50 protein-coding genes (2 of these 50 cut by a window edge) are annotated in these 55,430 nt (G+C 69.4%); 29 read left to right on the plus strand and 21 right to left on the minus strand.

Annotated elements, in window-relative coordinates; genetic code table 11:
- Window positions 1-770: the 5' portion of a LysR family transcriptional regulator gene (locus ASF94_RS17980; protein ID WP_056669711.1), read on the minus strand. The gene continues 178 nt to the left of window position 1, outside the view; only the first 770 of its 948 coding nucleotides appear in the window; it begins with the start codon at window positions 768-770; its stop codon lies off the left edge, out of view.
- A gap of 127 nt (window positions 771-897) precedes the next feature.
- On the opposite strand from ASF94_RS17980, the gene ASF94_RS17985 reads away from it, so the two are divergent.
- The 3 genes from ASF94_RS17985 to ASF94_RS17995 all read left to right on the plus strand — a co-directional run bounded on the left by ASF94_RS17985 (window position 898) and on the right by ASF94_RS17995 (window position 4,429).
- On the plus strand, window positions 898-1,968 hold the full coding sequence (locus ASF94_RS17985; RefSeq protein WP_235505421.1) for a hydroxymethylglutaryl-CoA lyase: 1,071 nt from the start codon (window positions 898-900) through the stop codon (window positions 1,966-1,968).
- A gap of 53 nt (window positions 1,969-2,021) precedes the next feature.
- Window positions 2,022-3,245 (plus strand): CaiB/BaiF CoA-transferase family protein, encoded by a 1,224-nt coding sequence (locus tag ASF94_RS17990; RefSeq protein ID WP_056669713.1) that lies wholly within the window; start codon window positions 2,022-2,024, stop codon window positions 3,243-3,245.
- A gap of 80 nt (window positions 3,246-3,325) precedes the next feature.
- Window positions 3,326-4,429, plus strand: a complete 1,104-nt coding sequence (locus tag ASF94_RS17995) for a tripartite tricarboxylate transporter substrate binding protein (RefSeq protein WP_082493407.1) — start codon at window positions 3,326-3,328, stop codon at window positions 4,427-4,429.
- A 249-nt stretch (window positions 4,430-4,678) separates the two neighbouring features.
- Here ASF94_RS17995 and ASF94_RS18000 read toward each other — a convergent pair whose 3' ends face one another.
- On the minus strand, window positions 4,679-6,970 hold the full coding sequence (locus ASF94_RS18000) for a bifunctional diguanylate cyclase/phosphodiesterase (RefSeq protein ID WP_056669716.1): 2,292 nt from the start codon (window positions 6,968-6,970) through the stop codon (window positions 4,679-4,681).
- Window positions 6,971-7,112: 142 nt separating this feature from the next.
- Here ASF94_RS18000 and ASF94_RS18005 point away from each other — a divergent pair, with 142 nt between their 5' ends.
- The 3 genes from ASF94_RS18005 to ASF94_RS18015 all read left to right on the plus strand — a co-directional run bounded on the left by ASF94_RS18005 (window position 7,113) and on the right by ASF94_RS18015 (window position 10,077).
- On the plus strand, window positions 7,113-7,904 hold the full coding sequence (locus tag ASF94_RS18005; RefSeq protein WP_056669719.1) for an AraC family transcriptional regulator: 792 nt from the start codon (window positions 7,113-7,115) through the stop codon (window positions 7,902-7,904).
- Between the two features lie 333 nt (window positions 7,905-8,237).
- Window positions 8,238-9,089: a DMT family transporter gene (locus ASF94_RS18010; RefSeq protein WP_056669952.1), complete on the plus strand. Its 852-nt coding sequence runs from the start codon at window positions 8,238-8,240 to the stop codon at window positions 9,087-9,089.
- A 73-nt stretch (window positions 9,090-9,162) separates the two neighbouring features.
- Window positions 9,163-10,077: a M48 family metallopeptidase gene (locus ASF94_RS18015; RefSeq protein WP_082493397.1), complete on the plus strand. Its 915-nt coding sequence runs from the start codon at window positions 9,163-9,165 to the stop codon at window positions 10,075-10,077.
- Window positions 10,078-10,185: 108 nt separating this feature from the next.
- Here ASF94_RS18015 and ASF94_RS18020 read toward each other — a convergent pair whose 3' ends face one another.
- The 3 genes from ASF94_RS18020 to ASF94_RS18030 all read right to left on the minus strand — a co-directional run bounded on the left by ASF94_RS18020 (window position 10,186) and on the right by ASF94_RS18030 (window position 13,512).
- Window positions 10,186-11,568 carry a tripartite tricarboxylate transporter permease gene (locus tag ASF94_RS18020; protein WP_056669722.1) on the minus strand — a complete coding sequence of 461 codons (1,383 nt, stop codon included), beginning with the start codon at window positions 11,566-11,568 and terminating at the stop codon, window positions 10,186-10,188.
- A gap of 19 nt (window positions 11,569-11,587) precedes the next feature.
- Entirely contained in the window at window positions 11,588-12,094 is a 507-nt protein-coding gene (locus tag ASF94_RS18025) for a hypothetical protein (protein ID WP_235505422.1), read from the minus strand.
- Between the two features lie 128 nt (window positions 12,095-12,222).
- A complete protein-coding gene (locus tag ASF94_RS18030) occupies window positions 12,223-13,512 on the minus strand; it encodes a hydroxymethylglutaryl-CoA reductase, degradative (RefSeq protein ID WP_056669725.1) in 1,290 nt (429 codons plus the stop codon).
- 131 nt (window positions 13,513-13,643) lie between these two features.
- On the opposite strand from ASF94_RS18030, the gene ASF94_RS18035 reads away from it, so the two are divergent.
- Window positions 13,644-15,074, plus strand: a complete 1,431-nt coding sequence (locus ASF94_RS18035) for a PLP-dependent aminotransferase family protein (RefSeq protein WP_056669727.1) — start codon at window positions 13,644-13,646, stop codon at window positions 15,072-15,074.
- Between the two features lie 115 nt (window positions 15,075-15,189).
- Here the strand turns inward: ASF94_RS18035 and ASF94_RS18040 are convergent, their stop codons facing one another.
- Complete coding sequence (locus tag ASF94_RS18040) at window positions 15,190-15,828, minus strand: MBL fold metallo-hydrolase (protein WP_056669731.1); 639 nt, start codon at window positions 15,826-15,828, stop codon at window positions 15,190-15,192.
- Window positions 15,829-16,097: 269 nt separating this feature from the next.
- Here ASF94_RS18040 and ASF94_RS18045 point away from each other — a divergent pair, with 269 nt between their 5' ends.
- On the plus strand, window positions 16,098-16,652 hold the full coding sequence (locus ASF94_RS18045; protein WP_056669735.1) for a hypothetical protein: 555 nt from the start codon (window positions 16,098-16,100) through the stop codon (window positions 16,650-16,652).
- A gap of 112 nt (window positions 16,653-16,764) precedes the next feature.
- Window positions 16,765-17,433 (plus strand): 2'-5' RNA ligase family protein, encoded by a 669-nt coding sequence (locus ASF94_RS18050; RefSeq protein ID WP_056669738.1) that lies wholly within the window; start codon window positions 16,765-16,767, stop codon window positions 17,431-17,433.
- Here the strand turns inward: ASF94_RS18050 and ASF94_RS18055 are convergent.
- Both ASF94_RS18055 and ASF94_RS18060 read right to left on the minus strand, forming a co-directional pair.
- Window positions 17,373-19,622, minus strand: a complete 2,250-nt coding sequence (locus ASF94_RS18055; protein WP_235505423.1) for a TonB-dependent receptor — start codon at window positions 19,620-19,622, stop codon at window positions 17,373-17,375. The genes ASF94_RS18050 and ASF94_RS18055 overlap by 61 nt on opposite strands.
- Window positions 19,623-19,751: 129 nt before the next feature.
- A complete protein-coding gene (locus ASF94_RS18060; RefSeq protein WP_082493400.1) occupies window positions 19,752-21,872 on the minus strand; it encodes a sensor histidine kinase in 2,121 nt (706 codons plus the stop codon).
- Between the two features lie 50 nt (window positions 21,873-21,922).
- Between ASF94_RS18060 and ASF94_RS18065 the strand changes: the two genes are divergently transcribed.
- From ASF94_RS18065 to ASF94_RS18080, 4 genes are all read left to right on the plus strand, one after another.
- Window positions 21,923-22,681, plus strand: coding sequence for a response regulator transcription factor (locus ASF94_RS18065; RefSeq protein WP_056669741.1), 759 nt, complete (start codon window positions 21,923-21,925; stop codon window positions 22,679-22,681).
- 241 nt (window positions 22,682-22,922) lie between these two features.
- Complete coding sequence (locus ASF94_RS18070; protein ID WP_162244647.1) at window positions 22,923-26,534, plus strand: IPTL-CTERM sorting domain-containing protein; 3,612 nt, start codon at window positions 22,923-22,925, stop codon at window positions 26,532-26,534.
- A gap of 240 nt (window positions 26,535-26,774) precedes the next feature.
- Complete coding sequence (locus ASF94_RS18075; RefSeq protein WP_056669747.1) at window positions 26,775-27,596, plus strand: OBAP family protein; 822 nt, start codon at window positions 26,775-26,777, stop codon at window positions 27,594-27,596.
- A gap of 145 nt (window positions 27,597-27,741) precedes the next feature.
- Window positions 27,742-28,458: an SOS response-associated peptidase gene (locus tag ASF94_RS18080; RefSeq protein WP_056669751.1), complete on the plus strand. Its 717-nt coding sequence runs from the start codon at window positions 27,742-27,744 to the stop codon at window positions 28,456-28,458.
- A 31-nt stretch (window positions 28,459-28,489) separates the two neighbouring features.
- Here ASF94_RS18080 and ASF94_RS18085 read toward each other — a convergent pair whose 3' ends face one another.
- Entirely contained in the window at window positions 28,490-28,924 is a 435-nt protein-coding gene (locus ASF94_RS18085) for a pyridoxamine 5'-phosphate oxidase family protein (RefSeq protein WP_056669754.1), read from the minus strand.
- Window positions 28,925-29,219: 295 nt separating this feature from the next.
- Between ASF94_RS18085 and ASF94_RS18090 the strand changes: the two genes are divergently transcribed.
- Window positions 29,220-29,906, plus strand: coding sequence for a lysozyme inhibitor LprI family protein (locus ASF94_RS18090; protein ID WP_162244648.1), 687 nt, complete (start codon window positions 29,220-29,222; stop codon window positions 29,904-29,906).
- Between the two features lie 12 nt (window positions 29,907-29,918).
- Here ASF94_RS18090 and ASF94_RS18095 read toward each other — a convergent pair whose 3' ends face one another.
- From ASF94_RS18095 to ASF94_RS18110, 4 genes are all read right to left on the minus strand, one after another.
- Window positions 29,919-30,911 carry a tripartite tricarboxylate transporter substrate binding protein gene (locus ASF94_RS18095; protein WP_056669760.1) on the minus strand — a complete coding sequence of 331 codons (993 nt, stop codon included), beginning with the start codon at window positions 30,909-30,911 and terminating at the stop codon, window positions 29,919-29,921.
- 72 nt (window positions 30,912-30,983) lie between these two features.
- Window positions 30,984-31,865: an oxaloacetate decarboxylase gene (locus tag ASF94_RS18100; protein ID WP_056669763.1), complete on the minus strand. Its 882-nt coding sequence runs from the start codon at window positions 31,863-31,865 to the stop codon at window positions 30,984-30,986.
- A gap of 66 nt (window positions 31,866-31,931) precedes the next feature.
- Window positions 31,932-32,471 carry a 3-isopropylmalate dehydratase gene (locus ASF94_RS18105; RefSeq protein ID WP_056669766.1) on the minus strand — a complete coding sequence of 180 codons (540 nt, stop codon included), beginning with the start codon at window positions 32,469-32,471 and terminating at the stop codon, window positions 31,932-31,934.
- Entirely contained in the window at window positions 32,468-33,745 is a 1,278-nt protein-coding gene (locus ASF94_RS18110) for an aconitase family protein (RefSeq protein ID WP_235505424.1), read from the minus strand. Before ASF94_RS18110 ends, ASF94_RS18105 begins: the two co-directional genes overlap by 4 nt.
- Window positions 33,746-33,882: 137 nt before the next feature.
- Between ASF94_RS18110 and ASF94_RS18115 the strand changes: the two genes are divergently transcribed.
- From ASF94_RS18115 to ASF94_RS18130, 4 genes are all read left to right on the plus strand, one after another.
- Complete coding sequence (locus ASF94_RS18115; protein ID WP_056669772.1) at window positions 33,883-34,734, plus strand: IclR family transcriptional regulator; 852 nt, start codon at window positions 33,883-33,885, stop codon at window positions 34,732-34,734.
- 220 nt (window positions 34,735-34,954) lie between these two features.
- Complete coding sequence (locus tag ASF94_RS18120; RefSeq protein WP_156382588.1) at window positions 34,955-35,428, plus strand: prepilin-type cleavage/methylation domain-containing protein; 474 nt, start codon at window positions 34,955-34,957, stop codon at window positions 35,426-35,428.
- A gap of 3 nt (window positions 35,429-35,431) precedes the next feature.
- Window positions 35,432-38,053 (plus strand): bifunctional diguanylate cyclase/phosphodiesterase, encoded by a 2,622-nt coding sequence (locus ASF94_RS18125; protein WP_056669777.1) that lies wholly within the window; start codon window positions 35,432-35,434, stop codon window positions 38,051-38,053.
- A gap of 174 nt (window positions 38,054-38,227) precedes the next feature.
- Window positions 38,228-38,512 (plus strand): hypothetical protein, encoded by a 285-nt coding sequence (locus ASF94_RS18130; protein ID WP_056669781.1) that lies wholly within the window; start codon window positions 38,228-38,230, stop codon window positions 38,510-38,512.
- Window positions 38,513-38,591: 79 nt separating this feature from the next.
- Here ASF94_RS18130 and ASF94_RS18135 read toward each other — a convergent pair whose 3' ends face one another.
- Window positions 38,592-39,548, minus strand: coding sequence for a LysR family transcriptional regulator (locus tag ASF94_RS18135; protein ID WP_082493403.1), 957 nt, complete (start codon window positions 39,546-39,548; stop codon window positions 38,592-38,594).
- Window positions 39,549-39,654: 106 nt separating this feature from the next.
- Between ASF94_RS18135 and ASF94_RS18140 the strand changes: the two genes are divergently transcribed.
- The 5 genes from ASF94_RS18140 to ASF94_RS18160 all read left to right on the plus strand — a co-directional run bounded on the left by ASF94_RS18140 (window position 39,655) and on the right by ASF94_RS18160 (window position 44,742).
- Window positions 39,655-40,629, plus strand: a complete 975-nt coding sequence (locus tag ASF94_RS18140) for a tripartite tricarboxylate transporter substrate binding protein (protein ID WP_056669785.1) — start codon at window positions 39,655-39,657, stop codon at window positions 40,627-40,629.
- 49 nt (window positions 40,630-40,678) lie between these two features.
- Entirely contained in the window at window positions 40,679-41,536 is an 858-nt protein-coding gene (locus ASF94_RS18145) for a substrate-binding domain-containing protein (RefSeq protein WP_056669788.1), read from the plus strand.
- Between the two features lie 138 nt (window positions 41,537-41,674).
- Window positions 41,675-42,103 carry a hypothetical protein gene (locus ASF94_RS21840; protein WP_235505425.1) on the plus strand — a complete coding sequence of 143 codons (429 nt, stop codon included), beginning with the start codon at window positions 41,675-41,677 and terminating at the stop codon, window positions 42,101-42,103.
- A gap of 590 nt (window positions 42,104-42,693) precedes the next feature.
- The gene (locus tag ASF94_RS18155; protein ID WP_056669791.1) at window positions 42,694-43,467 is read left to right on the plus strand and encodes a ferritin-like domain-containing protein; all 774 of its coding nucleotides are present in this window, start codon (window positions 42,694-42,696) and stop codon (window positions 43,465-43,467) included.
- Between the two features lie 93 nt (window positions 43,468-43,560).
- Entirely contained in the window at window positions 43,561-44,742 is a 1,182-nt protein-coding gene (locus ASF94_RS18160) for a hypothetical protein (protein WP_056669794.1), read from the plus strand.
- Window positions 44,743-44,882: 140 nt separating this feature from the next.
- On the opposite strand, the gene ASF94_RS18165 is transcribed toward ASF94_RS18160, so the two are convergent.
- The 3 genes from ASF94_RS18165 to ASF94_RS18175 form a co-directional block, all read right to left on the minus strand.
- The gene (locus tag ASF94_RS18165) at window positions 44,883-45,380 is read right to left on the minus strand and encodes a ferritin-like domain-containing protein (RefSeq protein ID WP_056669797.1); all 498 of its coding nucleotides are present in this window, start codon (window positions 45,378-45,380) and stop codon (window positions 44,883-44,885) included.
- Between the two features lie 139 nt (window positions 45,381-45,519).
- The gene (locus ASF94_RS18170) at window positions 45,520-45,768 is read right to left on the minus strand and encodes a hypothetical protein (protein WP_056669800.1); all 249 of its coding nucleotides are present in this window, start codon (window positions 45,766-45,768) and stop codon (window positions 45,520-45,522) included.
- A gap of 124 nt (window positions 45,769-45,892) precedes the next feature.
- The gene (locus ASF94_RS18175; protein WP_235505426.1) at window positions 45,893-46,513 is read right to left on the minus strand and encodes a hypothetical protein; all 621 of its coding nucleotides are present in this window, start codon (window positions 46,511-46,513) and stop codon (window positions 45,893-45,895) included.
- Between the two features lie 221 nt (window positions 46,514-46,734).
- On the opposite strand from ASF94_RS18175, the gene ASF94_RS18180 reads away from it, so the two are divergent.
- The gene (locus tag ASF94_RS18180; protein WP_056669803.1) at window positions 46,735-47,211 is read left to right on the plus strand and encodes a DUF2269 domain-containing protein; all 477 of its coding nucleotides are present in this window, start codon (window positions 46,735-46,737) and stop codon (window positions 47,209-47,211) included.
- Between the two features lie 100 nt (window positions 47,212-47,311).
- Here the strand turns inward: ASF94_RS18180 and ASF94_RS18185 are convergent, their stop codons facing one another.
- Window positions 47,312-48,115: an exodeoxyribonuclease III gene (locus ASF94_RS18185; RefSeq protein ID WP_056669806.1), complete on the minus strand. Its 804-nt coding sequence runs from the start codon at window positions 48,113-48,115 to the stop codon at window positions 47,312-47,314.
- A gap of 10 nt (window positions 48,116-48,125) precedes the next feature.
- Between ASF94_RS18185 and pyrE the strand changes: the two genes are divergently transcribed.
- A complete protein-coding gene (gene pyrE / locus ASF94_RS18190) occupies window positions 48,126-48,827 on the plus strand; it encodes an orotate phosphoribosyltransferase (protein ID WP_056669808.1) in 702 nt (233 codons plus the stop codon).
- 153 nt (window positions 48,828-48,980) lie between these two features.
- A complete protein-coding gene (locus tag ASF94_RS18195; RefSeq protein WP_156382594.1) occupies window positions 48,981-49,655 on the plus strand; it encodes a DUF4124 domain-containing protein in 675 nt (224 codons plus the stop codon).
- Window positions 49,656-49,737: 82 nt separating this feature from the next.
- On the opposite strand, the gene gatB is transcribed toward ASF94_RS18195, so the two are convergent.
- The 3 genes from gatB to gatC are packed head-to-tail and all read right to left on the minus strand — an operon-like array spanning window position 49,738 to window position 53,024.
- A complete protein-coding gene (gene gatB, locus ASF94_RS18200; RefSeq protein ID WP_056669811.1) occupies window positions 49,738-51,207 on the minus strand; it encodes an Asp-tRNA(Asn)/Glu-tRNA(Gln) amidotransferase subunit GatB in 1,470 nt (489 codons plus the stop codon).
- Window position 51,208: 1 nt separating this feature from the next.
- The gene (gene gatA, locus ASF94_RS18205) at window positions 51,209-52,711 is read right to left on the minus strand and encodes an Asp-tRNA(Asn)/Glu-tRNA(Gln) amidotransferase subunit GatA (RefSeq protein ID WP_056669813.1); all 1,503 of its coding nucleotides are present in this window, start codon (window positions 52,709-52,711) and stop codon (window positions 51,209-51,211) included.
- Window positions 52,712-52,724: 13 nt separating this feature from the next.
- Complete coding sequence (gatC, locus tag ASF94_RS18210) at window positions 52,725-53,024, minus strand: Asp-tRNA(Asn)/Glu-tRNA(Gln) amidotransferase subunit GatC (protein ID WP_056669816.1); 300 nt, start codon at window positions 53,022-53,024, stop codon at window positions 52,725-52,727.
- 206 nt (window positions 53,025-53,230) lie between these two features.
- Here gatC and ASF94_RS18215 point away from each other — a divergent pair, with 206 nt between their 5' ends.
- The 3 genes from ASF94_RS18215 to mreD all read left to right on the plus strand — a co-directional run.
- Window positions 53,231-54,274 (plus strand): rod shape-determining protein, encoded by a 1,044-nt coding sequence (locus ASF94_RS18215; protein WP_056669819.1) that lies wholly within the window; start codon window positions 53,231-53,233, stop codon window positions 54,272-54,274.
- A gap of 195 nt (window positions 54,275-54,469) precedes the next feature.
- Window positions 54,470-55,387: a rod shape-determining protein MreC gene (mreC, locus tag ASF94_RS18220; RefSeq protein WP_056669821.1), complete on the plus strand. Its 918-nt coding sequence runs from the start codon at window positions 54,470-54,472 to the stop codon at window positions 55,385-55,387.
- Window positions 55,384-55,430, plus strand: the 5' portion of a protein-coding gene (mreD, locus tag ASF94_RS18225; RefSeq protein ID WP_056669825.1) for a rod shape-determining protein MreD. 472 nt of this gene lie beyond the right edge of the window; only the first 47 of its 519 coding nucleotides appear in the window; its start codon is at window positions 55,384-55,386; its stop codon lies off the right edge, out of view. The genes mreC and mreD overlap by 4 nt, the downstream gene beginning before the upstream one ends.

A 55,430-nucleotide genomic window follows, 5' to 3' on the forward strand; every position in this document is an offset into this window, starting at 1 on the left:
CTGGCGGCGGCGAAGGGCTCGGCGACTTCGCGCGGCACCACGCTGATCGCGAGGTTGGCGCGCACCACGCGCAGCGCCGCGTCGAAGTTGGAGACGAACACCCGGTGCAGCAGCGTGCGCCCCTCCAGCGCGGCGGCGCGCGACAGCAGCACCTGCACCGCGCTCAGCGCCGGCATGCTGACGAACTCATAGCCCAGCACGTCGGCGAAGCGCACGCTCTCCAGCGCCGTCACGGGGTGCGAGGGATGGGCCGCGATGGCGAGGTGGTCGCTGCGGTAGGCACGCGTGTGCAGGCCCTGCAGGTCGGCCGCGTCCCAGCAGATGCCCAGCGAGGCGCTGCCCTCGCGCACGCCGCGCACCACCTCCGGGCTCACGCGCTCTTCCATGCTCACCTGGATGTCGCGGTGCGCGGGCTCCTGCAGAAAGGCGGCCACGTCGTCGGCCAGCGATTCGGCCATGACCGAGGCGGTGACCAGCATGCGGACATGGCCGCGCACGCCCGTGGCGAAGCCAGCCATGTCCCGCTCGATGCGGCCGGCGGTGGCGAGCATCTCGCGCGCGTGCTCCAGCAGCGTCTCTCCGGCCGGGGTGGGGGCCACGCCGTGGCGCTTGCGCACCAGCAACTGCGTGCCCACCGTGTCCTCCAGCTGCGCCAGGCGCTTGCTGACGGCCGAGCCCACGATCGATTCGCGCTCGGCCGCGCGCGCGATGTTGCGTTGCTCGCAGACGGCCACGAAGAGCCGCAGGGTCAGCAGATCGAGGGAGCGCATAGGGTGGGGTGAAGATGTTCCATTCGGGAAATTCTGGACTTCCCAAATTGAGATCACGGAGTGTGCGGGAATTTCTAGAATGGTTGCGTCCCTTTTGCACGCAGGCCCGGTCCGCCGGGTAAAGCCCATGCCCGCCACCGATCCGACCGCAGCCGCGCCTTTTGCCCCGTCTTCCGCCCTGCCGTCCGGCGCAGCGGCATCCGTGGACCCACCGGTTCCCACGGGCGCCGCTTCCGGCCGCCCGGCAGGCCGGCCCAGCGCCCAGGTGCGCGAAGTCGGCTTGCGCGATGGCCTGCAGAGCATCGCGGCCACCGTCCCCACCCATCGCAAGATGGCCTGGATCGCCGCCGCCCACGCGGCCGGCCAGCGCGAGATCGAGGTCGGCTCCTTCGTGCCCGCGCGCCTGCTGCCGCAACTGGCGGACACGGCCGAGGTGCTGGCGTTCGCGCGCACGCTGCCCGGGCTGGTGGCGTCGGTGCTGGTGCCCAACCTGAAGGGCGCCGAACGCGCGCTCGAATGCGGCGCGCACCTGATGGTGGTGCCGCTCTCGGCGAGCCATGCGCACAGCCTCGCCAACCTGCGCAAGACGCCCGACGAGGTCGTGGCCGAGGTGGCGCGCATTCGCGCCGCGCGCGACGCGTCCGGCAGCCGCACGCTGATCGAAGGCGGCGTGGGCACGGCCTTCGGCTGCACGCTGCAGGGCGACGTGGCCGAAAGCGAAGTGCTGCGGCTGATGCAGGCACTGCTCGATGCCGGCGCCGACCGCGTGAGCCTGGCCGATACCGTGGGCTATGCGGATCCGCAATCGGTGCTGCGGCTCTTCGGCAAAGCGCGTGCGCTCGTCGGCGACCGCCTGGCCTGCGCGCATTTCCACGACACGCGCGGCATGGGCCTGGCGAATGCCTACGCCGCCTGGCAGACCGGCGTGGCGCGCTTCGACGCGAGCCTGGCGGGCATCGGCGGCTGCCCGCATGCGCCGGGCGCGAGCGGCAACGTGGCCACCGAAGACCTCGCCTTCATGCTGGAACGCATGGGCGTGGACACGGGGCTCGATCTGCCCGGCCTGCTGGCGCTGCGCGAGCGCGTACGGGGCTGGCTCGATGGCGAGACCCTGCATGGGACGCTCTGGCGTGCGGGCCTGCCCAAGGGCGGCCTGGTGGCGCACCCCGAAGCCCTGGCCGAACCCGTCTCCGCCTGATCGCACCGCACCGCCTCCCGTCCTTCGTTCCCTCTTCGTCCTCGCGCATTCCCATGACTTCTTCCGCCACTTCCGCAAACCCCTCCCCGGAACGCACCCTGCCATTGGCCGGCCTGCGCGTGGTGGAGTTCACCCACATGGTCATGGGCCCGACCTGCGGCATGGTCCTGGCCGACCTGGGCGCCGAGGTCATCAAGGTGGAGCCGGTGGAGGGTGACCGCACGCGCCACCTGCTGGGCGCGGGCGCGGGCTTCTTCCCGATGTTCAACCGCAACAAGAAAAGCATCGCGATCGACCTGCGCAGCGCCGAGGGGCTGGAGGTGGCGATCCGCCTCGCCTCGTCGGCCGACGTGGTGGCGCAGAACTTCAAGCCCGGCGTGATGGCGAAATACGGCCTGGATTACGCCGCCCTCTCGCGCTTCAACGAAGGGCTGGTGTACGTCAACCACACGGGCTTCCTGCCCGGGCCCTACGAGCACCGCACCGCGCTCGACGAGGTGGTGCAGATGATGGGCGGCCTCGCCTACATGACGGGCCGCCCCGGCGACCCGCTGCGCGCGGGCACCAGCGTGAACGACATCATGGGCGGCATGTTCGGCGCGATCGGCGCGATGGCGGCGCTGATGCAGCGCGCGCAGACCGGCCGCGGCCAGGAAGTGGATTCCGCGCTGTTCGAGAACAACGTCTTCCTGGTGGGCCAGCACATGATGCAGTACGCCGTGACCGGCCAGCCCGCGGCGCCGATGCCCGACCGCATCTCCTCCTGGGCCGTATACGACGTGTTCAGCGTGAAGGACGGCGGCCAGATCTTCCTGGCCGCAGTGAGCGATGCGCAGTGGCGCACCTTCTGCACCGCCATGGGCTATGCCGACCTGCTGGCCGACCCTGCGCTGGCCCTCAACAACGACCGCGTGCGCACCCGCGACACGCTGCTGCCCGAGTTGCGGCGCCGGCTCGCGCAGCACACGGCCGAAGAACTCGCCGCGATCTTCGAGCGCCACGGCCTGCCGTTCGCGCCCATCCTGCGGCCCGAGCAGCTGTTCGACGATCCGCACCTGAATGCCACCGGCGGCCTGGCCGACGTCACGCTGCCCGATGGCGAGCGCGCCGGCGAGCGCGCGCGCGTCACCCTGATGCCGCTGCGCATGGGAGGCGAGCGCCTGCCCGTGCGCACCGATCCGCCCCGGCTGGGCGAGCACACGCGCGAACTGCTCGAAGGGCTGGGCTACGCGCCCGGCGCCATCGACGCGCTGCGCGAGGCCCGTGCCGTGGCCTGACGGCCGACCGCTTTTCCGGGCCCTTTCGACGAGCGCGGCGCCAGTCCGCGCGGCCCACCCACCACGATGGAGACATGCGCATGCCGATCCTGCCAACCCCCCCGGCGGCTCCCCACCGCCACCGCCCTGATGCCGATGCCGAGGCCGATGCCGAGGCCGGTGCGCCCACAGCGCACGCTGGTGCCGCTGCAGGCGCCGCCACAGCCCTGACCCGCCGCGCCGCCGTCACCATCGGCGCCGCAGCCCTGGCCGCCGCCTGGAGCGGCCTGCGGCCCGCCCGGGCGCAGTCCCACCCGGACAGGCCGCTGCGCATCATCCTGCCGCTGTCCGCCGGCTCCGGCGCCGACGGTGCCATCCGCGCGATCAGCGCCAGCCTGGCGAAGGCGCTCGGCCAGCCCGTGGTGATCGAAAACCTGCCCGGCGCGGGCGGCATCACCGGCACCGCGCAGATCGTGCGCGCGCCCAAGGACGGCTCCGTCATCGGCGTGGTCTCCAACAACCACGTGGTGAACCCCAGCGTCTACAAGAACATCCCGTTCGATTCGCTCGCCGACATCGCGCCCATCACCATCCTGGGCGCCACGCCGTTCGTGCTGGTGGCGAACCCTGCGGTGCCGGCGGCGAACGTGCGTGAGCTGATCGCCTATGCGAAGGCGAAACCCGGCGTGCTCAACTACGGCTCTTCCGGCAACGGCACCATCCTGCACCTGGGCGCCGCGATGTTCGCCGACCAGGCGAAGCTGGACATCAAGCACATCCCCTACAAGGGCATGGGCCCTCTCATGAACGATGTGCTGGGCGGGCAGGTGCAGCTTGCCGTGGTGGCTGCGGCGCCTGCCGCGCCGCACATCAAGTCCGGCGCGCTGCGGGCGCTGGGCGTGACCACCGCCGCGCGCGTGCCCACGCTGCCGGCCGTGCCGACGATCGCGGAGCAGGGCCTGCCGGGCTTCGAGCTCGATGGCTGGATCGCGCCCGTGGCGCCGGCCGGCATCCCCAAGGCCGAGCTTGCGCGCCTTTTTGCCGGCTTCAAGGCCGCGATGGAGATGCCCGAGGCACGCGATGCGCTGATCGCCCAGGGCTACGAGATCAAGCTCACGCCGCCCGAGCAGGCCGCGGCCTTCTTCCGCAGCGAGGCCGCGCGCATGGCGCAGGTGGTGAAGAGCGCGAACCTGACCATGGATTGAGTCGGCCGCGCTCCAGGCGCCGCCACCGCGCCGCGCCGCGCCATCCAGGCACCGGCGGCGCCACCGCGCGGGCCGGCCCACGGGCCACCCGTGTGTGCTGGGCGAATGGGGGCTTTCCGTCGCGAACGGGTTCTTTCCGAAGCCCAGGCCAGGCTCTTCGAAGGCAGGCCGTGCTGACGATTCAAGAAGGTCTCGGCCTGCCAGCCTGTCTGGCCTCCTGCCGACAGATCGCGTGCCGAGACCCCCGTATCAGGCCGCAGGCGCCATCTGCAGCGGCACCACCAGCGGCTCGGCCGGAGCGGCCGGAGCGGCCTGCACCGGCTCGTCGGGTTGCGTCGCGGTGCTGACCAGGAACGCTCCGGCTGCCTCGGCCGCCATGGGCCGTGCGAACAGGTAGCCCTGCAGCAGGTGGCAGCCCCAGTGCTTGAGCAGCTGCGCCTGTTGTACCGTCTCCACGCCTTCCGCGACGATCTCCAGGCCCAGGTCGAAGGCGAGCCCGATGGCGGTGGCGCACACCGCCTGGCCGCGTCCGCTCAGGTCCACGTCGCGGATGAACGAACGGTCGAGCTTGAAGGCGTGCACCGGCAGGCGGCGCAGGTAGGTGAGCGAAGAGTAGCCGGTGCCGAAATCGTCGATCGAGAGCCGCACGCCCAGGGCGCGCAGGGCGGCCAGCCGCTCGCTGGCGCGTTCGATCTGCGGCATCAGCACCGACTCGGTGATCTCCAGCTCCAGATCGGCCGGCCGCAGGCGGTGGCGCGCCAGCGTGTCGGTGATGAGCGTCTCCAGCCCTTCGTCTTCGAGCTGGTGCGCCGACAGGTTGACGGCCATGCGCAGGCCGGCGTGGCCTTGCTGGTGCCAGGCGGCCAGTTGGCGGCAGGCCTCGTTCAGCACCCAGGCGCCCAGGGCGTGGATCACGCCGCTGGATTCGGCCAGCGAGATGAAGCGCAAGGGCGACACCAGGCCGCGCGCCGGGTGCTGCCAGCGCACCAGCGCTTCCATGCAGGCGACCTGGCCGGTTTCGCCGTTCACCTGGGGCTGGTAGTGCAGCAGGAATTCGCGGCGTTCCAGCGCGTGGCTCAGCGCGTCCTCCAGCTCCATCTGCTCCTGCAGGTGGTCCTTCAGGGCCGGCGTGAAGGTCTTGAGCGGCCCGCCGCTGCGGCCGGTGCTCTTGGCGTCGTGCAGGGCCAGCTCGGCGGCATTCACCACCGCCTCGGCCGTGACGCCGTCGCCCGGGAAGCGCGCGACGCCGGCACTGGCGCGCACGTTCAGCACCTTGCCCGACACCGCGACGGGCAGCGCGAAGGCGTTGTCCAGCTGCGCATAGCGCTGGGCCACGGCCTGCGGCGCGATGCCCGTGCAGACCACGACAAAGCTGGCCCCGTGGCCGCGCGCCAGCAGGCCCTGGCCCTGCACGGCCTGCTGCAGGCGGCCCGCCAGCTGGGCCAGCAGCGCATCACCCGCGGCATGGCCGTGGGTGGCGCACAGCAGGTCGAAGCGGTCGATATCGAACACGAACACCGCCAGCGACGCTGCATTGCGCTGGTGTTCGTCCAGCACGGGAGTGAGCTGACGCAGCAGGCCGGCCCGGTCGCTGAGGCCGGAAAAGCGCGTGTCTTCCGCATCCGGCGCGCGGCGCGCCAGGCGGGCGGCGGGCTGCAGCGCGGGCGGATTCTGCGGCGCTGCGGCCTGCGCCGGCTGGGGCTGGGGCTGGGGCTGTTGCTGCTGCTGGGCCGCAGGGCGGGCGCGCGGCGTCAACGGCTGGTCCTGGGGCTGTGGCGCGGGGGCGACGCTGCCTCCGTGCGCCCGGCGCCGGCGCGAACGCACCCGGGAATGCAGCCGGCCGAGATCCTCCATCACCACCCAGAGGAAACCCACGCTCATCACCAGGAAGGCGAAACCCGACACGTAGGGCAGGGACAGCGCCCCGGTATCCGACAGCAGCGCCAGCATGGCGCTCGTCGCCATCAGACCCATGCCCACCCAGGGCAGCCAGCGCCAGTGGGCACGGTCCGGGCGGACGGTGTCGCCCGGGCGCAGGCCGGGCAGGGCGGCGGCCATCAGCCCGAGGGTCAGCACGCGCAGCAGCTGGTAGGGCATGTCGGCAGAGCCGGAGAGCAGGCGGATCGACTCGCCCCAGGGCAGCGTCACCAGGCGGTCGCTGGCGAGCTGGTTGAACCGGTAGCCGTAGTCGGCGGTGAAGTTGTGCACCACCAGCACCAGCGTGACGGCCGCGGCCGCGCCGGTGAGCCGGAGCCGCGGGCGGCGCGTGCCCAGTAATTCGAACAGGTAGACGATGACCGGCGGCACCAGCAGCGACCAGAGGTTCAACCAGCGGTGCGCCTGCAGCGCGGCTGCCGTGTCGGGTGCCGCGTACTGCAGCGCATTGCCCATCTGGAACAGCGCGAACAACACGCAGAGCACCCCATAGCTCCACTGCAGCCGGGGCTGGGTGCTGTGGCGCGCAAGCACGACGGAGTACCCGGCACCCATGAGCAGGAAGCCGACTGAAATCAGATACGCCGTGACGAGGGGGCTTTCCATGGGGACGGCACGAACGAGCGTACCGATTACAAAATATGACATTTCATTGTGCCCGAGTTGTGTGAAGTCAGGTGTCCCTGCTAGCAAAGCTGTACAGCAGCTGGCGACCCCGTCCTACAGCCCGGGGGGTACCATCCTCCCGATGACCCCCTGTTCCAGCCCCCCGGCATGCTCGGTACGCAGCTACAGCGGCGAATACGCCGTGCATGCGCACGACCATGCGCAGGTGGTCTATGCGGTGGCGGGCCGCATGGAGATGGAGGTGGACGGCCGTGGCCTGTGGGTGGACCGGGCCAGCGGCATCGTGGTGCCGGCCGGGGTGCGGCATGGATTCTTCGCGCCGCCGGGGGCGCTCTTCTGTGTGATCGACCTGCCTTCCGCCGCAGGCACCGAGCGGCTGCGGCGCTTCGCCGTGCCGGAGCGGGCACGGGCGTGGATCGACGCAGCCGGCGTTCTGGCCCCGTTGCCCGCCTCCGCGCCGCAGGCGGCGCACGACGCGGCGGGCCTGGCGCCGCCCGCGCCGGACTGGCCCAGCGGCGTCGCCCGGGCCTGGCTGGCGCCCACTCCGGCCCTGGCGCCGCAACTGGACGGCCTGCTGCACGCGCCGCGCGTGCTGGCCCGCCGGGCCGTGCCGGCCGAGCGGGTCGAGCAGGCCGTGCGCGGCGCACTGCACGAAGCCTGGCCGACCGCCCGCCTGGCGGCCCTTTGCCACCTCAGCGTGCCGCGCTTTCACACCCGCTGGATCGAGCTGACCGGGGCCACGCCCCAGGCGTGGCTGCGGGGCGTGCGGCTGGATGCCGCCATGCGCTCGCTCGCCGGGGGGCAGCCGCTGGAGCAGGTCGCGCTGGCCTGCGGCTATGCCACTGCGTCGGCGCTGGCGTCGGCCCTGCGGCGCGAGCGCGGGGTGGGCGCGCGCCAGCTGCGCCGGCGCTGAAAGCGTGTTCCCTGGCTTGTCGGGAGGGGCCGCGGGCCCGAAGGGTGGAGGGCCGGTCGGGCGATGGGAGGGCCGATGGCTCCCCAGCGCCCCTGAAAAGAACGGCGCGACCGTTCTCAGGTTGAGCGTTGCGCGACATTCGCGGCCGGCCCGCCGTGGCAACCTTGCGACATGGCCGCTCCCCGCCCCTCTGATCTCCGTTCCTCTGCTTCCCGCTCGCCTTCCCATGGGTCCGCCGCCGCCGAAATGGCGGCCGGCTCCGTCCGCCCCGGGGTGGCCGATGGCGCTCGCCCGTCGCCGGACGCCGTGCGCCACGGCGCACGCGGCGTGGCCATGGTGCTGCTGGCCGCCATGCTCTGGGGCACCACCGGCACCGCGCAGAGCCTCGCGCCCGCAGGCCTGTCGCCGTATTGGGTGGGCGCCCTGCGGCTGGCGGTGGCGGCGGCTTTCTTCGCCGTGCTGGCGGGTGCGCTGCGCCAGCGCGGCGGCACCCTGGCGTGGCCGCGCGTGCTGGCGGCGGGCGCCTGCGTGGCGGTCTACAACCTCAGCTTCTTCGCGGGCGTGAAAGCCAGCGGCGTGGCGCTGGGCACGGCCATCGCCATCGGCAGCGCGCCCATCTGGGCCGGCCTGCTGCAGACCGTGCAGCTGCGCCGCTTGCCCGCGCCCGCCTGGTGGGCCGGCACGTTGCTGGGCGTGGCGGGCGGTGTGGCCATGGCGCTCGACGGCGCCGCCAGCGGGCGCGGCGGCGCCACGGTCGGCGGTATCGCCCTCTGCCTCACGGCGGGGCTGACCTACGCGGCCTACACGCTGCTGAACAAGCCGCTGGTCGAGCATGCCGGCGCGGCCACGGTCAACCTGGCCGTCTTCGCAACGGCAGCCGTGCTGTCGGTGCCGGCGGCCGCGTGGCTGGCCGGCCCGCTGGCCCTGTCGGCCGGCACCTGGCTCACGGTGGGCTACCTGGGCCTGGTGGCGACGGGGCTGGCCTACTTGCTGTTCACCAGCGCCCTGCGGCATATCTCGGGTGCCACCGGCGTCACCCTGGCCCTGGGCGAGCCGGTCACCGCCTTCGTGCTGGCCGTCGTGGTGGTGGGCGAAACACCCTCCCTGCTCTCCGTCGCCGGCCTGGTGGCCGTGCTCTCGGGCCTGCTGCTGGTGGTGTGGGCCGAGCTGCGGACGGCGCGCTGACAGCCGGCACTGGCGGCAGCGTGGCTCGGCTGCCTACAGCCGGGCGGGCTGGGCGCCACTAGACTCGGGCGCCATGAAAAACGACCAACTCTCCGCAGCTTCGGCCCCTTACCGCGACGGCGACGGCGGCGGCGCCGGCCACGACGCCGGTTGCCGCCTGTGCGCCTTGCGGCAGAGCCACGGCGCATGGAATGCGCGCCGCGGCTTTCTGCTGGCGGCGGGCGCGGCGCTGGCCGGCCCGGCGCTGGCGCAGGTCGACGTGGGCTCGTCCTCCGCCATGCGGCAGCTGGTGCCGGCCGAGGGCCTGGAGCAAGCCGCCACCCAGCAATACAGCAAGATGCTGGAACAGGCCAAGGCGCAGCGCGCGCTGGCGCCCGATACCCATCCGCAGCTGCAGAAGCTGCGCGGCATCTCGCAGCGGCTGATTCCGTTCAGCCCGCAGTGGAACAGCCGCGCGTCGTCGTGGAAGTGGGAAGTCAACCTGATCGGCAGCAAGCAGATCAACGCCTTCTGCATGCCGGGCGGCAAGATCGCCTTCTACACCGGCATCCTCGACCAGCTGAAATTGACCGACGACGAGGCCGCCATGGTCATGGGCCACGAAATGGCGCACGCCCTGCGCGAACATGCCCGCGCCCGGCTGGCCAAGACGCAGGCCACCAGCATGGGGCTGTCGCTGGGCGCGCAGCTGCTGGGCCTGGGCGACCTGGGCAACGCGGCGGCCAATCTGGGCACCCAGCTGATCACGCTGAAGTTCAGCCGCACGGACGAAACCGAGGCCGACCTGGTGGGGCTGGAGCTGGCCGCGCGCGGCGGCTTCGACCCGGACGCCTCGGTGAGCCTCTGGCGCAAGATGGGCGAGGCCACCAAGAACCAGGGCGGGCTGGCGTTTCTCTCCACCCACCCCAGCGGGCCGGACCGCATCCGCCAGCTGGAAGCCAACGTGCCGCGCGTCGAGGGGCTGTACCAGGCCGCCAAGCGCGGCTGATCGCTGGCGCCTCCCCCGCAAGGCGGTGTTTCATGCAAAAAGAGCTGCTGGCGCCCACCATCGGGGCGCCAGCAGCTCTTTTTTTGATAGCGTGCTGAACGGCGCCGTTCAGAACAGCCGCACGATGGCCGGCACGCTCAGTACCGCCGTGTAGTAGCCCATGAACTGCACGCCGGTGTTGAAGCCGAAGTTGCGCGACAGCAGGCCGCCCAGCAGGCCCATGGTCAGGATCACGAGCAGGCCCAGCAGCTGGCCTTCCCACACGCTGATCACGATGATCAGGCCCACGAACGTGGCGATGATGGCCTCATGGCTCACCCGGCGCGACACGAACAGCGCCGCGCGCCGCGCGAAATTCATCGCGAACGGGTACGACACCACGGCGGCCAGCAGCACGGCCAGCATGCCGTAGCCCAGGAACTCCCAGTGGTTCAGCAGGTTGTGCAGGTTGTGCGTCTGGCCGGTGGCGGCATCGACGGTGAAGCGCGGCGGCGCGTTGAAGAGCGGCGCGGCCGGGCCGGCGGCCACGGGGCTGAGCGGCAGGCCGAAGGCGATCAGCGGGATCAGCGCCTCGGCGATGTAGGTCGCCTCGGTCACGCCGTTGCGCGCGCTCAGCACGGTGGTCAGCCGGTGGTAGGCGTGCTTGATGCGCGAGCCGACCAGCTCGCCCAGCACCACCGTCATGGCGACCGGGCTGAACACGAAGGTGGCGCTGGAGATGGTCGCGGTGATCAGCGTCCAGCGGGTCTGCACGCGGTCCATCACCTTGAGCGGGTTGGGGAAGTAGCCCGACCAGCCCTTCACGTCCGGCGCCAGGTTGAACTGCCGCACCTGGTCGCGCAGCATGCGCTGGCGGCCGGCGGGGGCGATCACGGTGAACAGGTCGGCGATCAGCGGGCCGATGGCGATGCCCAGGAAATAGCTGATGCTGAGCTTCACCTCGTACTTCGCCGTCAGTGCCTGCAGCGCGATGATCACGACCACGAACGGCACCAGCAGCGCCACCGAGGCCCAACGGCCGGCCGAGAAGTAGGCGATCAGCAGCGCGGCGGCCAGGAAGATCCACGGCGCCGTCTTGGTGATGGCGGCCCCGAACGGCGCCAGCATGACGGCGAACAGCACCGCCAGCGGCACGGCGACGAAGGCCGCGACGATGGCGCCCGACACCATCTTGCGCAGGGCGATGTGCGGCACGCCCAGCTTGCGCAGCATGTTGGCGTCCTGCAGCAGCGGCGTGGCCAGCGTGTCGCCCGGTATGCCCAGCAGGGCGGTGGGCACGGCATGCGTCATGTGCTTGGCGACCGCGCCGGCCAGGAAGAAGGTGAACACGCCGGCGGGCGGCACGCCCAGCAGCACCACCAGCAGCGTGAGCGGTGCCAGCGTGGTGGTCTCATCGGTGCCCGAAACCAGGCCGATGGCGGCGAACACCACGGCGCCGATCAGCCCCATTCCGGCGGCGACGGCAATGTCGTTGAGCAGTTGCGGATCCATGTCTATCGACTCCTCTGCGTCAACGCGGCGCAGGGCCGGGGGCCGTGGTCTGCGGGGTGGGGTTGGTGGGCGTCGGCGTCGGCATCGGCATCGGCGCCGGCGCCGGCGTCTGCGCGTTGTCCAGGAACAGGTCGTAGAGCTTCAGCTCCTTGAGCTCCTGCACCACCACCGGCGGCAGGTCGGCGATGGAGCCCAGCCCGCCGGGCTGCGCGGCCAGCTCCTCCAGCACCTCGCGGCGCCAGGCCGGGTCGGTGGAGATGTCCTGCTCGGTCACCTCGCGCTTCGGGGGAAACGCCCGCGCGCAGATCACCCCGGCCGTCACGCAGCCGGCCAGGCCCGCGAGCATGGCGTAGGCGTGGGCCAGCTGCTTCGATTCGACCATCGTGGCCAGCCAGCGGCTGGCCAGGTAGAAACCGACCACGCTGATGCCGATGCCGATCGCGATGGACCAGGCCAGGTGCCGCAGGTCGACGGTGTCGCCCCAGACTTCGGCCAGCCGCCAGCCGGCGGGATTCGGGGTTGCCATGGTGTTGTCTCCTTCGTTGTGGTGTGTCGTTGTGGGAGGGGAAAACTGCGGGCGGCCGGGCAGCCGTGGCGCCCGCAGGCCGTGACCGGGCGTTCCACCGCCGCCCGGCCGGCAGCCGTGCGGAACGCTCAGGCGCCGGCGCGCAGTTCCTGCAGCACTTCCAGCGCGCGGTCGGTGCGCACGTCGTGCTCGGCGGCCAGGCGCCTGGCGACGGCGTCCACCTCGTCGCCCGTCGCGCCGGCCACCAGGGCGATGTTGCGGGCATGCAGGGCCATGTGGCCGCGCTGGATGCCCTCGGTGGCGAGGGCGCGCAGGGCGCCCATGTTCTGCGCCAGTCCCACGGCCGCGGCGATCTCGCCCAGTTCCTGCGCGGTCTTCACATCCATCATCTTGAGCGCCAGGCGCGCCAGCGGATGCGTCTTGGTGGCGCCGCCCACCAGGCCCACGGGCATGGGCAGCTCGATGGTGCCCACCAGCGCGCCGGAGCGGTCCTTCTCCCAGCGCGTGAGCGAGGTGTAGTGGCCGCCGCGGCAGGCGTAGGCATGCGCGCCGGCTTCCACCGCGCGCCAGTCGTTGCCGGTGGCGACGATGACCGGGTCGATGCCGTTCATGATGCCCTTGTTGTGCGTGGCGGCCCGGTAGGGGTCGATGGCGGCGAAGGTGTAGGCGTCGAGGATGCCTTCGATGATCTCCTCGCCGCTGCGCTCCTGGGTCGCCAGCATCCCGGCCGTGAGCCGCACGCGGGCGCGCGCCAGCCGCAGGTCGGCCAGGTTGGAGAGGATGCGCAGGCGCACCGCGCCGCCGGTGATCTCCTCCACCAGCGGCGCCACCGATTCGGCCATGGTGTTGACGGTGTTGGCGCCCATGGCGTCGCGCACGTCCACGATCAGGTGCATGACGATCATCGCGCCGCGCGGCGAGTCGGGGAACACATGCACCTCGATGTCCTTGCAGCCGCCGCCCAGGCCGATCAGCACCTTGTCGCGGCTGTTGGCGCGCTCGATGATCCGATCGCGCGCCTGCAGCACGGCGATGCGCGCGCCGTACGGGTCGGTGATGCCCACAACCTGCACCTGGGCGCGCATCAGCGGCAGGGTGCTGGAGGTCTGGAAGCCACCGCCCTCGCGGGCCAGCTTGGCCATGTACGAGGCGGCGGCGACGATGGAGGGCTCTTCCACCGCCATCGGGATCAGCACGTCGCGGCCGTTGATCTGGAAGTTGCTGGCCACGCCCATCGGCAGCTCGAACGTGCCGAACACGTTCTCGATCATGCCGTCCGCCAGTTGCGGGGGCAGGGCGCCGGGCTGGCGCACCAGCGCACGCTCGGCGTCGGTCATGCCGCAGGCGTCGGCGAGGAAGTCCCAGCGCTGGGCGGGGGTGAGGGAGCGGAACTGGGGCAGGCGCGAATCGGCAACCATGAAGGCGATCTCCTGAAAGTCATGAATCCATCGGATCGCGGGACTGTAGGCAAGGTGTACCCTTTTAGAAAGGTACAGTTTGCGGGAACAGTACCATCGCAGTGCAACATGAACGGGAACGGGGAGTGGGCATGGAGAAGCCAGACAAGCGGGCGCGTTCGGCCCCCATTGCGGGCCAGCTGGCCGACCTGATCGGCCAGCAGATCGCGGACGGCGTCTACCGCCCCGGCGACAAGCTGCCGTCGCTGCGCGAGCTGGCGCAGCTGCACCGCTATGCCAAGAACACCATCGTGGCGGCGTTCGACCTGCTGGTCTCGCGCGGGCTGGTGGAGCCGCGCCGGGGCTCGGGCTTCTACGTGCTGGGCACGGCGCGGGCCGCGCAACGGGCGCAGGAAGAGTCCGGCCAGCTGGGCCGCGCGATGGACATCGTCTGGCTGATGCGCGAGCAGCTCAAGACCGAGCCCGATGCCGTGGCCGTGGGCGACGGCTTTCCGCCGGTCGAATGGCTGGCCGACATGCGGCTGGACCGGTATCACCAGAAGGTGGTGCGCACCGGTCTGGGGTCGCTCTTCCGCTACGGCAGCCGCTACGGCTACGCGCCGCTGCGGGACAGCCTGGTGCGCAAGCTGGGCGACTTCGGCCTGCAGGCCACGCCCGGCCAGCTGGTGCTGACGCACGGCGCCAACGACGCGATGGACCTGGTCATCCGCTACTTCGTGCCGCCGGGCGCCACGGTGCTGGTGGACGAGCCCGGCTACTACCCGCTGTTCGGCAAGCTCCAGCTGGCCGGCGCGCGCGTGATCGGCGTGCCGCGCATGGCCGACGGGCCCGACGTGGCGGCGCTCGAAACCCTGCTGCTGCAGGAGCGCCCGCGTTTGTTCTTCACGCAATCGCTGGCGCACAACCCCACGGGCTCGGACATCACCGCCGCCAAGGCCTACAAGGTGCTGCAGCTGGCCGAGCGCCACAACCTGCTGATCGTGGAAGACGACCCGCTGGCGGACTTCAAGCCCACCTCGGCCGTGCGCCTGGCCACCCTGGACCAGCTGGAGCGCACCATCTACATCGGCAGCTTTTCCAAGTCGTTCTCGGCCGCGCTGCGCGTGGGCTTCATCGCCTGCAACGACGCGCTGGCCAGCGACCTAGCCGACCTGAAGGCGCTGATCCACGTGAGCGGCTCGGAGTACTGCGAGCGCATGGTGGACGTGATGCTGCGCGAGGGCCACTACGCCCGCCACCTGGTGCGCCTGCGTCAGAAGCTGGGCCAGGCCACGGCCCAGGCGCTGGCCTGGCTGGACGGCGCGGGCTGCGAGGTGTTCGCGCGCAGCGCGCAGAGCCTCTACCTGTGGGTGGCCTTCCCCGGCGTGGCGGATTCGCTGCCGCTGGCCGAGCAGCTCATGGCCCGCAAGCTGACCATGGCGCCCGGCCGCGTGTTCCAGGTCGATGCGGCCGTGCCATCGCGCTGGTCGCGCTGCAACGTGGGCGCGATGGCGGACGCGCGCTTCGCGTCGGCAATGGCCGGCGTGCTGCCCCAGGCCGGTGACCGGGCGGGTTCGCCCTGAGCTTTCCCGGCGATGGGGCTGCCAGGATTCGAGTCAAAATGGCCGCGGGCGCTTGATATAACTGGGCTTGTAGCTATAAAAATAGGAGCAAAAGGCTGGCCCGCGCCCCGCCGCGTCAGGTATTGCCCACGTAAGGGTTGCTGCGCCGCTCGCGTCCGAACGAGCTCTCCGGCCCGTGGCCGGGAATGAACACCGTCTCGTCGCCCATGGGCCAGAGGCGCTGCACGATGCTGTCGATCAGCTGCTGGTGGTTGCCCTGCGGAAAGTCGGTGCGGCCGATGCTGCCGGCGAACAGCACGTCGCCCACGAAGCAGCGCTGGATCTGCGGCGCATGGAACACCACATGGCCGGGCGTGTGGCCGGGGCAGTGGCGCACATGCAGCGTCTCCTGCCCGATTTGCACCGTATCGCCGTCCTGCAGCCAGCGTGTGGGCGTGAACGAGCGCGCCGGCGGAAAGCCGAACATCGCGCTTTGCTGCGGCAGTCCATCGATCCAGAACTGGTCGCCCGGGTGCGGGCCGGTGATGGGCAACTGGTGCGTCTCTGCCAGCTCGCCCGCGCCGCCCGCATGGTCGATGTGCGCATGGGTCAGCCAGATCTGCTGGAGCGAGAGACCCCGCTCGGCCACGGCGGACAGCAGCCGGTCGATGTCGCCGCCCGGGTCGACCAGCGTGGCTTCGGAGGTGGCGTCGCACCAGAGGAGCGAGCAGTTCTGCTGGAAGGCGGTGACGGGGATGGTGTGGTAGTGGAGCATGGGGCGGGTCGGCGTGGTTGTCCCGAACGGGGCGATGGGCGAGGGGCGATTGGGGGCGACGGTGGGGTGGCGGTTGCTGGGGCCGGCTTGCGGATTTTCCATTGTCCGTGAGGACGGCACGGCGCCTGCCGATCACCCGTGCGCTACCCGTGCGCTGATGGCGTGCCGGCGTCTTTCAAACTCTGCAGCACGGAGCCTACGCCGTGCCCGGGCGGCGCCGCCGATGCTTGGCGGAGCCGGAGTGTCCCGGCGCCGACCACTCATCGACCATGAACATTGCTTGCCTTGGCTGGGGTTCTCTCATCTGGAAATCGGGGGTGCTTCCGGTGGCGTCCGAGTGGCACGACGATGGCCCACGGCTTCCCATCGAATTCGCGCGCGAAGGCGATCACGGCGAGCTGGCGACCGTCCTCTGCGCTGGCGCAGAGGAGCAGGCCGTATGGTGGGCGATGCTCTCGTCCACCGACCTGCGCCAGGCCCGCGAGCTGCTGCGCCAGCGCGAAGAGATCGACCCTGACCACCCCGAATGGGTGGGCGATACCGAGACGGATCGGCAGGGAGCGGCCGGCGAAGCCATTCGCGCCTGGGCGCGTGCCAAGGGCATCGACGCCGTGGTCTGGACCGCTCTGCCACCGCGGTGCGACGGCACCCATGGACAGGTGCCTTCCGAGGACGATGCAGTCCGGTATCTCGACGCGCTGACCGGCAAGGAGCGGGCGCACGCCGAGCAGTACGTCCGGCGCGTGCCGGCGGTGATCGCCACCCGCAACCGTGCGGCGATCGAACGCGCGCTGGGTTGGACGCCGGCGCCCTTCGATTCGTGACCAGCGCCGGCCCGCGCCCGTCTTGTGGCGAGGCCCATGCCCAGGCCCAGCCCAAGCCTGGGCATGGAAGACATCACCTCACTGAACGATGCCACTGAATGGATGCAAGCCCATGACCGAGTCACTCCAGCCTTGGCCCCGAAGCGGGCGGGCTGTCGCGCCGGATGCGACCGCGCTCATCGTCACGCTGCAAATGGATCCGGCAGCCTCGGCGCGATTCACCGCGCTGCGGCACCAGCATTTCCCTGTGCATCGGAACTGGCTGGACGCGCACATCACGCTGTTCCATGCGCTGCCCGTCGGCTCCCTGGTTCAGGTGTTGCGGGATGCGCAAGCGCTCGCATCCATCACCGAGCCGTTCGGGCTGCGTGTGGACCGGGTGCAGTTTCTGGGCGCCGGCGTGGCCTATGCCTTGTCGTCCGGGCAGGCGGTGCGGCTGCGCAGCGCGCTGGCCGAGCGCTGGTCTTCGCTTCTGGGCCCGCAAGACCGGGCCAAGCGGGGAGCCCTGCACATCACGGTGCAAAACAAGGTGTCGCCTGCCGCCGCCAGGCAGCTGCACGGCGAACTCGAGCAGGCGCTCGAGCCGCACGACATTGCCGCCGTGGGCCTTCAGGTCTGGTACTACGTCGGCGGTCCGTGGCGGCACGCAGCGACTTTTCCGTTATCGGGCAGGGCAGGAAACCAGGTCGTCGGATCTGACGCCCTCGCGCACTCAGCCCCTCAGAAATCCACCTTGAGGGTGACGCCCAGGGTCCTCGGGGAGCCCACCGTGGCCACGTAGGCACCGTTGGCTGTGGCCGTCACCGCCGGGAAGTACCGCTTGTCCAGCGCATTGCGAACCCACAGCGACAGATTCCACAGCCGGCCCCCTTCCGCCAGGTCCCAGCTGCTGGCCACGTTGAACACGCCGTACGAGGGCGTGCGGGCATAGGTCGAGGCGTCCAGCGTGCCGTCCTTGCCGGACTGCCAGGCATAGGCTGCTGTCACGGCATGGATGACCGAGGGCGACCAGCGGTAGCGGTATTCCCCGCCGGCCCGGAACATCCAGCGCGGCGCACCGGCCACCTGGCGGCCCGACAGGCTGCAGCGGGCGGCCGGCTGCGCCAGGGCGGTCTCCGGCGGGCAGGGCGCATTCTCGTAATTCGCGTAGCGCGCATCGTTGAAAGACCCGTTCGACCAGAGCGTCAGCCCCCGGGCCGGCCGACCCTTGACTTCGAGCTCAACGCCCCTCGACCGGACATCCCCCGCATTGGTCAGGATCTGCACGAAGTTGCCGACCCCTGCGCCGGACGGCACCAGGTAGGCGGTCTGGTAGCCGCCGACCCTGGCCGCGAAGACATTCAGGTTGACGTGCAGCCGGTCGTCGAGGAAGCGACTCTTGAAGCCGACATCCAGGCTGTCTATCCGTTCGGGGCCGACCATCAGCGACTCCACGCCCAGGGGGCCCGGAGCGGCGCCCGGCCCTGCGAGATTGATGCCGCCGGACTTTTCCCCATGCGACAAGCTCACGTATCCCAGCAGTGCCGGCTCCCACTGGTAGCTGGCGCTCAGCAATCCGGAAGGGCTGAACTGGCGCGTGCGCAGCGGGCCGGTGTCGTAGGCGCCCAGTACCAGCGGGTTGTTCCGCAGCCTGGCGGTGGCCGGCGAGCCGCCGATGGAGTCCCCCCGGTGGATGCGCGCCTCCTTGGCTTCCTGCGTGATGCGCAGCCCCGCAGTGATGTCCAGCCGGTCCGTGGAGTGCCAGGTGGCCTGGGAGAACAGCGCATGGCTTTGCGTGTCCAGCGAACCGTGGTTGATGCTGTAGGCATTCGCAAACACCGGGGTGGGCGTGCCTTGCAGCACGAGATCGGCGCGGGGTCCGAAGTCGGTCCATCCGGCATTGCGGGTCCGTTGGCGCAGCAGGTAGGCACCGACGACGTAATCCAGCGCTCCACCGGGCGGGCCAGCCAGCCGCAGTTCCTGCGATACCTGCTGCTGCCGCAGGGCGCTGCCTCCTTCCAGCAGCACCGGAATGTTCAGGCTGTCGTTGGTGATCCGGGTAAAGCGCCAGCCGCGTGCGGCGGTGATGGATGTGATCTCCGCGCCCGAGGCCAGGCGCCAGCGTGCCTGGGCGGAGAGCGCGTTCTGATCGCTGCGGGCAGATTCCTCTCCGTCCACGTTGATCTCGCGCCGGCGAGGGTCGGTGACGATGCCGGTCGCGCCGCCCGCGATCGCCCGCGCCAGGGCCAGGCCGGGGCCCAGGCCATAGGTCACTGCCGTGCCGCTGCTGCCGCGCTCGCGGTGGTGCTCCGCAATGAGGCGAAGCTCCCATCCGGCGCCCTCGCGCGCCAACAGTTGTGCGCGCACCCCCGAGCGATCGCTGCCACCCAGCTGCTCTCCGTTGTAGAGGTTGGTGATCGCCCCGGGCTCATGGGAGTCGTACACCAGCAAGCGGCCTGCCGCGTCTTCGGCCAGCGGGCCCGACAGGATGGCTTGTGCCTGTCGCAGCCCGCGTGCACCGGTCGTCCACCGGACGCTTCGCTCCGGCTCGAAGGCTGGCGGCCTGGTGTGCACGCTCAGAACGCCTGCGGTGGTGTTCTTGCCGAAGAGCGTGCCCTGCGGCCCCCGCAGCAGGGCCACGCTTTCCACGTCCAGCAGGTCGAATGCGGCCATGCCCGCGCGGCCCAGGTAGACGTCGTCGATATAGACCCCGGTGCTGCCCTCCAGGCCGTCGTTGCTGGGGTTCAGGCCGATGCCCCGCACGGCGATGGTGAGGCGGCGCGCGTCGGGTGTGGCGATGTTCGTGCTCGGCAATTGCTGCGCCAGGTCGTCCAGGCGCTGCATGCGCAACGCGTCGATCTCGCGCTCCCCGACCACCGTGACGGGCACGGGAACGGACTGCACTGGCTCTTCGTGACCACGGGCGTTCACGGTCACGGGCGGCAACTCCCCTCCATCCAGCGGCTGTGCGGCGGCCACGGAGGGCGGCATGCCAACGGCCATGCTCCACAAGAGGGGCGCAAGCGCGAAGCGGCGAGAGATGGCGGTGGGCGAAAACGGCATGGAAGCGGGGCAACAGGTCACTGTCTCAACAGGCGGGCACTGATCGGCCCGGGCGGCTCATGGCTTTTCCGGCGTGGGGCCGAAGACGGGCAGATCCAGGCGGAAGGTGGCACCGTGCGGGCTGTTCTCGGCCAGCAGCACGTCGCCGCCGTGGCGCCTGGCAATCTCGCGTGCGAGATGCAACCCCAGGCCCGAGCCGGCGACGGTCGCCACCGTGTCGGAGCGAAAGTACTTGTCGAAGATGTGGCCGAGGTCCGCTGCCGGAACGCCAGGCCCGCCATCGGCGACATCGATGCGGACAGTGCTGCCGACACCGGCCAGCGTGACCGACACGCTGCTGTCCGGTGGTGAGTACTTGAGTGCGTTGTGCATCAGGTTCTGTAGCGCAATCTCGATCAGGGCCCGGTCCGCGACGACCTCCAGCGGGCCCTGCGTGATGGGGCGAAGCCGTTCCGCCCCGGCGTGGTTGAACCCTTGGCACAGTTGATGCACGACGGCCTGCAGGTCGATGGATTGCAGCCGCAGGGAGCGCTCCTCAAGGCGGAGCTGGTCGGCCATCAAGATGTTCTCGATCAGCAGGGACAGGCGGAGCACCGACCGGCGGATGCGCTCGGTCCTGCGCTGTACCGTCGACTCCCGGCCGAACCTGGACAGGTCCAGCGACTGGGCTGCCGCGTCGATGACCGCCAGCGGCGTACGGAATTCATGCGAAACCATGGAGACGAATTCCTGCTGCTGGTCCGCCATCCGGCGGGTTTCCTCCAAGGACTGCCGAAGTCGTGCCTCCAGCCGACCGCGCTTGCCGATCTCGTCGCGCAATGCGGCATTGGTGCCCGCCAGCTCGGCCGTGCGACGTGCCACGGTGGACTCCAGCGCCTGCTCGGCGGCAGCGCGAGCCGACAGCGCCAGCTCGCGTTGCCGCAGCACTTCCCGCTCGGCACGCCGCGTGCGGTCCGCGACGGCGACGTTCAGCAAGATGAGATGGACCAGGACTCCCAGCAGGTAAAGGTGCTCGGGGGCAGCGCCCGGAATGGCGTCGCCCAGCCACAACTTGACCAGGTTGTAGAGCCCGATCAACGTGCCGACGGAAAACGCTGCCGCGGGCAGCAGGTATTGCACCTGCCTTCGGACGGCGATGAGATAGAGCACGAAAGCCGCACCGAAGACGGTCGATGCTGTCGCCACCAGGCTGACCCAAGGGCCGATGGGTACGTGCAGGGGCGTCAGCGCCAGCCCGAACGCCACCAGGTTGAACGCAGCGACGGCCATGAAGCATCGGGAGGCGGGTGGCCAATGCCTGCGGAAGCCGAACAGACGCGCCATGAACAGGGTGGCCACCGTGTTGAAGAGGCAATTGACGGCCAGCACCGCTTGCGCGACACGGTCCGGGCGCGTGTCCAGCGCCCACTCCGCGAGGTAGCCCAGACGCGCCATGGCCAAGCCCGCGATGGCGATGACGTAGAGCGCATAGTGTCCGTACAGCGTGTCTCTGAGCCACGACATGAAGATCAGGTTCATGCAGACCGACAGCAGCGCAGCGCCCAGCAAGACACCGATGGCCGTGTAGTCGCGCTTCTGGAAGCGCTCGAACCCCGCGGGTTGCCAGATGTCGATTTCAGCCCGCAGCGGGACGCCCGCATTGCTGAGCTTCAGGTAGTACGCGCGCGGCTCGGGTGCGACATCGACCGGAAAGACGAAGTGGTGATCGGGGACGGCGCGGCCCGTGAAAGGCTGGCGGTCGCCCAGCCGGGTTTCAGCGTAGCCGCCGTGGCCGTCCGGCGCATAGAGGGTTGCGTCGTTGATGCGCGGAGGGCGCAGCCGCAGCAGCCATCTCGCCCCGGACTCGGACGCCCGCTGCAAGGTGAAGCGCACCCACACCGTCTCCCGCGTGAAGCTCTTTTCCACGGCGCCCGGCAGCTGGACGAAGCGGTCCTGCTGCGCGCCGTGGGCCACGTCTTCCAGGGTCTGTGCCCCGGACGGATCGGTGTGCATCCACAAGGCACCGGCAAGCTCTTTCGGTGCCTCCAGGCCCTCGCTGGCGCCCAGAACCACCGCATGCGCGGGGGACATCGCCACCACGGCGGCTGCCAGGGCCAGCGCAAGACAACGCAGCACCCGGAAATGCCAGCAGACGAGGGCAACAGGGGACAGATAGGGCGGCATGGAATGGCCGTGCATGCCGGCCAGCCGGGGCAGAGCGTAAAGCGTGCGAATCTACAATTATTGTCATGTCATCGGCAAGCCTTCATCTCGCCTCGCGCATCTACGTTGTCGAGGACGACGACGATCTCCGCGACGAAATGGTCTTCTCACTGGGGGAGCTGGGCTTCCAAGCCGAAGGTTTTGCGGCCGCGCCAGCGTTCTACAAAGCCTTTGCGTTGGCGCCGTGCGACATCGCGGTGGTGGACATCGGCCTTCCCGGTGAGAGCGGCTTGTCGATCGTGGCTCACCTGCGCAGCATCCGCGGCGTGGGGCTCGTGCTCGTCACGGCCCGCGGCCAGCTGGAGGACCGCCTGAACGGCCTGCGGCAAGGTGCCGACGCCTACCTGGTGAAGCCGGTCCACCTGGAAGAGCTCGCCGAGACGCTGAACGCCCTGGGGCGGCGGCTGCACCGTGACCAGCCTCCCCCTGCGCCGAGGCAAGCGCCCGTGCTTTCCGCTGCATCGGTGTCGGCGGCGACGGTACCAGAGCCCCCGCACCTCAATGAATGGCGGCTCCTGGAGGGCAACTGGGTCTTGTGCGATCCCGAGGGGCGTCGCATGAAGCTGACCACCACGGAGCGCGTCTTCGTTGCGCGCCTGTTCAAGAGCAGGGGGAGCGCGGTGAGTCGGGACGACCTCATCCGCGCCTTGGGCGGCGACGTTTTCGACTTCGATGGACACCGCATCGACGCCATCGCCAGCCGTGTCCGGCGCAAGGCCGAAAAACAGGGCATGCAGTTGCCCCTGCATTCGGTCCGTGGCACGGGATACGTGCTGGTGCGCTGACACCCACCGCCGCGTTGCCAGGCGCGGCCCTGCCGATCCCGTGGGCATGAGGGAATGAGGGCACAAGGGCACAAGGGCGCGTGCCTGCCACTGATTGCCGACTTTCCACACCGATCCATCGACGCCCGTGCCCGAGGGGCGGCGGTCAGGAACGGTCAGGAACGGTGATGAAACATGGATGAATGCCGCGGGCCTTCTCGGGAGACTCGGCGCCGTTGCACGCTCAAGGCTCTCATTCCCGATGGACACTCCACGTCACCTGGCGCAGTTCGACCACGCCGTCGCTCCGCAAGTTCCTCCTGAAAATCCTTATGTGAAAGCCCGCAGCTGGGCACTGGCAGCGGGACTCTTGCTCCCGCTCCTGGGCTTTTCCTCGGCTGCCATGGGACAAAGTGCCGACCTGGTGCTCGCGCAGCACGTGGTCGCCCCCGATCCCGTGCCCGCTGGCGGGATCGCCAACATCACGATGACCGTGCAGAACAACGGCACGAGCGCTGCGAGCAATGTGGTGCTGACGGACAGCATTCCCGCCGGCTCGACCTTCGTGAGCATGACCGCAAGCGATGGCGGATCGTGCACAGCGGCACCGCCCTACGAATGCGCATGGGGCTCCCTGCCGTATCCAAGCAAGCGCACCGTCACGCTGCGCGTCCGGCTGCCCTCCGCGACGGTGTGGACCAACTCGGCTTCCATCGATGCGTCGACGCCGGATTCCAACGCTGCGAACAACTCCCTGACGCGAAACATCACCGTGGTGGCCGCCGCCGACCTGGCGATCACGGCCACCAGTTCGGTCGGCGCGGGACCGGTGGCCGCCGGCACTCCCTACACCTACAGCCTTGCCGTCGGCAATTCCGGGCCGGACCCACTTCCGGCCGGGCAAGCGCCGGTCGTCACGTTCAACGTGCCCGCAGGCTCGTCCGTGCGGGGGGTGCCGACGGGCTCCGGCTGGTCGTGCCAGCCAGCCAGCGGCTACCCAAGAACCGCTCCGGCCGAAGGCGCGCCGGGCGCCCAGATCACCTGCTCCCGCGACGACGCCCTGGCTGCAGGCTCCAGCTATCCCCCCATTTCCGTCCCTGCGGTAGCCAACGTGACGGGCAGCGTCGCTGCGACTTTCGATGTGCGCTCCGACTTCCCTGATGGAGACACCGGGAACAACACGGCGACCGTGCCTGTGGCTCTCAGCGCCGGCACGGACATGAGCATCGACAAGACTGCCAGCCTGAGCGCAGTGGGAACCGCCACGAGGGCGACCTACACGCTCACGCCGCGGCAGCAAGGCGGGAGTGCGCCCACGGGCGTCACCGTGCGCGACGCATTGCCCGCCGGGCTGGCCTACGTGTCCCACAGTGCTCCAGCTCCCTGGACCTGCGACTTCAGCGCGACGCAGACGGATGCGCTGACTTGCGTGCACCCAGGCACGTATGTGGGTGGCCCCTACACCGCGCTGCCTGCGATCACCCTCGTGGCCGAAGTGACAGGCGTGGGCGACATCCCGAACACGGGCGAGGTGACGGCCGATCAGCCGGATCCGACCGGCAGCAACAACACCTCCACGGTGACGGTGAACAACTCGGCCGACCTGGGCATCGCCAAGACCTCGGACGTCAACCCCGTCGTCGTGGGCGCACCGTACAACTGGACCATCGTCGTGCGCAACTACGGCCCGATGCCGGTGTTGGCCGGCCAGACGATTCGCGTGCAGGAAAACCTCCCTGCGGGCATGGTGGTACGGACTCCTGTCACCAGCGCGGGGTGGACTTGCACGGGTGCCTATACCGCTGACAACGCCCCTGTCAGCTATCCCACGAACGGCGATGCCGTGACCTTGTCCTGCTTGAACCTGCGAACGGCCAATCTGGGATTCAACGCGTCTTCCGGCACGGCTGCACCCAACCTCGTCGTGCCTGTGTCGAATTCAGTGCCCGGCGCGGTCGCCAACTCCGCATGCGTGAGTCTGAGCGGCGCGGGCCCGCGGGAGGCTGGCGATGGCGGCGGCTTCCGTACCAATTGCGTGTCGACCGGAACGACCGGTACCGAATCCAACGACTCGGCGGATCTTCAGATCACGAAAACCGCCTCGCAGGCTTCGGTGGTGGTCGGGCAACCCCTTGCCTACACCTTGCAGGTCACGAACCGCTCGACAACCAACGCCGCAACGCAGGTACACGTCTACGACACCGTGAACGATCTGCTCACCAGCGCCGGATCGCCAGGCTTGGTGTCCATCATTGCTCCAGCGGGCGACTCCTGCACTCCAACTGCGCCCAGCAACACGGGCTCAGCAAGCATTGACTGCAATCTGCACACGCTGGCCGCGGGTGAAACCAAGACGGTGACCATCACCGTCGTGCCGAACAACACGACGGCGGCTCCGCTGGCGCGCACCAACACCGCAACGGTGAACTCCCTCGACATCGGCGACCCCATCCGGGGCAACAACAGCGCTTCCGTGACGACGAGCATCCTGCCCCGCGTCGATGCCACGGTGGCCAAGACGGTCAACCCCAGCAGTGCCGTTCGGGTGGGCCAGCCGATGGTCTACACCGTCACTGCGCGCAACGCCGGCCCCTCCACGGCCAATGAACTGGTCATCACCGACGTGATGCCGGCCAACACGACGTTCATCAGCGTGGGCACGCCATCCAACGGCGGGGTGTGCTCGTCCGTTCCCACGGTGGGCGCTGGCGGCACGCTGTCGTGCCGCTGGACGAACGTGGCCGGCAACAGCAACCGCACGGTGACGTTCACCGTGCGGCCGCTGGCCGCCGCGTTGAACACCACGATCAACAACGTGGTGAACGTCGCAGTCGGCGCCGCCGATACCGAGACCGACACCACCAACAATTCGGCGAACGTCAGTGCGACCATCACCGATTCGCTGGTCGATATCCTGGTTCAGAAGACCGACACCGTGGATCCGGTCCCTCTGGGCGGTGAGACCACCTATCGCATCAACATCCGCAATGCGGGCCCTTCATACGGCACCAACCTGGTGTTGGTCGATACCTTCCCGAACGCGGGGAACACGGCCCGCTTCAGCTACCAGGGCCAGCTGACGGCGTCGGTGGCCGGCGCCACCGTCACGCCGGCATGCACCGAGCCCGCCATCGGCGCGATGACCGGCACGCTGCGCTGCACGTTCCCCACTCTGGCCGTCGGCGTGGCCAACGAGGTCGTACTGACCTACCGGATGCGCGCCGAAAGCATCATCACGGCGGGTGACTATTCGGGCACGCAGGGCAACAAGGCCGTGGTCTCGGTGGACGAGGTCGAAGTCCAGCTGACCAACAACGAGGTGAACGAGGACACGACGACGAGTCGCGCCGGGCCCGCGCCAGGGGATGCGATCGATCTCGGCATTTCCAAGACCGTGGCGCCAGGCCAGGCGCTGCCAGGTGCCGAGTTCGACTACACGCTGACGGTGACCAACCACCAGGCGGCAGGAAGTGGCCGTGACGTCGTGGCTGCCAACGGCGTCCAGGTCACCGATACGCTGCCAGCCGGGCTGTCATTCGTCTCGGCCGCAGGGTGCTCGTACGCTGCGGCCACCCGCCAGCTGACCTGTGTCATCCCGAGTCTGGCTGCCGGCGCAACGACGGCCTTCACGTTGCGCGTGAAGGTGGACTCCCCCTACACCGGCGACGCCATCCTGAGCAACACGGCCTGTGTCGACATGCCAGGTGATCCGGTGAGCGCGAACAACTGCTCCACCGTCACCCAACCGGCCGGAACCCCTCCCGTGACTCCCGTCCCCACCCTGTCGCAGTGGGCGCTGATCGTCCTCTCCCTCCTGGTGGGCGCGCTGGCGATCCGGCGCAGGGGACTCATCGCCCCTCCGGCGCGTCCTTGAGTTCGTGGGATGCATCACGAAGGCCCCGCAGTCCCCGGCTGCGGGGCTTTTCTGCCGGGGAAGCCTCTGCCCAGTCGCTCGCAGCGCAGCTGGAAGCGGCAGAGCCCCCGGCAGCGCATTGCTGGTCGTCGATCGCAGCCGGCGGGTGGGTGCCGAACGAAGGAGTGACCATCCGCCGGGTCCTACATCCGTAGCGGCAGCCCCGCCATAAGTTGGGCCGACGGACATCGGAGGCCCACCATGACATTCACCCCCCTCGCGGCCACGCTGCTGCTGGCCGCCGCCGCCGCCGCCGCTCTCGCAGCGTGCGGCGACAGGAACACCGCATCGAATGTGGCCGCACCCGGCGCGCCGGAAACCGTGAAGACCCGGGTCCTGGAAGCTGGCGCGATGGCGCTTCAGAACAAGCCGCCGGTCGAAGCCATCAATACCTACCTGAACGGCTTTCACTTCTACAACGGCCGCCCCGGGGTGCAGATGGAGGCCCATCACTACTGCTCCATCCTCAACGAAGACGTGACGCAGTGTGTGATCTTCGACGGCAACCAGCAGGACGCCAAGATCATGGGTGTCGAATACATCGTGAGCGCCACGCTGTTCGCGGCCCTGCCTGCCGAGGAAAAGGCCCTCTGGCACAGCCATGTGCACGAGGTCCAGTCCGGCCAGCTCGCCGCACCCGGAATTCCCGATGTGGCCGAGAAGGAGCTGATGAAGAAGCTGATCGGCACCTACGGCAAGACCTGGCACACCTGGCACACCGATGTCGACAAGCCACTCCCGCTCGGCGTTCCCCAGTTGATGATGGGCTTCACCGCCGACGGGCAGACCGACCCGGCCATGGTGGCGGCGCGCGACCGGCGTTTGGGCATCGACAGCGCTGAAAAGCGCAAGGGCCGCGAAGACCTGGCCACCCCCGCCATCGACCCGGGTGCGGATGCCTGGCAGAAGGGCCGGGTCGTGCAGCTTGCCGACCCCACCGGCAGCCAGCACGCGCACGAAGCGCCCACCCGAGGCGCGGGCAACCAGGGGCCTGACGTCAACGCCCGGTCCAACAAGCCGTAGAGGCGCAGCTTGGAGCCGGCCTTGCGGGTTGACGGGTGGGGCGCCCCCGGCCGCGCCTGCAGGCGTGCGGCGCCTGCCGGCACCTTCCTACGGCGTGGGATGCGGATCGGCCTCTAGGCTCACCCTTTCTGTTGGAGGAGCGCGCATGTGCAACACCTACAAGCCACCGGCTGACGCGAAGGCCATCGAACAAAGCTGGGAGATCAGCAACGGCCGGGGCAATGGCCGTTGGTGGGACGATGTGCTCTACCCCCATGGCAACGGGCCGTTCGTGCGCCGCGCGAAGGCTGACGCGGGCTTTTCGCGCGAGCTGGTGGTGGGGCAGTGGGGCCTGATCCCCTGGTTCGCGAAGGAGCCCCGGCCGAAGTACCCGACCAACAACGCGCGCAGCGAGGAGCTGGCGCAGAAGGCGAGCTACAAGGACCCGTGGGCGCGCGGGCAGCGCTGCATCATTCCGGCCGAAACCTTCGACGAGCCGAACTGGGAAACCGGCAGGAACGTGTGGTGGCGCTTTCGCCGCGCGGACGGCGAGCTGTGGGGCCTGGCCGGCCTGTGGAACACCTGGACCGACCCCGCCAGCGGCGAGGTGCGCGAGAGCTACACCATGCTGACCCTCAACGCCGACGCCGACCCGCTGATGCGACGCATGCACAAGCCGAATCCGAAGCGGGCGGCCGACCAGCAGGACCAGCGCAGCGTGATCGCGCTGTCGCCCGAGGACTACGACCAGTGGCTGTCCGGAACGCTGCGGGACGCACAGGCGCTGCTGCGGCTGGCTCCGCCCGACGTCTATGACGCCGGCCCCGTGGAGGCCGAGGTTGAGCCGCCGTCAGCACCGGCCAACGCGCCGATGCTGTTCTGATCGTGCGGGTGCTGCGGACGGGCCGGCCGGGTCAGAGCGGAATTTCGCCTTCATGGGGGCCATTCCAGTAGTGCATGCGGTTGGCGTGCACCTTGATCATCACGACCCCGGGCGTGTCCACGCCCTGCTCGAACCACTGGTCCAGATCTTTCGTCCAGTGTTCGGCGAACTGCGCCTTGTCCCGGATCAACTCGGCATGCCCTTCGATGGCGATGAACAGTCCCGGGCCGCCCGAGCGATCTGCCGTGCCGGAGAAAGTCAGCCCCACCTTCGCATCGCGTTCGATGTCGCCCACGGTGCGTGCGTCCTCGAAGGTGAAGAAATAGCTGTCGCCCCGGTACTCGACCTCGCCGTTGTTGCTCATGGGGCGGCTAGCGATCTCTCCGCCTTCGGTGCGGGTCGAAAGCATTCCGAAATCGATGCGGCGCATTGCGTCGGACAGGGTTTGCAAGCTCATCTCAGCCATGGGGTTCTCCGAAGACGTTGGAACAAGACCGCCCATTAGCCGGGGGTTCGGGCTGGCACGCTGTAGTCCCGCAGCGCCAAACCGGCGCAGCCGATTTCGCCCGTTCGCCTGACCGGCGCCGTGGCGCAGTGGAGGCGCACCGCAAAGGACCCGCCGATGCCTGACACGCCGATGCCTGACACCGTTCGCCAGGCCGTCGCCGTAGCATGGGCGGTCACCTCCCAGCGACCTCCCAGCGACCTCCCAGCGACCCTTTTCACCAGCGGATCAGATGAAAAAAGTACTTGCCACCGGCATGGCGCTCGCCACCCTCGGCCTCGGCCTCCCTCTCTCCGCCGCAGCGCATACCGCGGGCGCCTTCATGAAGAATCCAGCCTTCAGCGGCGCGCCTCCGCAGCAGTGCGTCTCGACCGTGGAGATGCAGCACTGCGCGGCCCACGAACTGCGCGTTGCCGATGCCGAGATGAGCCAGCGCTATGCCGAAGTCCGCGCCAGCCTGGGCGCAGCGGCGCAAAAGAAGCTGTTGACGGAACAACGGGGCTGGTTGAAGTCGCGGGACCGCGACTGCCTTGCCCAGGGGCGCGATGGCGGGTCGATGGCATCGATCGCCGTCGCCCGCTGCTGGGTGGAAGTGACGAAGGAGCGCGCCGCGTCGCTGGAAGCCAGGCTTGCGCCAAAAGCCACGGCGGAGGGGCCGTGGCCCGCCGCCGCCTTCCTCGGCCGCTGGCGCGGCGGCGAGGGCACGGTGATGAAGATCTCCCGCAAGGGCGAAGGGTTCTCCATCGAGAACCAGTGGGGGCTGGACGCGGGGATGCGCGGCACGTTCGCTGGCACCCTCACGGCGGCCGGACTTCGCTTCGAGCGCGGCGGCGTCGTGGAGACGGCCCGCCCGGGCCCGGGCGATTCCGTGAACCGCAGTGCCTTGCGAGGCAAGAGGGATTGCCTCGTGGTCTCCCAGGATGAAGGTTACTGCCGGTACTGAGCTGCAGACCGCTCAATCCAGCTGCAGTCCCGCCTCCTTCGCTGCCTTGGGCAGCACCGCCAGCTCGCGCTGCAGGACCGCCGCAAATGCCTCGGGGGTGTTGTCGGAGGCCGGGGCCACGCCGCCGAGGTCCAGCAGGCGCTGGCGGAACGCGGGCTCCGCGGTGATCTTGGCGATCTTTTCCCCCAGCAGCTTGACGATGGGCGCGGGTGTCTTGGCAGGTGCCACCACGCCGAACCAGACGTCGAAGTCGACTCCGCCGGGCACGCCCTGCTCCGTCAGGGTGGGGATGTCCGGCCACAGTTCCGAGCGGCCCTGCCGCAGCTGACCGAGCGCCCGGAGCTTGCCCGACTGGATGAAGCTGCGCACATCGCCCGTGCCCAGCAGGCCCCAGGCCACCTCGTTGGCCATCAACGACTGCACCAGCGGCGCGCCGCCCTTGTAGGGCACATGCGTGAAATGGCCGCTGGCGTGGCTGTTGACCGCTTCCGAGGCCAGATGCGACAGGCCGCCGGCCCCTGCGGAGCCATACGCCATGCCGCCCTTGCCCGCCTTCCTGCCGGCCTCCAGCAGTTCCTTCACGTTCCTGTAGGGCGACTTTTCCGGCACGACCAGAATCAGCGGAGCCAGGGAGACGCGGGCCACCGGCACGAAGTCCGCCGCGGCGAAGCCCGGCTTCTTGTAGATCTCGGGGTTGATCGACAGCATGCCCGTGAGCGTGATGGCCAGCGAGTAGCCGTCGGGGGCGCTCAGCGCGACTTGGCTCATGGCGATGTTGCCGCCCGCGCCGGGGCGGTTCTCCACGATGATCGGCTGCCCCAGCTCTTCCTGGAGCCGTGGCTGCAGAGTCCGCGCAGCCACGTCCGTGGCGCCTCCGGCGGGGTAGGGCACGACCAGGCGGATGGGCTTGCTCGGGTAGTTGCCCTGGGCCAGCCCGGCCGAGGTGAGTCCGAGCGAGAAGGCGGCTGCGAGGGCGAGGCGGCCGAGAAGATGAATGCTGCGCACGATGCTTGTCTCCTGGTTTTCTGACGTGGGGAAGGTCGGGGGGGGGCGGCCGGGCGCCGCCCGGCTGGCGTCTCAATGCGGCGCGGCGTTTTCGTACTGCGCCTGGCGTTCCTCCAGCGCATGCCAGCCGATCAGCGCCTTGAAATCGGCCATGGTGGTTTGGGGAAACGGCAGGTCCGCGTAGTCACCCGACCGGCGGCGCGCCAGTTCGGCCAGGTTGGCCTGCACCCCATGCACGATGGTCAGCAGGCTGGCGATCGGATAGGACGCAAAGGCCGCCACGCTTTCGATCTGCGCGCGCGTGAGGCTGGTCATCCACGTGCCGGCCATCAACTGCAGCGAGAGGCGCCGCCCGCACACTGCGTGCAGTTCGACCAGCTGCTCGTAGCGTTGGAAGGTGCGCGAGATGGGCTGGATCAGGTCGGCGCCGGCTTCCGCATAGCGGGCGGCGCGGTCCAGCGCCTCGCCAGGGTCCATCGCGTCGGTGCGGGCCACGATCAGCAGGTTGGGGTCCTGGCGCGCGTCGAGTGCCGCCTTGATGCGCGCCAGAGCGTCGTTCACCGACACCAGGGTCGATGTGGTCGTCGCCGCGGGGCAGCGCTTCGGGCTGATCTGGTCTTCGATCTGCAACGCGGCCGCACCGGCCTTTTCGAACTCGCGGACGGTGCGGCCCATGTTGAGCACGCTGCCGTAGCCGGTGTCCGCGTCCACGAAGATGGGCTTGCGCACCACGTTCGCCATCCGGTGGACCGTGGCCACGTTCTCGCTCATGGTGTAGAGCTCCATGTCGGGCTGCCCGAGCAGCGCCGCGGAAATTCCGAAGCCGGTGCTGAAGATGCCGTCGAAGTCGGACTGGTCGACCAGCAAGGCCGACAGCGCGTCCTGCGCGCCGCCAAACCACAGGGTCGAGCCGCTTTCAATGCGTTGCCGCAGCGAGTGACGAGAAAGGTTCATGTGGGTACTCCAGAAATCGGGCACCCCCGTGGTGCCGCTTGATCACGCGCGTCCATCCCCGAGGCGTCATGCCGGCTCGGGCGGTGTGGCCCGCCGGGCCGGGCGCATGCGCTCCTTGAGATACGGAATCAGGCCGCCTGCCTCGAGCATGCCCCGCTCGGAAGCGGAGAAGGGCTGCAGCGCCAGCGTCTGGCCGGTGCGCAGGTTCTGCACCTCGCCTGCGGTCCAGTCCACCGTGAGCTCGTCTCCGCGGGCGGCGGCGGCACGGATGCCGGGGCAGGTGACGAGCGGAAAGCCCATGCTCATCTCGCCCCGGAAGAACCCCGGCGAGAAGGACTCGGCGATCACCGCCGAGATGCCCAGGCGCCGCATGGCCCGCATGGCGGGGTAGTGCGGATGCCCGTAGCCGAAGTTCTCGCCGCCCACGAGCAGGTCGCCCCGCGCCACGGTGGCGGCAAACCCGGCGGTGTAGTCGGCCATCGCCAGCGCGGCCAGCTCGGACACGTCGGTGATCTTGATGTTGCGCACACCGACGATCAGGTCGATGTCGTAATCGTCTTCCTCGAAGACCCAGGCCACGCGGCCTCGCAGGTTGTGCAGGCTCATGCCGCAGCTCCCGCGGCGTGGGCCGTGCCGGCGAGGTACGGCCGGGGGTCCGCGATGCGCCCCTCCAGTGCGGAGGCGGCGACCACCGCCGCATTGCAGATGTAGATTTCCGAATCCACGCTGCCCATGCGGCCTGGGGTGTTCAGCGTGCCCGTGGAGACGGCGCGCTGTCCGGCACTCATGGTGGCGATGCGCCCGAAGCAGTAGTCGCAGCTGGGCGAGCTGATGAAGGCGCCCGCTTCCACCAGGGTCTCGATCAGGCCCTCCCGCGCGGCGGCCGCCATGATGGCTCTGGAGGTGGGCACGACGTGCAGCTGAAAGCCCGGCTGGATCTGCCTGCCACGCAGCACCTGCGCCGCGATGCGCAGGTCCTCGAGCCGGCCGCTGGCGCAGGAACCCAGGTAGCCGGTGTGCACCTGCACGCCGGTGTAGTCCGCGAGATTGCGCGTGTTGGCCGGGCTGGGCGGCACCACGACGATCGGCTCGAGACCGGAGACGTCGATGGTCACGACGCGTTCATACACGGCGTCGGGGTCGGGATAGACCGGCTCCATCGCGATCTTCGAGCGCCCCTGCACGTACTCCAGCGTCTTTGCATCCGGCGCAATCAACATGGTGTTCGCGCCCAGGAACATGGCCTGGCCGCAGATCACCTGCCTGCCCTCGATGCTCATGGCGTCGATGACCGGGCCGCTCAGTTCCACCACCTTGAACCGGCAGGAGGCCGGCCCCATGACGCGCACCATGTGGTGGAACACGTCCCTGGCCATCACGCCGGGTTGCAGGGTGCCGGTCAGTTCCACCTTGATGGTGGCCGGCACGGTCAGCGTGAGGTGCTCCGTGGCGAATGCCTCCACCACGCCTTTCCGGGCGCCGAAGGCATAGGTGCCGAACGCACCCAGCTGGCTGACGTGGCCATCGAAATGCACGGCGAAGGCGCCCGGCGTCGCGTAGCCCAGTTCCGCTGCCACCTGGTGGCCGATGCCTTCGCGCTCATGCACCGGCACGCCCTGTTCCTTGCCCCATGCGCGGGTGATCTGGTGCAGCTCTTCCTCCTTGGGCGCGGTGGCCGGCACCATGTGGTCGATGAAGAGCACGAAGCGTTCGGGGCTGGAGACTTTCTCCACGCCGAAGTCTTCCCGTGTTTCCTTGAAGAACACGTCGGTGTAGCCCGGAAAGTCGTACGTGATCACGAAGTCCGGGCGGGCCGTGATCTCCTGGCCCGGCACCACCTGGGCCTGGCCGCAGGCGCGGGCAAGGATTTTTTCGGTCATCGTCTGGGGCAAGTGCATCTCCTGCTGGCATCCACAATGTGGCAATGAGTTCTGCGTCTAAAGTGTCATTACATGGCCGATGCGAGTTGGCCTTTTCAGGTAGAACCCCAGTTATTGCCACACTGTGGAAACAAAATATGCCCCAGCCACCCATCCCCCCAGACAAGGCTCCTGCCGAGCGAAGCGCGCGAACCGGAACGCAGAGCATCGAGCGGGTGGTCGGCATGCTGCGCGTGGTCGCGTCCCGCGGGCGGGGCGGCATGCGCATCGCGGACGTCGTGAACGCCAGTGGCTTGCCGATGTCCACCTGCTTTCGCATGCTGCAGAGACTCGAGGCCGAGGGCCTGGTGGTCCGCGATGCGATGACCCGCAAATACCACCTGGGCCCGCTGCTGCATGAGCTGGGCCTGCTGGCGCAGCCCCGCTACCAGCTGGCCGAACTGTGCGAGCAGGCCATGCAGGCGATTGCCGACGAGACGCAGGACACCGTCTACCTCAGCGAGCGAAGAGGGGTGGAGTCGATCTGCACCCACCGGGTTCTGGGCGACTACCCCATCAAGGCGCTGACGCTGGACGTGGGAATCCGCCGCCCCATGGGGGTGGGCGCCGGCGGCCTCGCGATATTGAGCGGTCTGCCTGACACCGAGGTCGAGCAGGTCATCGAGGCCAACGGGGCCCGCTACTCCAAGTTCGGCGCCTTCCAGCCCGGGTTCCTGGAGCAGGCGGTGGCCGAAACGCGGAACCAGGGCTATGCGTTCCTCGACAGTGCGGCGACGCCCGGGACCGCTGCCGTAGGGGTGGCCTTCCCTTCCGGCAGCCCGATGGCCGCCCTGAGCGTGGCAGCGATATCCAGTCGCCTGGGGCCGGAGCGGCGCGCCCAGGTGGCGAAGATCATTGCCAGACAGGTCCGGGCGGTCTGCGCGCTCCTGCCATCGGCGGCCGCAGGCGAACAGGTGTCGGCTGCCAGGAATCGAGCCCCCGGCAGGTAGCGCTGCATTTGCCGCTGGCGGTCTGATGTCCAGGCCCGGTCCACTGGCGGCCCACGGCGGCGCTGGTGTGGAAAGCGGCTTTTCCTGACACGCGGGCATGCGTCTTCGGACACTGCGGCGCCTATGATTGCCAATGCAACCAATTGTTAGCCGTCGCAGATCGGAACGCTCCGCCACGCCCCACCCACCCAAAGCCTCGCAGGGGGCATGAGGCTTTTGCATGCCACGGATCATGATCCGCCATAGACGCGCTCTGCGTGCCCTGGGCGTGACCCTGCTGGAACTGATGATCGCAGTCACGGTCGTCGGCTTGCTGATGGGGGTCGCCGTGCCCAGCTATCACGCCTACCTCGATCGCACGAAGATCGCCGTCGCGAAGAAGGACATCCTGGAGATCAGCTACAAGCTGGAGCGGGCGCTCTACTCGACCAATGCCTATCCGCGGACCTTGGCGGAACTGCCCGAAACGCGGCTGGACCCCTGGGGGAACCCATACCAGTATCTGTCCATGGAAGGCGCCAAGGTGGGCGACAAGCGCAAGGACAAGTCGCTGCACCCGCTCAACAGCGACTACGACCTCTACAGCATGGGCCCCGACGGCCGAAGCCAGACGCCGTTGACCGCCAGGGCGAGCCGTGACGACATCATCCGTGCCAACAACGGCGGCTTCATCGGCGTGGCTGAGGACTATTGACGCATGCGGCTGACCGCAGCGCACGCCATCCTGCAAAGCCGCGTGGGCCGGCAGCTGCTGGCCACCTTCTTCGTGCTGGTGGCCCTGCCGGTGGTGACCGTCTCGCTGCTGGCCTACCAGCTCACCGAATACGCCTTGCAGCAGTCGGCCGCGCAACTGGGCAGCGAGCTGGCCAAGACGGTGGGCATCCAGGTCATCGACCGCCTGCGTGCCGGCGAACGGCTGCTGACGCGCGTCGCGTTGTTCGAGGGGGACGGGGCCGGGCCCGTCATGCTCGATCCGGGGCTCGAAGGCGTCTTCTCCGCTGTCGAGCGGCAGGCCCGGACGGCGCTGCCCGAGCCCGTGCCGCATCCCCCGACCGCCTTGCACATCACCGGCGCTGCCCAGCCGGAGGCCGCGCCCACGGTGGAGATGGTGGTGACGGCGGGTGGCGTGGTGGTGCGTGGGCGCTTCACTGCCGAGCATCTATGGGAGAACGCCCAATCGGGCACCCACCGCATCTGCTTTTCCGGGCCGCAGCTCGCAACGCCCTTCTGCCAGGGGGTGGAGCAGCAGAGCGCCCAGGCCGTGCAGACGCAGCGCGAGATCTTCTTCGCTCCCTACTTCGACTCGCCCCCCTGGACCGTCGTCACCACCGTGCGGCCGGACCTGCGGCGCTACTTTCCCATCGGGGTGGCGGCCTTGGTCGGCAACGTCGCGGCCATCGCCTTCTTGCTGGCATTGATCGCCAGCTCGGTGGTGCTGCGCCGGCTGACCCAGCCCCTCGATGCGCTCACCTCGGGCACGCGGGCCGTGCTGCGGGGCGACTTCACCGGCCAGGTCCGGATCCGCGGCAAACGCAGCGAGTTCACCGACCTCGCCGATTCGTTCAACGTCATGGCCGATGAGGTGGGACGCGATCTGGCGCTGTTCCGGGTCCTCGCGCAGATGGACCAGGCCATCATCGAGCAACAGCCGTTCGACGAGGTGGTGCGGCTGATGCTGCTGCATCTGCAAGCGCGGCGCCAGGACGGCGCGACCGGCGTGGTGCTGTGGTCGAGCGAGGCGGCCTACCCCCGGCTGCTGACGCTCGCGCCGGGCGGTGAAGCGCTGCAGCAGGAGGGCATCGACGTGGACTCCGCCGAGGCGGCCGGCCACCCACTCGCCGGACACGATCTGCCCGTCGCGCAGCTTGGCGGGCAGCGGGTGTGGCTGCGGCTGCCGCAGCCGCCGGCTCCCGGCAGCCGGGCCGAACGGGAGCTGGGTGCCTTCCGCCAGCGGCTGGCCGTCGCCCTGCATGCCGAGCAGCATGAACGGCAGCTGCGCGAGCGCGCCACGCACGACAGCCTGACGGGCCTGCTGAACCGGCTGGGGCTGCTCGAAGCGATCGAGCAGCAGATCCGGGCGGCAACGGATGGCACGGCGCAGCCGCCCTTCGCCGTGGTCTACATGGACCTCGACGGTTTCAAGGAGATCAACGACGCCTTCGGCCACTCGGTCGGGGACCGCGTGCTGCGGGAAGTGGCCAGCCGGCTGCACCGGGCCGCCGGCCCACGTGCGCTCGCCATGGCCCGGCCGGCCGGAGACGAATTCGTCTTCGTGCTGCCGGCCGATGCCGCGGGCCTGTTCCGGGCGGACATCGATGCGGTGATGCAGTCGCTGCGCCAGCCTGTCAGCGTGCCGCCGCACCTGCTCGATCTGGGCGCCAGCCTGGGCGTGGCGCTGTTTCCGGCGCACGGGGCCACGCCGGACGAACTGCTCGGCCATGCCGACCTGGCCATGTACACCGCCAAGGCCGCTGGCCGCAATCTGCTGGTGGAATTCCAGCCCGCACTGGCGGCCGGTCAGGCCGAGCGGCTGGCGCTGCGCCACGACCTGCACCATGCACTCGCCGCCCAGCAGATGTTCGTGGTGTTCCAGCCCCGGGTGGGCGCGCGCGACCGCCACGTGGCCTCGGTCGAAGCGCTGGTGCGCTGGCGCCACCCCGAGAAAGGCATGGTGCCGCCCGACACCTTCATCGCCATGGCCGAGGAGTCCGGCCTGATCCTCGAATTGGGCCTGTGGGTGCTGCGCCAGGCACTGCAGCAGCTGGCCCGATGGCGGGCCGATCCCCGGGTGCCGGTGCGCCACCTGTCGGTCAACCTGTCTCCGGTGCAGCTGGCCGACCCGGGCTTTCCCGCAGCGTTGCATGCGCTCATGGACGAATTCGCAATCGAGCCCGGCGAGCTGGAGCTGGAGATCACCGAGGGCGCGCTGATCCAGGACGTGGACGTCGCGGTGGAGCGGCTTTCGGCGCTGCGCGCGCGGGGCGTGGCCATTGCGCTGGACGATTTCGGCGTGGGTTACTCCGCCATGCGCTACCTCAACCGACTGCCGTTCGACACGCTCAAGATCGACAAGAGCTTCGTGTTCGCCTTTGGCGTGGACCGGCCGGCGCTGGCCATTGCCACCGCCATCGTCGCCCTGGCCAAGGCGCTGGACAAGCGCGTGGTGGCCGAAGGGGTGGAAACGCAGATGCAGGCCGACCTGCTGCAGGCGCTGGAAGTGAACGAGCTGCAGGGCTATCTGTTCGGCAAGCCGCAGACCGCGGCCGAGCTGGCGCGCCTGTGGGGGGCGGTTGACGGCGTGCCGCCCAGCCCAGCCTGACCGGCGGCGTTGCGCCGCAGAGGCCGCCTTTCGCCGCCCCGGCATGCGCCATGGCCTGCTCGACTCCTGCCTGACGAAAGCGCCTGCCGCCTTCGACAAGGGCTTGGCATTTCTTCCTACGCCCGGGGCTGCCCCACGGGCGCCTCATACGCCTTATTTCTCACTCTACAGACCATGAACTCCGTCGAAATCGAAAGAGATGCTCCAGACATCCTTCCAGGTGCCGGCATCACCAGCGAGGAACCGGTTCCGGGCGCGGCCTACAAGCGCACGCCGCTGCAGCAGCTGCGCCCCTGGGACCACCAGGAACTGGCCGACTCGCCCTCCGGCAGCTCCCACCGAACGGGAAGCGGCAGGGCGGTGCAGGGCGCAGGCGCACCCGCCATGTCGCCGCTCGGCACGCTGGTGCTGACGGCCCTGGTCGCCGTGATCGGCTTGGGCCTGATGCGGCGCCGCTGACTGGAGGGGCTGGGCACCAGCCGCTCTCAATGGCCCCGCTTTGCCGCGGTGCGGAGAGGGCACCGCGCGCCTTCACCGCTCAGCGGTTGCGCGATCGGCGGCCCGCTGCTGCGGGGCTGGGCTGCGGGACCGGCGGCGGCGGCGCTTTCGCCGACTGCAGGATGCAGTCCCTCAGCGCCTGCGCCATCGGGCTCGGCACCCGGTCGCGCCGCTGCAGCAGGCCCAGCGTGCGCCAGACCTCCGGGCTGCACAGCGGCACACCCCGGACCCGGGAATAGGCCGGCCCCAGCGCCAGTTGCGGAATCGCCGCCAGCCCCAGCCCGGCTTCCACCAGCGCCAGCGCGCCGGAGACGTGGTTGCATTCGTACCAGGCCACCGGCTGCTCCGGCAGCTCGGCCATGACCTGATCGAGGAACAGCCGGTTGCCGCTCTGGTGCGACACCGACACCAGCCGCTGGCCGGCCAGCTCCGCCCAGGCGACCCCGGTGCGCTCCGCCCACGGGTGCCCGGGCGGCATGGCCAGCACGTAGCGTTCGCGCATCAACGCGTCAAAGCGCAGCGAAGACTCCTGGCTGCCGGTGAAGCTCACGCCGAAATCCGCCTCGCCCCGCAGCACGGCGTCCAGCACCTGCCGCGCGTTCTCGTCGATCACATGCACCTGCACCTCGGGCTGGGCCGTGGCGAAGGCCTTGAGCACCTGCGGCAGCAAATTGCTGGCGACGGAGGGAATGCAGGCCACGGTGACCCGGCCCCGGCGCAGCTTCAACTGATCGCCGACCCTCTGCACGGCGTCGTCCAGGCCGTTCAAGGCCGCGCGCGCTTCCTGCAGGAACTCCCGCCCCACGGCCGTCAGCGCCACATGGCGGGTGGTGCGCTCCAGCAGCCGGATGCCCAGGGCCGCCTCCAGGCGCTCCACGCGCCGGCTCAACGCGGGCGGCGACAGGTACAGCGCCTCTGCCGCCAGGCGAAAGCTGCCCGTCTCTGCGGTGACCACGAAGGCCATGAGTTCGCCCATGTCGAAATTGATGCGCCGCATGCAACAAATCATCCGTAAATTGCAATTCACATAATATTACGGCGTCCCTAGGATGGCGACCTTTCACCAGGCCCCTCCCGTGCGGGCCGATACGGAGACAACCCCCATGCAAAGCCGTACATGGCTCGCCGCAGCCGCGCTCGTCGCTGGCGCTCCCCTCGCGCTCACCGTGGCGCACGCCCAGGACTTCCCGCCCAAGAAACCCGTGACCATGGTGGTCGGTTTCGCTGCCGGCGGCTCCGCCGACATCGCGGCGCGCGTCATCGCCAAGAAGCTGGGCGAGAACATCGGCCAGACCGTGGTGGTCGACAACAAGCCCGGTGCGGGCGGCAACGTGGCCCACGCCCAGGTGGCCAACGGCCCGGCCGATGGGTCCATGCTGCTCTTCGGCTCCATCGGCCCGCTCAGCATCGCCCCGCATTTCATGAAGGTCGGCTACGACCCGCTCAAGAGCTTTGCGCCCATCACCATGGGCGTGACCTTCCCGAACGTGCTGGTCACGCCCGCCAGCACGGGCATCAAAACGCTGGCCGAATACGTGGCCCGGGCCAAGCGCGAACCCGGCAAGCTCGACTTCGCCTCCACCGGCCCCGGTTCGGCTTCGCATCTGGCGGGCGAGTTGCTCAACGACGTTGCCAGGATCGACACCGTGCACGTGCCCTACAAGGGTGGCGCACCGGCCCTGCAGGACGTGCTCGGCGGCCGGGTGGCTTCGTTCTACGCGGCGCCGCCCACGGCGCTGCCGCACATCGAATCGGGCAAGCTCATTCCGCTGGCGACCACCGGTCTGACCCGTCCGGCCTATCTGCCCAACGTGCCCACGGTGGCCGAGACCTACCCCGGCTTCAACGCCACCAACTGGTATGCGTTCGTTGCGTCCTCCAAGACGCCCAAGCCGCTGCTGGACCGCTGGAACACCGAACTGGTGAAGGTGCTCAATACCCCCGAAGTGCGTGACAACCTGCTCAAGCACGGACAGACGGCGGCGCCCGGTACCCGCGAGGAGTTGGCCAAGTTCATGGCTTCCGAGTACGAGAAGTGGGGCCGCATCATCACCGAGCGCAAGATCACGGCCGACTGAAGCAGGCTGGGCTCCACACGCAGACAACAACACGACAGGAGACAAGCCCATGCCATCCATCCCGACCATTGCTTCCCGGCCTCTCGCCGCCCCCTTCGCCCAACTGCGCCGGCGTGCGCTCGGCGCCCTGATGGGCGTCGCCGTCAGCCTGGGCGTCGCCCTGGGCGCCGCAGCCCCGGCCACGGCGCAGGCGGCGGAGATCCGCGTCGTCACCTCCGGCGGCTTCTCTGCCGCCTACGACCAGCTCATACCGCTGTACGAGCAGGCCACCGGCCACAAGGTGACCACGGCGCGGGGCGCTTCCATCGGCAACGCGCCGGACTCCATTCCCAGCCGCATGGCGCGGGGCGAGCAGTTCGACATCGTCATCCTGGCCGACTCCGCGCTCGACCAGCTCATCGCGCAGGGCAAGGTACAGCCAGGCAGCCGCGTCGATCTGGCGCGGTCCATGATCGGCATGAGCGTGCGCAAGGGCACGCCCGTGCCGGACATCAGCACGGTCGAGGCGCTGAAGCAGACCCTGCTCGACGCGAAGTCCATCGCCTATTCGGCCAGTGCCAGCGGCACGTACCTGTCCACCGAACTGTTCCAGCGCCTGGGCGTGGCCGAGCAGATCAAGGACAAGGCCACCAAGATCTACAGCGAGCGCGTGGGCGCCGTGGTGCTGCGCGGCGATGCGGAGATCGGCTTCCAGCAGGTCAGCGAGTTGCTGCCGTTCAAGGAGCTGCAGTTCGTCGGCGCGCTGCCGGACGAAGTGCAGCAGCGCGTGTTCTTCTCGGCCGGCCTCGCCACGGGCGCGCCGCAGGCCGACGCGGCCCGCCACCTGATCCGCTTCCTGGCCGCGCCAGCGGCTGCTGCCATCGTGCGCAGCACCGGCATGGAGCCTGCCGCCACCACGGCGCGCTGACACGTCCCGCAGCGAGGGCGTGCCGGCCTGACCTGCGACCCCGGAGCCCTCGCCGGTGCTTTGGGGCTTGTCCGACATCGGCCCCGCCTGGAGCGTGCGTAAGTTGAAGGCCATCTGCACTACCGCAAGAGGCCCCGCATGAACGCACCCCATCCCTCCGGCCCCGCCAAGGCCACCCCTGCCGCCACCCCCGCCGCCAACTCGGCCGCCACCTCTGCCGCTTCAGCCACTTCCGCGCACCCGTCCCGCAGCGGGCCGCAGGACGGCAATCGCGACAGCCGGCGGGTCTTTCGCATGGCGATCGTCATCGCCCTCGCCGCGCTGGTAGCCGTGGTGGCATTCAACCTGATGGCACCCAAGAACCGGCTGCAGGCCCCCGCCGGCACCGGCAGCGATGCGGCCTTCACCCAGGGTGCCCAGCAAAGCGGTGTCCCACCAGCCGGGCGCACTAACGCGGTGGATGGCAGCACGCCACAGCGGGGCGACACGCCCACGCCCGCCGGCCGCGAATCGGTCGGCGCCCCGGTGGGCAGCAGCCCGGCGCCCGCTCCCGCCGCGCCGCAATGAGGGCGCGTGCCCTGCAGTTTCAATCGACCGGAGCCAAGCCATGACCTCTCCCGATGTTCCCTCCAACCCGTCCTCTTCCGAAGCCGCCGGCACACCGGTGCGCGGTGCCGATGAGTCGCTTTCGCTAGCCCGATCGGTCGCGGGGGAGGAGGACCCCGGCGCCTCGCTCGACGCGCCCACCCATGTCCCGCCGCCCGCGCCAGGGCACCCCGCCGCGCCAGCGGGCGCCGCCGAGCGTCCGGGAACCGCCGCGGCTGCGCCCCCGCCGGCCCCGTCCGGCGCCATGCGGCCCGGCGACGAAGCCCCCACCGGCACGCCCGGCACGGGCGAGACGTTGTGCCGGGCCTGTGGGGGAAGCGGCCGGCGCGACGATGGTTCCCCGTGTCCGGAATGTGCCGGGCAGGGGCGTGTGACCGTCGGCATCGGCGGCGGCTGAGCCGGCGCCGGATCTCCACGGCACACGCATGCCGGGCCCGCCCCGGCATGCCGCGCGGCACCCGCGAGATGAGCGCGCTGGTCCTACAAACATCGCGCCGCAGGCTTCCTGAGCATGAATGACTCCCACCCATTCACCACGCAAGGAAACCCCCATGGAACCCACCACACAAGGCGGCAACCGCACCGGCGCAGCCACCGCTCCAGAAGGCGTGACCGCCATGCTCTACATTGCGGAGCGCTGGTCGCCGCCGAAGGCGGCCGACGTCAGCCTGGCCGACGAAGACCGGGGCCGCTACATCGCCGCGTCGGACGCCCTCGGCTCCGTGCCCCCACCGCCCACGTTCAAGGGCATGGTCAAGGCGGGCATGGACAAGATGCTGGGCCAGCGCCCTGAAATGCTGTTCGACAAGATCGGCGAGCGCATCGCCTTCGAGCGCGGCGGCACGCGCCTGTACGACGCGCTGCTGCTGAAGTTCGACGTGCTGGCCAGCACCACCGGCGTGCCCGACCTGCCTTTGCTGGAAGGCGGCGTGCGTGCCGACAGCCCGCGCGCGGCGCTGCTGCGCATCCGGGCGCAGGAGCACGCGCATTTCCTGATGCTGTGCGAAGCCATGCGCACGCTGGGCGGCGACCCCACGGCGCAGACGCCCTGCGCCGACGTGGTGGGCGTGGCCTCGATGGGGCTGATGCAGGTCGTGACCGACCCCCGCACCACGCTGGCGCAGTCGCTGAACGCCGTGCTGACGGCCGAGCTGACCGACACGGCCGGCTGGGACCTGCTGGTGCAGCTGGCCGTGCAGTCGGGCCACACCGACCTGGCCGAGCAGTTCGGCCTGGCACTGGCCGAGGAGGCGCAGCACGTCAACACCATCACCAGCTGGACGGCGGCGCTGGCCAGCGCGCAGATCGTGACCCCGGCCACGTAGGCCGCCGAAACCGTGACGCCCCCGGGCGCCGACGCCACTGCGCGGCGACCGCTCCTCTCCGAAACCCATGCACTCACATCCCAAGGAACACCCATGACCATCCATCTGCTGCAGGACAAGGGCACGCCGCTCGGTCGCCAGACGCTTTCGTGGAAAGACATGGTGGGCAAGCCCATCAGCAAGCTCGACGACGACGCCTTCACCCGCGTGCGCGCCATCCTGATGAACGGCCAGGAACTCGATTCGCTGCGCACCAAGCAGGTGGCGCTGCGCATGAACGCCGACGCCCGCGTGGCGCTGGCCCAGCTGATGCGCGTCGAGCAGCACCAGGCCACCACCATCAACTGGCTGATCGGCGCCGACCACTCGCCGCTGGAAACCACCATCGGCTACGAGCAGACCGCCATCGAGGTCACCGCCGCTGTCGCGCAAATGGAGCCCGACCCCTATCTGGCCCAGGGCTACCGATACGCGCTGCTGGAAGACTTCGACCACCTCTACCGCTACAGCGCCATGCTCGACCGGCTGGAAGGCAAGGACCCGAACAACATCACCCAGGGCTACACGGACATCGTGCCCGCGCGGCCCACCTGGGTGCACCACCGCGCGCCGGAACACGACCTGCTGGAGCCCTACGGCGCGGATGCGGAACTGGCCACCAAGCTGCATGCGCTGACGCTGACCGGCGGCGAATACCAGACGCACGACTACTACATGAACATCGGCCCGCTGTTCGCCGACCCGCTGGCGCGCCAGCTCTACGCGGAGATCGCCTCGGTGGAGTCGCAGCACATCACGCACTACGGCTCCATGCTCAACCCGCACGAAACCATCCTGGAAAAGCTGCTGGTCAGCGAAGCCTCGGAAGTCTGGAACTACGCCGGCTGCGCCGCGCAGGAAACGAACCCGCGCATCCGCGCGCTGTGGGAGCGGTTCCTGGACTATGAGCTGGGCCATCTGCAGGTCGCCATACAGCTCTTCAAGGACATCGAGCGGCGCGATCCGGCCGAGGTGCTGGGTGACGGCCGGCTGCCGCGCTTCATCGAATTCCGCAGCCAGCGCGACTTCGTGCGCCGCGTGGCGCAGGAGGAAAGCACGATGCGCAAGGACGGCACCGTGTTCGTGCCTGAAGCGGAAGAGGGCGTCTCGTCGCTGGCCTACCGAGACGCGGTGAACGCGGGGGGATCGCCGTCGCGCAATGTCTCGGCGACCTGGTCGTGGATGCCGGGAACCGAGCTGGTCCGTGACGAGGCGCCACGCCGCCATGCGGGCTGAGGGCGAGCGTCCGTGACGAAGGCCCTGGCCGGCCGGACGAACGAACGAAAAAACAGCCGGCAGGTGTTGCGCCTGCCGGCTGTTTTCTTTGGCTTCCAGGCACGCGACGCGGTCTGCCCCACGCGGCGCGCATGCCGGGGTCAGCCGGCGGCTTCGGCTTCCAGGTTGATGGCCGACTCGGCGAACACCGACAGCTTCTTGTCGGTGGCCTTTTCCTCTTCCAGCGTTTCCTTCAGGAGCTTCGCCGCTTCGGTGAAGCCCAGGTGCTTGGCGAAGGTGGCGAGGGTGCCGTAGCTCGCGATCTCGTAGTGCTCGACCTTCTGCGCGCAGCCGATCAGCGCGGCATCGCGCACGGCGCTCTTCTCGCCCTCCGAAATGGCGTCCTGCGCTTCTTCCACCAGGCCTTCCATGGCCGAGCACTTGATGCGCTTGAGGCGGATCTCGCACAACTCGACGATGCGGTCGATGCGCTCGATCTGGCCCCGGGTTTCTTCCAGATGGGTTTCGAAGGCGGCCGCCAGCTCGGCGTTCTGCGCGGCGCGGGCCATCTTGGGCAGCGCGCGGGACAGCTGTTTTTCGGCGCTGTAGACGTCCGACAGGTCGTGAATGAAGAGGTCTTTCAAGGTCTTGACGGTCATGCTCGGTCCTTCAGTGGAAAGGGTGGAAAACGAAGTGAAGACCCAGCCTAGGAACGCTGTTTTCCAGCAGATGTAGGACGTGATCGCCTGGGCGGGCCGTGCCGCGCAGCGGCAGCGACCCGCCCGCTGCAGCGCCTTCTCAGCGATCGCGGTCGCCTGGCGCGGCAGTGCGGCTGGCTGAGGCGCCGGCAGATTCCGGCACCACCTTGGTGGCGACCACCGCCACCGGGTCGCTGGCTGGAAACGTGTCGCTCACGGCGTCGTCCAGCGTGTCTTCGGTGACGTGCTGGACCTGCACGTTCGTGCCGCGCGCCGGTGGGGCCGCTGCCGGTGCAGGGTCGGGGTGGTGGTCCTTCGTTGGAAAAGGCCAGGGCTGGCGTGGCGTCATGGTGGGGCCTCCGGATCGGATGCGTGGATGGAGCGTGGAGTGGGAAATGGAGCGCTTTCCCGGAATGCGCTTTCAGACTGCGACGCGGCGCAAACCCGGTGCTGTAGGAAGACCGCGCGGCCCGCTACCGGCGTGCAGCAGCGCCAGCCCCGGTGGGCTCGGCCTCGGCCTCGGCGTCGCGCCGCGCACGCACCCGCAAGGCCCAGGCTCCCAACGCGAGGCCCACGCCGAAGGCCGCATAAGTGCCGGCCAGCGCGTTGCGCGACAGATGGTGCTGAAAACCCGGCGTGAACCGCTCCGGCGTGCAGCGGAAGTCCACGAAGCACGCCAGCACGCTTGTCGCTGCCGCACCGGCCGTGGCCAGGTGCAGGCGATGCGCCTGGGGGTGGCTGCGCAGCGCTGCCGCGTGCACACAGCCCCAGAACACCGAGGCACCGTGGTGGATCGCATAGCCCAGCGCTGTGTAGCGCCCGCTGGCGCGATGCTCCCGCAAGGCCCTGTCGCCCCACCGCCACTGGCTCACCGCATTGAGCGGGGTGGCGGCACTGCGGGTCTGCCGGCTGCCGGCCCAGGCCAGCGCCAACGCCGACAGCACGCTGGCGAGGCTGCCCGCCACCAGCCCTTCCCAGGCGACGTGGGGGCGGTCCGCTATACCGTGTCGGCATGCCAGCCGGTGCGTGGAGGGCAGGTCGCTGCGCGGGCTGGAAGCGGCCGGAGGAGGGCGGCAGATCGCTGGCGTGGTCATGGCGCAGAGCCTGCGGCGCGTAGCCGAAGGCGCTGCTGGCGTCAGCGCCTCGTTCGCCCGTAGGCGGCGGCGTACAGACACGGCCGCGCTGCGCCGACCCTGCCTGTCGCTCGGCGACCCGTAGCTTGAACGCTCACCAACTGCCGGTCCACCCAGCCGCACCGCGCGGTATCGGGCCGCCCCGCCACCTTGCCTTGCCCCTTCTGGTTGCGCGCACCGCCATGGAATATCTCTTCGCCAAGTGGCTGCACATCCTCTCGTCCACCCTGCTGTTCGGGACCGGCATCGGATCGGCTTTCTATCTGCTGGTGACGGTGCTCAGCCGCGATGTGCACCTGATTGCGCACCTGTCCCGCTGGGTGGTGCGCGCCGACTGGCTGTTCACTGCCACCACGGCCATCGCCCAGCCGCTCACCGGGTTCTGGCTGCTGCGGATGATGGGGCTCACGCCCGCCACCGGCTGGGTGGCCTGGTCGCTGGTGCTCTACGCCCTGGCCATCGGCTGCTGGCTGCCGGTGGTGTGGCTGCAGATGCGGCTGCGCGACCTGGCGGACGAGTCGGTGCGCCGGGGCGAGTCCGCGCCCTCGCAGCGGTTCTGGCGCTACTTCGGCGCCTGGGCGCTGCTGGGCGTGCCGGCGCTGTTCGCATTCCTGGCCATCTTCTGGCTGATGGTCGCCAAGCCGGATGCTCCCTGGTGAAACATGCCCAGAGCCCCTGTTTCACGGGGCATCCAGCTACCGTCCTGATAGCAAGCTGCCCCGGGCGATGCCGCCCCAGCCTTGCAGGGCGCCGCGGCGCTCAGAGCGGGTAGTCGTAGTCGATGGTCAGCGGCGCATGGTCGCTGAACTTCACGTCCTTGTAGATCGCGGCGCTGCGCGCGGTCCGGGCGATGGCGGGTGTCGCCAGGTGGTAATCCAGCCGCCAGCCGACATTGTTCAGATAGGCCTGGCCGCGGTTGCTCCACCAGGTGTAGGCCGCGTCGGTGGTGTCCGGGTGCATGTGACGATAAACGTCGATCAGGCCGCCCGTCGGCTCAGTGGTGTGCAACAACTTTGTCATCCAGTCGCGCTCCTCGGGCAGGAAGCCGCTGTTTTTCTGGTTGCTGCGCCAGTTCTTCAGGTCGATCTGCTGGTGCGCGATGTTGACGTCGCCGCACAGGATGAACTCCCGCTCGGCCTTCAGAGCCATCAGGTGCGGGTGGAATTCGGCCAGGAAGCGGAACTTGGCCAGCTGCCGCTCCGGGCCCGACGAGCCGCTCGGAAAGTACGCGCTGATGATCGACAGCTTGCGGGCCGGGGTGTCGAAGCGGGCTTCGACATAGCGGCCCTCGGCGTCGAACTCGGGCGAGCCGTAGCCGATGCGCACGTCGCTCGGTTCGTGCTGCGAATAGATGCCCACGCCCGAGTAGCCCTTCTTCGTCGCGAAATGGAAGTGGCCCTTGAGGCCCGCCAGCTGCTCGAAGCGGTTCTGCATGTCGGCCGACTGGGCCTTGATCTCCTGCACGCAAATACAATCCGGCCGGGTTTCGGCGATCCAGGCTTCGACGCCCTTGGAGGTGGCGGAACGGATGCCGTTGAGGTTGAGGCTGGTTAACTTGAACAAGGATGAACTCATGGTGACAGACAAGGCGCAGCAGACGGAACAAGACCGGCTGGCGCAGGATTTCGTGGAGTTCGCCGAAGCCTCCGGCGTGCTGCGGTTCGGCGAATTCAAGACCAAAGCGGGCCGCATGAGCCCGTATTTCTTCAACGCCGGCCTGTTCGACGACGGCGCCAAGATGGGCCGGCTGGCGGAATTCTATGCAAAGGCGCTGCTGGCCAGCGGCATCGAATTCGACATGGTCTTCGGCCCCGCCTACAAGGGCATTCCGCTGGCCGCGACCGTGGCCGTCGAGCTGGCCCGGCTGGGCCGCAACGTGCCCTTCGCCTACAACCGCAAGGAAGCCAAGGACCACGGCGAGGGCGGCACCCTGGTCGGCGCCCCGCTCCAGGGGCGGGTGCTGATCGTGGATGACGTGATGTCGGCGGGCACGGCGGCCCGTGAATCCATCGCGCTGATCCGCGCTGCGGGCGCCACGCCGCACGCCATGGCGATTGCGCTGGACCGGCAGGAAAAAGCCACCGAAAACGGCCAGGATGTGGAGCACAGCGCAGTGCAGTACGTGCGCGACCAGCTGGGCATGCAGGTCTGCACTATCGCCACGCTGGCCGATTTATTGCAGTATCTGGACCGGGACGGGGGCTCTGCCGGCACGGCGGCCCACCGCGACCGGGTGCTGGCCTACCGCCAGCGTTACGGCGTTGGTGTGGCCTGATCTGGTGCCGGGTGGGCCTCCGCGTCCCGAACCGCATCCAACCCACCACTGCCCCCACCCGCCAGACTGGAAATGGCTTTGAACGACGCCTCCGCCCATCCCACGCAGACCGTGCCGACGGCAACGACGTGGCGGCGCGCCCGCCCCACTGCCATGGCGGCGGGCATCGTGGTGGCGGGCGGGCTCTGGGCCGGCCCGTCGTGGGCTGCCGACCCGCCCGGCGCTTCGGCTGGCTCGGTGTACAGCTGCGTCGATCGGACGGGCCGCCGTTTGACGGCCGACCGGCCGATTCCCGAGTGCACCGACCGCGAGCAGCGCGTACTGGACCAGACCGGCGCCGAGCGCCGCCGCCTGGGGCCCACGCTCACCGAGCAGGAGCGCGCCGTGGTGGAGGCGCAGCGCCAGCGCGAGGCCGCCGAGCGCTCCCGCGTGGCCGAGGAGCGCCGCCGCGAACGGGTGCTGGTCAACCGCTACCCCGACCAGGCGGCGCACGATGCCGAGCGCGCCGCAGCGCTGGCCCAGGTGGACGAAGTCACCGCTGTCGCGCAGAAGCGGGTCGATGATCTGCTGCGCGATCGCAAGAAGCTCGACACCGAGATGGAGTTCTACCGCAAGGACCCGAACAAGGCGCCCATGGTGCTCCGGCGCCAGATCGCCGAGCAGGACGATGCGCTGGCTGAGCAAAAACGCTTCGTGATCGCGCAGGACGCGGAAAAGCGCCGGGTGAACCAGCGCTTCGATGCGGAACTGGCCCAGCTGCGGCCGCTGTGGGCTGCGCGAGCCGCAGCGCAGGCCGGCGCGCCGCTGGTGCTGCCGCCACTGCGCTGACCCTCCACCGTTCGCCTCGCGCTACGCGGTTCGGGGCGCCGCAGCGGGCGGCAGGGCCGGCAGGCGCCGGCCGTGCCGACGATCAGCCGGCGGCGGTGGCCGCCGCCAGCCGGGCACGCAGCAGGTCATTCACCTGCTGCGGATTGGCCTTGCCCCGGCTGGCCTTCATGGCCTGGCCCACCAGCGCATTGAAGGCCTTGTCCTTGCCGGCCTTGAACTGGGCGACGTTGTCGGGGTTGGCGGCGATCACCTCGTCGATGATCTTCTCCAGCGCGCCGGAATCGTTCATCTGCTTGAGGCCCTTGGCCTCGATGACGGCATCCACATCCTGGCCTTCGCCCGTCCAGAGCGCCTCGAACACCTGCTTGCCGGCGTTATTGGAAATGGTGCCGTCGGCGATGCGCGCCACCAGCTTCGCCAGCAGCGCGGCGCTGACCGGCGCGGCGGCGATGCCAGCGGCTTCGCCGGCATTCACACGGCGCGAAACCTCGCCCATGATCCAGTTGCTGACCAGCTTCGGCTGGCCGCTGGCCCGAGCCGCTTCCTCGAAGTAGGCGGCCATCGCCTTGGACTGCGTGAGCGTGGCCGCGTCGTACGCGGGCAGGCCGTAGTCGGCCACGAAGCGCGCCGCCATGGCGCGCGGCAATTCGGGCATGCGGGCCCGCTCTTGCTGCACCCACTGCTCCGAGATCCGGAGCGGCGGCAGGTCGGGGTCGGGGAAATAGCGGTAGTCGGCCGCGTCTTCCTTGGTGCGCATGGCGCGCGTCTCGCCCGTGTCGGGGTTGAACAGCACGGTCGCCTGCTGGATCGCATGGCCGTCCTCGATCTGCTCGATCTGCCAGCGGATCTCGTAGTCGATCGCCTGCTGCATGAACTTGAAGCTGTTCAGGTTCTTGATCTCGCGGCGCGTGCCCAGCGGCTGGCCCGGCTTGCGCACCGAGACGTTGGCGTCGCAGCGGAACGAGCCTTCCTGCATGTTGCCGTCGCAGATGCCGATCCAGGTGACGATCTTGTGCAGCTCGCGCGCATAGGCCACGGCCTCTTCGCTGCTGCGCATGTCGGGCTCGGTCACGATCTCCAGCAGCGGCGTGCCGGCGCGGTTCAGGTCGATGCCGCTCTGGCCGATGAAGTCTTCGTGCAGCGACTTGCCGGCGTCTTCTTCCAGATGGGCGCGCACCAGCTTCACCGTCTTCTGCTCGTCGCCCAGGAAGAACGACACCTCGCCGCCCTGCACGACCGGAATCTCGAACTGGCTGATCTGGTAGCCCTTGGGCAGATCGGGGTAGAAGTAGTTTTTGCGGGCGAAAATGCTCTCGGGCGCAATCGTGGAGCCGAGGGCCAGTCCTAATTTGATAGCGCAGGCCACCGCTTCGCGGTTCATCACCGGCAGCGTGCCGGGCAGGGCCAGGTCCACCGCGCAGGCCTGGGTGTTGGGCTCGGCGCCGAACGCCGTGGGGGCGCGGCTGAAGATCTTCGATTGCGTGGCGAGCTGGGTGTGGGTCTCGAAGCCGATGACGACTTCGTAGCCGTGGATCAATTTGGGGGTCGTCATGTCACAGGCCTCCTGGTGCGCGGAGGTGGAAGTCGGTGGCCTGCTGCAGGCGGTGCGCGGCGTTGAGCAGGCGGCTTTCCTGGAAGTAGTTGCCGATGAGCTGCAGGCCCACCGGCATGCCGCCTTCGCCGAAGCCGGCCGGCACGCTCATGCCGGGCAGGCCGGCGAGCGAGGCGGGCAGGGTGAAGATGTCGGCCAGGTAGTCGGCCAGCGGGTCGTTGCCGTGCTCGCCCAGCTTCCAGGCCACCGTGGGGGCCACGGGGCCGGCGATGACGTCGCACTGCTGGAAGGCGCTCTGGAAGTCGTCCGCGATCATGCGGCGGATCTTCTGCGCCTGCAGGTAGTAGGCGTCGTAGTAGCCGTGGCTCAGCACATAGGCGCCGATCATGATGCGGCGCTTGACCTCGTCGCCGAAGCCTTCGGCGCGGGTCTTCTTATACATGTCCACCAGGTCGGTGTAGTCCTTGGCGCGGTGGCCGAACTTCACGCCGTCGAAGCGGCTCAGGTTGGACGAGGCCTCGGCCGGCGCGATGATGTAGTACACCGGGATGGACAGTTCGGTGCGCGGCAGCGTGATCGGCACCAGCTTGGCGCCGAGCTTCTCGTATTCCTTGAGGGTGCCGTCCGCCGCAGCGCGCACGTCGGGCGCCAGGCCCTCGCCGAAGAATTCGGCCGGGATGCCGATGCGCAGGCCGTCGATGGAGTCGTTCAGCCGGGCGCTGAAGTCTTCGGCCGGCACGTCCAGGCTGGTGGAGTCGCGGTCCAGGTCGGGGCCGCACAAGGCCGACAGCAGCAGGGCGCAGTCCTCGGCCGAGCGGGCCATCGGGCCGGCCTGGTCCAGGCTGGAGGCGAAGGCGATCATGCCGTAGCGGCTGGCGCGGCCATAGGTGGGCTTGATGCCGGTGATGCCGCAGAACGAGGCCGGCTGGCGGATCGAGCCGCCGGTGTCGGTGCCGGTGACGGCCGGGGCCAGGCGCGCGGCCACCGCCACGGCGCTGCCGCCCGACGAGCCGCCCGGCACGCGGGCCGTGTCCCAGGGGTTGCGCACCGGTTGTGGCGCATCGAACCCCACCGGGGCGATGGCGGAGTTCTCGTTGGCCGAGCCCATGGCGAATTCGTCGCAGTTGAGCTTGCCCAGCGTCACCGCGCCGGCCTCGGCCAGCCGCGTGACCACGGTGGCGTCGAAAGGCGAGCGGTAGCCGGCCAGCATCTTCGAGCCCGCCGTGGTGGGGAAGTCGCGCGTGACGAAGATATCCTTGTGCGCGATGGGCACGCCCGCCAGCGGGCCCGCCGTGCCGGCGGCGATGGCGGCGTCCTGCGCGCGGGCCTGGGCCAGGGTGGCTTCTTCGTTCACGGAAACGAAGGCGCCCAGCGGCTGGTGTTCCTGCGCGCGGGCGAGGAAGTGCTGGGCCGCCTCGACGGCGGACACCTGTCTGGCCGCCAGCTGGCGGGCCAGGTCGGCCACGCCGAGGTCGTGCAAGGGTGCGTTCTGGATGTCGGTCATGCTGTGTGCGTCCTCACTCGATGACCTTGGGCACCAGGAACAGCCCGCGCTCGACGGCAGGGGCGCTCTGCTGGTTGGCCTCGCGCAGGTCGGGCTCGCTGGCCACGTCGTCGCGCAGGCGCAGCGCCACTTCCTGGATGGCGGCGATCGGGTGGGGCAGCGGGGTGATGCCGGTGGTGTCCACCGCCCGCATCTTCTCGACGATGCCGAAGAAGCCGTTGAGCTGGGAGAGCATGCGCTCGCTGTCTGCGGGGCTCAGTTCGAGCCGTGCCAGATTGGCGATGCGGCCGATGTCCTGGGGTGTCAGTGCCATAGAGAGGAAAAGGGGCGAGCAACCGGATGTAAAGCCCAATTCCGGGTCGCGCCATGGAGAGTTATTCACAGGGGATGCGGTATTATCCCGCCTTTGCCGCAATCGCCTCTCCAACGCCGGTCATTGTGCGAAAAAAGTCCACAAACACACCCTAAAACCCGGCGATGGCAGGCCGACGCGCATGCCGTGCCCAAGAGGAATATTGAATGTTCGGAGCCTTTCGTCGGTACTTCTCCACCGACCTTGCCATCGACCTTGGCACCGCCAACACCCTGATCTTCGCCCGCGACAAGGGCATCGTGCTGGACGAACCCTCCGTGGTCGCCATCCGCCATGAAGGCGGCCCGCACGGCAAGAAGGTCATCCAGGCGGTGGGCCGCGAAGCCAAGGCCATGCTGGGCAAGGTGCCCGGCAACATCGAGGCGATCCGCCCGATGAAGGACGGTGTGATCGCCGACTTCGTGATCACCGAGCAGATGATCAAGCAGTTCATCAAGATGGTGCATCCGCGCACGCTGCTCACGCCCAGCCCGCGCATCATCATCTGCGTGCCCTGCGGCTCGACCCAGGTCGAGCGCCGCGCCATCAAGGACGCGGCCGAGGCCGCCGGCGCCACCGCCGTCTACCTGATCGAGGAACCCATGGCCGCCGGCATCGGCGCCGGCCTGCCGGTGTCGGAAGCCTCCGGCTCCATGGTGGTCGACATCGGCGGCGGCACCACCGAGGTCGGCGTGATCTCGCTGGGCGGCATGGTCTACAAGGGCAGCGTCCGCGTGGGCGGCGACAAGTTCGACGAAGCCATCATCAACTACATCCGCCGCAACTACGGCATGCTGATCGGTGAGCCCACGGCCGAAGCCATCAAGAAGAGCATCGGCTCGGCGTTCCCCGGCTCCGAAGTGCGCGAAATGGAAGTCAAGGGCCGCAACCTGTCCGAAGGCGTGCCGCGCAGCTTCACCATCTCCAGCAACGAAGTGCTGGAAGCCCTGACCGATCCGCTCAATCAGATCGTCTCGGCCGTCAAGAACGCCCTGGAACAGACGCCCCCCGAGCTGGGCGCCGACATCGCCGAGCGCGGCATGATGCTGACCGGCGGCGGTGCGCTGCTGCGCGACCTGGACCGCCTGCTGGCCGAGGAAACCGGCCTGCCCGTGCTGGTGGCCGAAGACCCGCTGACCTGCGTGGTGCGCGGCTGCGGCATCGCCCTGGAGCGCATGGACCGCCAGGGCAGCATCTTCACCAGCGAGTGATGGAGCGGCGCCAACCCCCTGAGGCGCTTCGCGCCTTGCCTACTCTCCCGCATCGCTTGGCGACGCGGGAAGGGGGGCAACGCCAATGGCCGGGCCAAGCCCGTTCCACGGCGTCTGCTGGCGGTGGCGCTGCCGGCGTTGGCGTTCTGACGGCGTGACGGCGCGCGGCGCCGTCGGTACCACACGATTCCTCCGATGCCTCTGGGAACCCTGGAACGGTCTGCGCCGTCCTTCTTCCGGCAAGGGCCGTCGCCGCTTTCCCGCCTTGTTCTCTACAGCGCCCTGGCGCTGTTTTTGATGGTGGCCGACGCGCGTTTCGGCGTCACCGAGCCGCTGCGCAAGGCCGTCTCCACCGCGCTCTACCCGCTGCAGTGGGCGGTGCTGCAGCCCGTGCAGTTCGCCGGGCGGGGCGCGGGCTACTTCCAGTCGCTGGAAGCCGCCGAGCAAAGCCGTGACGAGGCCCAGCGCAAGATGGCCCAGCTGTCGCAGCGCGTGAACCAGGCCGAAGACCTCGAGCAGGAAAACGCCCGCCTGCGCAAGCTGCTGGAGCTGCGCGAGCGCCTCACCACCCCGGCCCAGGCCGCGCAGGTGATCTACGACACCGCCGACCCCTACACCCGCCGCGTGATGATCGACCGGGGCCAGACGGCCGGTGTGGAGCTCGGCTCGCCCGTGCTCGACGAATCGGGCGTGCTGGGCCAGGTGACCCGCGTGCACCCCTTCCTGAGCGAGGTCACCCTGCTCATCGACCGCGACCAGGCCATTCCCGTGATGAACATCCGCACCGGGGCGCGCAGCGTGGCCTACGGCGACCCCATTGCGGCCCACGGCGGCGGGATCGAACTGCGCTTCATGCCCGGCAACGCCGACGTGCAGGAGGGCGACCTGCTCACCACCAGCGGGGTGGACGGGCTCTATCCCCCGGGCATGCCGGTGGCGCGCGTCGTCGGCGTGGAGCGCCGGGCCGATTCCGCCTTCGCGCGCATCTACTGCGCGCCGCTCGCCCAGATGCAGGGCGCCCGCCACGTGATGGTGCTCAAGCCGCTCTCGGCCGAGCTGCCGCCTAAGCCTGCGCCGGCCGAAACCCCTGTGAAACGGAAGGGCCGCCGATGATCATGCCCAAGGGCCAGCCGCTGCTGATGCCGGCCCGCCCGCT

Source organism: Acidovorax sp. Leaf160 (genome assembly GCF_001424265.1).
In the GTDB taxonomy this organism is placed as follows: domain Bacteria; phylum Pseudomonadota; class Gammaproteobacteria; order Burkholderiales; family Burkholderiaceae_C; genus Paracidovorax.

Excerpts from the sequence above, each read along its gene's own strand:
- ASF94_RS17985 (WP_235505421.1), top strand. The coding sequence starts at position 898 with ATGCCCGCCACCGATCCGACCGCAGCCGCGCCTTTTGCCCCGTCTTCC.
- ASF94_RS17990 (WP_056669713.1), top strand. The coding sequence starts at position 2,022 with ATGACTTCTTCCGCCACTTCCGCAAACCCCTCCCCGGAACGCACCCTG.
- ASF94_RS17995 (WP_082493407.1), top strand. The coding sequence starts at position 3,326 with ATGCCGATCCTGCCAACCCCCCCGGCGGCTCCCCACCGCCACCGCCCT.
- ASF94_RS18000 (WP_056669716.1), bottom strand. The coding sequence starts at position 6,970 with ATGGAAAGCCCCCTCGTCACGGCGTATCTGATTTCAGTCGGCTTCCTG.
- ASF94_RS18005 (WP_056669719.1), top strand. The coding sequence starts at position 7,113 with ATGACCCCCTGTTCCAGCCCCCCGGCATGCTCGGTACGCAGCTACAGC.
- ASF94_RS18010 (WP_056669952.1), top strand. The coding sequence starts at position 8,238 with ATGGTGCTGCTGGCCGCCATGCTCTGGGGCACCACCGGCACCGCGCAG.
- ASF94_RS18015 (WP_082493397.1), top strand. The coding sequence starts at position 9,163 with ATGAAAAACGACCAACTCTCCGCAGCTTCGGCCCCTTACCGCGACGGC.
- ASF94_RS18020 (WP_056669722.1), bottom strand. The coding sequence starts at position 11,568 with ATGGATCCGCAACTGCTCAACGACATTGCCGTCGCCGCCGGAATGGGG.
- ASF94_RS18025 (WP_235505422.1), bottom strand. The coding sequence starts at position 12,094 with ATGGCAACCCCGAATCCCGCCGGCTGGCGGCTGGCCGAAGTCTGGGGC.
- ASF94_RS18030 (WP_056669725.1), bottom strand. The coding sequence starts at position 13,512 with ATGGTTGCCGATTCGCGCCTGCCCCAGTTCCGCTCCCTCACCCCCGCC.
- ASF94_RS18035 (WP_056669727.1), top strand. The coding sequence starts at position 13,644 with ATGGAGAAGCCAGACAAGCGGGCGCGTTCGGCCCCCATTGCGGGCCAG.
- ASF94_RS18040 (WP_056669731.1), bottom strand. The coding sequence starts at position 15,828 with ATGCTCCACTACCACACCATCCCCGTCACCGCCTTCCAGCAGAACTGC.
- ASF94_RS18045 (WP_056669735.1), top strand. The coding sequence starts at position 16,098 with ATGAACATTGCTTGCCTTGGCTGGGGTTCTCTCATCTGGAAATCGGGG.
- ASF94_RS18050 (WP_056669738.1), top strand. The coding sequence starts at position 16,765 with ATGACCGAGTCACTCCAGCCTTGGCCCCGAAGCGGGCGGGCTGTCGCG.
- ASF94_RS18055 (WP_235505423.1), bottom strand. The coding sequence starts at position 19,622 with ATGCCGCCCTCCGTGGCCGCCGCACAGCCGCTGGATGGAGGGGAGTTG.
- ASF94_RS18060 (WP_082493400.1), bottom strand. The coding sequence starts at position 21,872 with ATGCACGGCCATTCCATGCCGCCCTATCTGTCCCCTGTTGCCCTCGTC.
- ASF94_RS18065 (WP_056669741.1), top strand. The coding sequence starts at position 21,923 with ATGTCATCGGCAAGCCTTCATCTCGCCTCGCGCATCTACGTTGTCGAG.
- ASF94_RS18070 (WP_162244647.1), top strand. The coding sequence starts at position 22,923 with ATGGACACTCCACGTCACCTGGCGCAGTTCGACCACGCCGTCGCTCCG.
- ASF94_RS18075 (WP_056669747.1), top strand. The coding sequence starts at position 26,775 with ATGACATTCACCCCCCTCGCGGCCACGCTGCTGCTGGCCGCCGCCGCC.
- ASF94_RS18080 (WP_056669751.1), top strand. The coding sequence starts at position 27,742 with ATGTGCAACACCTACAAGCCACCGGCTGACGCGAAGGCCATCGAACAA.
- ASF94_RS18085 (WP_056669754.1), bottom strand. The coding sequence starts at position 28,924 with ATGGCTGAGATGAGCTTGCAAACCCTGTCCGACGCAATGCGCCGCATC.
- ASF94_RS18090 (WP_162244648.1), top strand. The coding sequence starts at position 29,220 with ATGGCGCTCGCCACCCTCGGCCTCGGCCTCCCTCTCTCCGCCGCAGCG.
- ASF94_RS18100 (WP_056669763.1), bottom strand. The coding sequence starts at position 31,865 with ATGAACCTTTCTCGTCACTCGCTGCGGCAACGCATTGAAAGCGGCTCG.
- ASF94_RS18105 (WP_056669766.1), bottom strand. The coding sequence starts at position 32,471 with ATGAGCCTGCACAACCTGCGAGGCCGCGTGGCCTGGGTCTTCGAGGAA.
- ASF94_RS18110 (WP_235505424.1), bottom strand. The coding sequence starts at position 33,745 with ATGACCGAAAAAATCCTTGCCCGCGCCTGCGGCCAGGCCCAGGTGGTG.
- ASF94_RS18115 (WP_056669772.1), top strand. The coding sequence starts at position 33,883 with ATGCCCCAGCCACCCATCCCCCCAGACAAGGCTCCTGCCGAGCGAAGC.
- ASF94_RS18120 (WP_156382588.1), top strand. The coding sequence starts at position 34,955 with ATGCCACGGATCATGATCCGCCATAGACGCGCTCTGCGTGCCCTGGGC.
- ASF94_RS18125 (WP_056669777.1), top strand. The coding sequence starts at position 35,432 with ATGCGGCTGACCGCAGCGCACGCCATCCTGCAAAGCCGCGTGGGCCGG.
- ASF94_RS18130 (WP_056669781.1), top strand. The coding sequence starts at position 38,228 with ATGAACTCCGTCGAAATCGAAAGAGATGCTCCAGACATCCTTCCAGGT.
- ASF94_RS18135 (WP_082493403.1), bottom strand. The coding sequence starts at position 39,548 with ATGCGGCGCATCAATTTCGACATGGGCGAACTCATGGCCTTCGTGGTC.
- ASF94_RS18140 (WP_056669785.1), top strand. The coding sequence starts at position 39,655 with ATGCAAAGCCGTACATGGCTCGCCGCAGCCGCGCTCGTCGCTGGCGCT.
- ASF94_RS18145 (WP_056669788.1), top strand. The coding sequence starts at position 40,679 with ATGCCATCCATCCCGACCATTGCTTCCCGGCCTCTCGCCGCCCCCTTC.
- ASF94_RS21840 (WP_235505425.1), top strand. The coding sequence starts at position 41,675 with ATGAACGCACCCCATCCCTCCGGCCCCGCCAAGGCCACCCCTGCCGCC.
- ASF94_RS18155 (WP_056669791.1), top strand. The coding sequence starts at position 42,694 with ATGGAACCCACCACACAAGGCGGCAACCGCACCGGCGCAGCCACCGCT.
- ASF94_RS18160 (WP_056669794.1), top strand. The coding sequence starts at position 43,561 with ATGACCATCCATCTGCTGCAGGACAAGGGCACGCCGCTCGGTCGCCAG.
- ASF94_RS18165 (WP_056669797.1), bottom strand. The coding sequence starts at position 45,380 with ATGACCGTCAAGACCTTGAAAGACCTCTTCATTCACGACCTGTCGGAC.
- ASF94_RS18170 (WP_056669800.1), bottom strand. The coding sequence starts at position 45,768 with ATGACGCCACGCCAGCCCTGGCCTTTTCCAACGAAGGACCACCACCCC.
- ASF94_RS18175 (WP_235505426.1), bottom strand. The coding sequence starts at position 46,513 with ATGACCACGCCAGCGATCTGCCGCCCTCCTCCGGCCGCTTCCAGCCCG.
- ASF94_RS18180 (WP_056669803.1), top strand. The coding sequence starts at position 46,735 with ATGGAATATCTCTTCGCCAAGTGGCTGCACATCCTCTCGTCCACCCTG.
- pyrE (WP_056669808.1), top strand. The coding sequence starts at position 48,126 with ATGGTGACAGACAAGGCGCAGCAGACGGAACAAGACCGGCTGGCGCAG.
- ASF94_RS18195 (WP_156382594.1), top strand. The coding sequence starts at position 48,981 with ATGGCGGCGGGCATCGTGGTGGCGGGCGGGCTCTGGGCCGGCCCGTCG.
- gatB (WP_056669811.1), bottom strand. The coding sequence starts at position 51,207 with ATGACGACCCCCAAATTGATCCACGGCTACGAAGTCGTCATCGGCTTC.
- gatA (WP_056669813.1), bottom strand. The coding sequence starts at position 52,711 with ATGACCGACATCCAGAACGCACCCTTGCACGACCTCGGCGTGGCCGAC.
- gatC (WP_056669816.1), bottom strand. The coding sequence starts at position 53,024 with ATGGCACTGACACCCCAGGACATCGGCCGCATCGCCAATCTGGCACGG.
- ASF94_RS18215 (WP_056669819.1), top strand. The coding sequence starts at position 53,231 with ATGTTCGGAGCCTTTCGTCGGTACTTCTCCACCGACCTTGCCATCGAC.
- mreC (WP_056669821.1), top strand. The coding sequence starts at position 54,470 with ATGCCTCTGGGAACCCTGGAACGGTCTGCGCCGTCCTTCTTCCGGCAA.